Origin of the sequence: Blautia glucerasea (genome assembly GCF_020537505.1) — a bacterium.
Taxonomy (GTDB): Bacteria; Bacillota; Clostridia; order Lachnospirales; family Lachnospiraceae; genus Blautia_A.
Window position 1 is genome coordinate 1 of sequence record NZ_JAJBMO010000029.1, and the last position, 49,173, is coordinate 49,173.

40 protein-coding genes, 1 pseudogene and 1 riboswitch are annotated in these 49,173 nt (G+C 43.5%); of the genes and pseudogenes, 7 read left to right on the plus strand and 34 right to left on the minus strand.

Translation table 11 applies throughout. From position 1 onward, the window contains the following. Positions 1-288: 288 nt before the first annotated feature. From LIQ05_RS16730 to LIQ05_RS16740, 3 genes and pseudogenes are all read right to left on the minus strand, one after another. Entirely contained in the window at positions 289-660 is a 372-nt protein-coding gene (locus LIQ05_RS16730) for a PAS domain-containing protein (protein ID WP_226822502.1), read from the minus strand. A gap of 184 nt (positions 661-844) precedes the next feature. Continuing rightward, positions 845-1,393 (minus strand): annotated as a pseudogene (locus LIQ05_RS20420) (aminotransferase class I/II-fold pyridoxal phosphate-dependent enzyme); the annotation flags it as partial. A gap of 42 nt (positions 1,394-1,435) precedes the next feature. Next, positions 1,436-2,101, minus strand: coding sequence for a Crp/Fnr family transcriptional regulator (locus LIQ05_RS16740; RefSeq protein ID WP_226822504.1), 666 nt, complete (start codon positions 2,099-2,101; stop codon positions 1,436-1,438). A gap of 273 nt (positions 2,102-2,374) precedes the next feature. Here LIQ05_RS16740 and hcp point away from each other — a divergent pair, with 273 nt between their 5' ends. Continuing rightward, positions 2,375-3,970, plus strand: coding sequence for a hydroxylamine reductase (gene hcp, locus LIQ05_RS16745; RefSeq protein ID WP_226822506.1), 1,596 nt, complete (start codon positions 2,375-2,377; stop codon positions 3,968-3,970). A gap of 13 nt (positions 3,971-3,983) precedes the next feature. After that, positions 3,984-4,796 (plus strand): ATP-binding protein, encoded by an 813-nt coding sequence (locus LIQ05_RS16750; RefSeq protein WP_226822507.1) that lies wholly within the window; start codon positions 3,984-3,986, stop codon positions 4,794-4,796. Positions 4,797-4,929: 133 nt separating this feature from the next. On the opposite strand, the gene LIQ05_RS16755 is transcribed toward LIQ05_RS16750, so the two are convergent. The 7 genes from LIQ05_RS16755 to LIQ05_RS16785 all read right to left on the minus strand — a co-directional run bounded on the left by LIQ05_RS16755 (position 4,930) and on the right by LIQ05_RS16785 (position 15,712). Then, positions 4,930-5,727, minus strand: coding sequence for an HAD family hydrolase (locus LIQ05_RS16755; protein WP_226822509.1), 798 nt, complete (start codon positions 5,725-5,727; stop codon positions 4,930-4,932). Positions 5,728-5,937: 210 nt separating this feature from the next. Then, positions 5,938-6,693, minus strand: a complete 756-nt coding sequence (locus LIQ05_RS16760) for a DeoR/GlpR family DNA-binding transcription regulator (protein ID WP_226822511.1) — start codon at positions 6,691-6,693, stop codon at positions 5,938-5,940. Further along, positions 6,687-8,336, minus strand: a complete 1,650-nt coding sequence (gene ptsP / locus LIQ05_RS16765) for a phosphoenolpyruvate--protein phosphotransferase (RefSeq protein WP_226822513.1) — start codon at positions 8,334-8,336, stop codon at positions 6,687-6,689. Before ptsP ends, LIQ05_RS16760 begins: the two co-directional genes overlap by 7 nt. A 114-nt stretch (positions 8,337-8,450) precedes the next feature. Beyond that, positions 8,451-8,708 (minus strand): HPr family phosphocarrier protein, encoded by a 258-nt coding sequence (locus LIQ05_RS16770; RefSeq protein ID WP_226822515.1) that lies wholly within the window; start codon positions 8,706-8,708, stop codon positions 8,451-8,453. Between the two features lie 111 nt (positions 8,709-8,819). After that, the gene (locus LIQ05_RS16775) at positions 8,820-10,733 is read right to left on the minus strand and encodes a PTS fructose transporter subunit IIABC (RefSeq protein ID WP_226822517.1); all 1,914 of its coding nucleotides are present in this window, start codon (positions 10,731-10,733) and stop codon (positions 8,820-8,822) included. Beyond that, positions 10,730-11,662 (minus strand): 1-phosphofructokinase, encoded by a 933-nt coding sequence (gene pfkB / locus LIQ05_RS16780; RefSeq protein WP_226822519.1) that lies wholly within the window; start codon positions 11,660-11,662, stop codon positions 10,730-10,732. The genes LIQ05_RS16775 and pfkB overlap by 4 nt, the downstream gene beginning before the upstream one ends. A 297-nt stretch (positions 11,663-11,959) precedes the next feature. Then, the gene (locus tag LIQ05_RS16785) at positions 11,960-15,712 is read right to left on the minus strand and encodes an ATP-binding cassette domain-containing protein (protein ID WP_226822520.1); all 3,753 of its coding nucleotides are present in this window, start codon (positions 15,710-15,712) and stop codon (positions 11,960-11,962) included. 357 nt (positions 15,713-16,069) lie between these two features. Here LIQ05_RS16785 and LIQ05_RS16790 point away from each other — a divergent pair, with 357 nt between their 5' ends. Together LIQ05_RS16790 and LIQ05_RS16795 are read left to right on the plus strand one after the other, a co-directional pair. Then, positions 16,070-16,636 carry a flavodoxin family protein gene (locus LIQ05_RS16790; protein WP_226822522.1) on the plus strand — a complete coding sequence of 189 codons (567 nt, stop codon included), beginning with the start codon at positions 16,070-16,072 and terminating at the stop codon, positions 16,634-16,636. A gap of 135 nt (positions 16,637-16,771) precedes the next feature. Continuing rightward, positions 16,772-18,169 (plus strand): alanine/glycine:cation symporter family protein, encoded by a 1,398-nt coding sequence (locus tag LIQ05_RS16795; RefSeq protein ID WP_226822524.1) that lies wholly within the window; start codon positions 16,772-16,774, stop codon positions 18,167-18,169. Positions 18,170-18,375: 206 nt separating this feature from the next. Here the strand turns inward: LIQ05_RS16795 and LIQ05_RS16800 are convergent, their stop codons facing one another. The 3 genes from LIQ05_RS16800 to LIQ05_RS16810 all read right to left on the minus strand — a co-directional run bounded on the left by LIQ05_RS16800 (position 18,376) and on the right by LIQ05_RS16810 (position 24,858). Then, entirely contained in the window at positions 18,376-18,990 is a 615-nt protein-coding gene (locus LIQ05_RS16800) for a hypothetical protein (RefSeq protein ID WP_226822526.1), read from the minus strand. Between the two features lie 96 nt (positions 18,991-19,086). Further along, positions 19,087-20,337, minus strand: coding sequence for a sirohydrochlorin cobaltochelatase (locus tag LIQ05_RS16805; RefSeq protein ID WP_226822528.1), 1,251 nt, complete (start codon positions 20,335-20,337; stop codon positions 19,087-19,089). Between the two features lie 224 nt (positions 20,338-20,561). Next, a riboswitch (cobalamin riboswitch) is annotated at positions 20,562-20,738 on the minus strand. Between the two features lie 298 nt (positions 20,739-21,036). Continuing rightward, positions 21,037-24,858 (minus strand): Ig-like domain-containing protein, encoded by a 3,822-nt coding sequence (locus tag LIQ05_RS16810; RefSeq protein WP_226822530.1) that lies wholly within the window; start codon positions 24,856-24,858, stop codon positions 21,037-21,039. 392 nt (positions 24,859-25,250) lie between these two features. Here LIQ05_RS16810 and LIQ05_RS16815 point away from each other — a divergent pair, with 392 nt between their 5' ends. The 3 genes from LIQ05_RS16815 (at position 25,251) to LIQ05_RS16825 (ending at position 30,204) form a co-directional block, all read left to right on the plus strand. Further along, positions 25,251-25,634, plus strand: coding sequence for a metal-sensing transcriptional repressor (locus LIQ05_RS16815; RefSeq protein WP_226822533.1), 384 nt, complete (start codon positions 25,251-25,253; stop codon positions 25,632-25,634). A gap of 20 nt (positions 25,635-25,654) precedes the next feature. Beyond that, a complete protein-coding gene (locus LIQ05_RS16820; RefSeq protein ID WP_226822535.1) occupies positions 25,655-28,252 on the plus strand; it encodes a heavy metal translocating P-type ATPase in 2,598 nt (865 codons plus the stop codon). Between the two features lie 368 nt (positions 28,253-28,620). Beyond that, complete coding sequence (locus tag LIQ05_RS16825; protein WP_226822537.1) at positions 28,621-30,204, plus strand: glucose-6-phosphate isomerase; 1,584 nt, start codon at positions 28,621-28,623, stop codon at positions 30,202-30,204. A 205-nt stretch (positions 30,205-30,409) separates the two neighbouring features. On the opposite strand, the gene LIQ05_RS16830 is transcribed toward LIQ05_RS16825, so the two are convergent. From LIQ05_RS16830 to LIQ05_RS16930, 21 genes are all read right to left on the minus strand, one after another. Continuing rightward, positions 30,410-30,784, minus strand: a complete 375-nt coding sequence (locus LIQ05_RS16830; protein WP_226822539.1) for a hypothetical protein — start codon at positions 30,782-30,784, stop codon at positions 30,410-30,412. A 186-nt stretch (positions 30,785-30,970) separates the two neighbouring features. Continuing rightward, entirely contained in the window at positions 30,971-32,446 is a 1,476-nt protein-coding gene (locus LIQ05_RS16835; RefSeq protein ID WP_226822540.1) for a diguanylate cyclase, read from the minus strand. Between the two features lie 153 nt (positions 32,447-32,599). Next, positions 32,600-33,163 carry a chromate transporter gene (locus tag LIQ05_RS16840; RefSeq protein ID WP_226822542.1) on the minus strand — a complete coding sequence of 188 codons (564 nt, stop codon included), beginning with the start codon at positions 33,161-33,163 and terminating at the stop codon, positions 32,600-32,602. Continuing rightward, on the minus strand, positions 33,160-33,747 hold the full coding sequence (locus LIQ05_RS16845; RefSeq protein ID WP_226822547.1) for a chromate transporter: 588 nt from the start codon (positions 33,745-33,747) through the stop codon (positions 33,160-33,162). The genes LIQ05_RS16840 and LIQ05_RS16845 overlap by 4 nt, the downstream gene beginning before the upstream one ends. Next, the gene (locus LIQ05_RS16850; protein ID WP_226822549.1) at positions 33,744-34,265 is read right to left on the minus strand and encodes a hypothetical protein; all 522 of its coding nucleotides are present in this window, start codon (positions 34,263-34,265) and stop codon (positions 33,744-33,746) included. Before LIQ05_RS16850 ends, LIQ05_RS16845 begins: the two co-directional genes overlap by 4 nt. Positions 34,266-34,285: 20 nt before the next feature. After that, the gene (locus tag LIQ05_RS16855; protein WP_226822553.1) at positions 34,286-35,053 is read right to left on the minus strand and encodes a zinc ribbon domain-containing protein; all 768 of its coding nucleotides are present in this window, start codon (positions 35,051-35,053) and stop codon (positions 34,286-34,288) included. 158 nt (positions 35,054-35,211) lie between these two features. Then, positions 35,212-36,330: a metallophosphoesterase gene (locus tag LIQ05_RS16860; protein ID WP_318289555.1), complete on the minus strand. Its 1,119-nt coding sequence runs from the start codon at positions 36,328-36,330 to the stop codon at positions 35,212-35,214. Positions 36,331-36,434: 104 nt separating this feature from the next. Then, on the minus strand, positions 36,435-37,067 hold the full coding sequence (locus tag LIQ05_RS16865) for a flavodoxin family protein (protein WP_226822555.1): 633 nt from the start codon (positions 37,065-37,067) through the stop codon (positions 36,435-36,437). 39 nt (positions 37,068-37,106) lie between these two features. Continuing rightward, on the minus strand, positions 37,107-37,976 hold the full coding sequence (locus LIQ05_RS16870) for a prolyl oligopeptidase family serine peptidase (RefSeq protein WP_226822556.1): 870 nt from the start codon (positions 37,974-37,976) through the stop codon (positions 37,107-37,109). A gap of 68 nt (positions 37,977-38,044) precedes the next feature. Then, positions 38,045-39,043: an aldo/keto reductase gene (locus tag LIQ05_RS16875; protein ID WP_226822557.1), complete on the minus strand. Its 999-nt coding sequence runs from the start codon at positions 39,041-39,043 to the stop codon at positions 38,045-38,047. A gap of 52 nt (positions 39,044-39,095) precedes the next feature. Continuing rightward, positions 39,096-39,761 (minus strand): flavodoxin, encoded by a 666-nt coding sequence (locus LIQ05_RS16880; RefSeq protein WP_226822561.1) that lies wholly within the window; start codon positions 39,759-39,761, stop codon positions 39,096-39,098. Between the two features lie 198 nt (positions 39,762-39,959). After that, positions 39,960-40,139, minus strand: a complete 180-nt coding sequence (locus LIQ05_RS16885) for a hypothetical protein (RefSeq protein ID WP_173705297.1) — start codon at positions 40,137-40,139, stop codon at positions 39,960-39,962. 31 nt (positions 40,140-40,170) lie between these two features. Continuing rightward, positions 40,171-40,356: a heparan-alpha-glucosaminide N-acetyltransferase domain-containing protein gene (locus LIQ05_RS16890; protein WP_226822563.1), complete on the minus strand. Its 186-nt coding sequence runs from the start codon at positions 40,354-40,356 to the stop codon at positions 40,171-40,173. A gap of 64 nt (positions 40,357-40,420) precedes the next feature. Further along, the gene (locus LIQ05_RS16895) at positions 40,421-40,684 is read right to left on the minus strand and encodes a flavodoxin (protein ID WP_330634035.1); all 264 of its coding nucleotides are present in this window, start codon (positions 40,682-40,684) and stop codon (positions 40,421-40,423) included. Between the two features lie 242 nt (positions 40,685-40,926). Next, positions 40,927-41,766 (minus strand): hypothetical protein, encoded by an 840-nt coding sequence (locus LIQ05_RS16900; protein WP_226822565.1) that lies wholly within the window; start codon positions 41,764-41,766, stop codon positions 40,927-40,929. Between the two features lies 1 nt (position 41,767). After that, positions 41,768-42,625 (minus strand): hypothetical protein, encoded by an 858-nt coding sequence (locus tag LIQ05_RS16905; protein WP_226822567.1) that lies wholly within the window; start codon positions 42,623-42,625, stop codon positions 41,768-41,770. Positions 42,626-42,768: 143 nt separating this feature from the next. Beyond that, a complete protein-coding gene (locus tag LIQ05_RS16910; protein WP_226822572.1) occupies positions 42,769-43,152 on the minus strand; it encodes a DUF6262 family protein in 384 nt (127 codons plus the stop codon). After that, the gene (locus LIQ05_RS16915; protein ID WP_226822574.1) at positions 43,127-44,629 is read right to left on the minus strand and encodes a tyrosine-type recombinase/integrase; all 1,503 of its coding nucleotides are present in this window, start codon (positions 44,627-44,629) and stop codon (positions 43,127-43,129) included. Before LIQ05_RS16915 ends, LIQ05_RS16910 begins: the two co-directional genes overlap by 26 nt. After that, positions 44,619-46,379, minus strand: a complete 1,761-nt coding sequence (locus LIQ05_RS16920; protein ID WP_226822576.1) for a tyrosine-type recombinase/integrase — start codon at positions 46,377-46,379, stop codon at positions 44,619-44,621. The genes LIQ05_RS16915 and LIQ05_RS16920 overlap by 11 nt, the downstream gene beginning before the upstream one ends. An 11-nt stretch (positions 46,380-46,390) precedes the next feature. Further along, positions 46,391-47,518 (minus strand): tyrosine-type recombinase/integrase, encoded by a 1,128-nt coding sequence (locus tag LIQ05_RS16925; protein WP_226822578.1) that lies wholly within the window; start codon positions 47,516-47,518, stop codon positions 46,391-46,393. A gap of 168 nt (positions 47,519-47,686) precedes the next feature. Then, the coding region (locus LIQ05_RS16930; RefSeq protein ID WP_226822580.1) for an ATP-dependent DNA helicase at positions 47,687-49,173 on the minus strand (1,487 nt) is incomplete at its 5' end.

Genomic DNA, 49,173 nt, shown 5'->3' on the forward strand with positions numbered 1-49,173 from the left:
ACATGTGTTGGTTTCCCGATACCTTTTGGCAACGGTAGATTAGAAAAGCCAGTAAATATGCGGGATAGCAGCTACGTCACCCCCCATTGTTGTCGTTACTGTTTCTTTCTTCCCTCTGCCAGTAACCAGCGATTTTGCAATGTATATTCACGTAGCCGCGCATTTCAGGAGCGGTTTTAGTGGAGGCGAGATCCGATGGTTACGAAGACTTAGGCGAGAGGGCTCTCCCGAGCGCCTTAGTCGTAGCAAGACAAATTTATCAAAGTAAAATTCCTACAGTTATAAAATTTAGAAATTATAATACGGCTCTTCATCCCGGGTGCGGAACTCATGCTTCTCATAATATCCGATCAGCATTCCATCCTCGTCACGAAGTGCAACCATATACACATCCTTCGCCTGCTTTTCATTATAAAAGGTGTGGATCTGGTTGTGATCCTTATCTTCCTGAAACCATGCGATCACTTTCTCGATCATTTCCTTAGACTTTGGATTGTGGCAGTTCATTAGACACCTTCCTACCAGAGCCTCACCGCCCCATTTATGATAATTCTCCACAGCCCTGGGATTCATATAAAGGATCTCATGTTCCAGATTACAGATGACTACAGCCGCAGTATCCTGATCAATGATGCTTTTAAAATATGGTGTCAGATTCATTTTGAAATTCTCCTTTCTCTAATCCCCTGTATTTATGGCCCTTTGCCACTGCCATCCCCTTAATTATTTCTTAGTATCTCAGTGGAATACATATTTGTCAAGTCTTTCAAAAGCTTCCTTCACCCGTGACAGCGGTAACGCCAGATTCATGCGGATCCCATACTCCCCATGGAACGGTCTTCCGTCCTGCCAGGTTAAAGGTCTTAGATGGTGCGTACATGGCAATAGTCCGGTTTCTGGCATCCTCAGAAATCATCTGTGTGGGAATATGCTTATACCCCTCCAGAATCAGGTCCGACCAGATCTCATCTGAAATCACATACACATCATGCTTTTTGAAAAGCTCCATGGCTTTTTCCAGCTCCCACTTCTCCCAGACGCGTCCTGTAGGGTTATGTGGAGAGCACATAATGCAGGCATGGATATGATTCTCCACGATTTTCTTTTCCATATCCTCAAAATCCATGCGCCAGACTTTCCCCCATCCTTTTTCAGCTGACTGTGTACAATGTGGTAACCATTATTGGTAAGGGCACCTGTGAACCCAATATAAGTAGGGGAATGTAAAAGCACGCTGTCCCCTTTGGAGCAAAGCACATTTAGAGCACTGACCACGCCACCAAGCACGCCGTTCTCATACCCGATGCACGCTTTGGTAAGCCCGGTTACACCATTTCTGGTCTCCTGCCATTTGATATCTTCAAATGGGGGGATCCACCGCAATGGCATCCATTCCCCTGCGGTTTAAGATACTGGTAAAATCGTATTTCATGTTCTATCCCTCCTGCTCCAGATAATGGATCTGGTTTCTGTTTACTTCAATAATTCCCTCTTTTCGCATTTTCCCAAGCTCATTGGACAGCGCACTTCTGTCCACCCCAAGATAATCTGCAAGTTCCTGCCGGTTAAAGGGAATGATAAACCGACTGCTGCCCTGCTGCACCATCTCCTGGGAAAAATAGGAAAGCAGCCTTCCCCGGATAGATTTTGGTGCCGTATGAAGACTTCTTCTGGAAAGCTCCAGGTTCTTCTTCGCCATCACCATCAGCATATTACGGATCAGCTTCTCATGGCAGGAACAGGTATCCGGGCAGGTGTGAAAAATCTTCCCCGCCTCCAGGAAAAGGATCTGGCACTCTTCTGCAGCCGTTACCCCTATGAGCAATTTTTCCCCGGGGATGCAGGCATAGGTCTCACCAAAGACCTGTCCTGGTACAATCCTGTTCAAAATGCTCTTATTTCCCATCATATCAATATTCTCAATATGAACGCTGCCAGTAAGTACAAGTCCCATTGCCTTCACCTGGTCACCTACCTGCCAGATAGTGCTGCCCTTCTCATAACTTTGAGGCACAGCATTTAAACAGGAAAGCATATGCTTTGTTTCTTCTGCACTGGTTCCCTGAAAGAGAAATGTTCTGGAAAGAAATTCATAGTTCATTTTTTCTCCTCTTTGTTGTTATAACAACATACTTGTTGGTTGAATTGTATTATAGTATGGGTGCAAAGTCAAGGACGGAAACGCACTTCACTCAATTTCCGTAAGCATTACGTTACTGTTCACTCCGCTCACAGCAACACACTTCGCAACATATTTTCTGCGACCAGTAACCACTCCTGACTTTCATATGTGAAACCCCAAATTCATTATTACTTTTCACGATTTATTTATATCCTATCAACTAATATATCAAAATACAGGAGGTTACCATTTATGGAACAAAATATGTTTTGCTTTCAGTGTGAACAGACTGCCGGCTGTACCGGCTGTACAGGCACCAAAGGGGTCTGTGGAAAAACCGCTGACACTGCCAGACTTCAGGATGAGCTTACCGGCGCACTGATCGGGCTTGCTCACGCAGCGGACGAAAACGCACCTCTTTCGGAAAACACATGGAAGCTGATGATAGAAGGTCTTTTTGCTACCCTTACCAATGTAAGCTTTGACGATAATGCTCTTGCAGAGATCACAGAGCGCATCCATCAGGAAAAAGCCCGTCTTCGCCCAGGCTGCGGCGGATGCGCTTCCCCTTGTGGACATAACGACGACTATGATATGAAGCTTCTCTGGAATGCCCAGGAAGATATCCGTTCCCTGAAATCCCTGATTCTTTTTGGAATCCGCGGAATGGCCGCTTATGCCTACCATGCAATGACTCTTGGCTATACTGATACCGAAGTAAATGAATTTTTTGCAAAAGCCCTTTTCGCACTGGGTGAGAATTGGGATATGGATCTGCTTCTTCCTATTGTAATGGAAGTGGGAAAATACAATCTCTCCTGCATGGAGCTTCTGGACCGTGCCAACACCACCACTTACGGCACACCAGTTCCTGTGACAGTACCTCTGACTGTGGAAAAAGGTCCCTTTATCGTCATTACCGGCCATGACCTTCACGACCTGAAGCTGCTTCTGGAACAGACTGAAGGAAAAGGCATCAACATTTACACCCACGGAGAAATGCTCCCCTGCCATGCTTACCCGGAGCTGAAAAAATACAGCCACTTAAAAGGAAACTTTGGCACTGCATGGCAGAACCAGCAAAAAGAATTTGCGGATCTTCCAGCACCTATTCTTTTTACTACCAACTGCCTGATGCCGCCAAAGCCAAGCTATATGGACCGGGTATTCACCACTGGAACCGTCACTTTCCCTGGAACGGTTCACGTTGATGGAGAAAAGGATTTCACTCCTGTGATCCAGCGTGCTCTGGAACTTGGAGGCTACAAAGAAGATCAGCATTTTACAGGAATTAACGGTGGAACTTCTGTGACAACTGGATTCTCCCATGGAACCATCCTTGGTGTGGCTGACCAGGTGATCGACGCAGTAAAATCCGGTGCGATCCGCCACTTCTTCCTGGTGGCAGGCTGCGACGGTGCAAGAAGCGGACGTAACTATTACACTGATTTCGTAAAGCAGACTCCTTCCGATTCTGTGATCCTTACACTTGCCTGTGGAAAATACAGATTTAATGATTTGGACCTTGGGACCATCGGCGGACTTCCAAGACTGATGGATATGGGACAATGCAACGACGCTTACGGTGCCATCAAAGTTGCCGTAGCTCTGGCAGAAGCATTTGGCTGTGGTGTAAATGAGCTTCCTCTTTCCATGGTTCTGTCCTGGTATGAGCAGAAAGCCGTTTCCATTCTGCTCACACTGCTTCACCTTGGAATCAAGAACATTCGCCTTGGCCCCACACTGCCAGCATTTTTGTCTCAGAATGTGCTGAATTATCTGGTGGAGAACTTTGGAATTGCCGCAATCACCACGCCGGAGGAAGATTTGAAAACATTACTGGGATAAGGAGGAAAATCTCATGATTCGAAAAATCATTCACATAGATGAAGAAAAATGTAATGGCTGCGGGCTCTGTGCCCGGGCCTGCCACGAAAGTGCAATCGGAATTATAGATGGAAAGGCAAAGCTGCTCCGTGAAGATTACTGTGATGGTCTGGGAGACTGCCTCCCGGCCTGTCCTACAAACGCCATCTCTTTTGTAGAAAGAGAAGCCGCAGCCTATGACGAAGCTGCCGTTCTGGAAAACAAGAAAAAGCTGGAAGCACAGTCCGCAGACACCAATACAGCTGCGCCTGTTCACAATGGCTGCCCTGGCAGTATGGCCAGACGCATTCAGAGGAATGATAATTTACCGTCTTTTTCTTCTTTTTTAGCGAAACGTCATAACAATAATGACAAAAATGCAGGATTAGCAGATCAGACCGCCAATACGGATACCAATACTGGCGCAGCTTCATCCATACCAGAATCCCAACTTCAGCAGTGGCCGGTGCAGATAAAGCTCGTCCCTATCAACGCACCATATTTTGACGGAGCAGACCTGCTCATTGCAGCAGACTGTACAGCCTACGCCTATGCAAACTTCCACCAGGATTTTATCAAAGGTAAGATCACCCTTATCGGATGCCCGAAGCTTGACTCTGTGGATTACAGTGAAAAGCTTACCGAGATCATCCGCCAGAACAATATTAAAAGCGTCACCATCGTGCGCATGGAAGTCCCCTGCTGCGGCGGAATCCAGAATGCAGCCATAAATGCCATGAAAGCCAGCGGCAAATTTCTCCCCTGGCAAGTCTACACCATCTCCACAGATGGACGGATCCTCGCCTGACACCCCTTTAAAATACTCCACAAAAAAATAAATTTTGCCCAACAAAAAATCCAGGTTGTATCACGCAGCCCGGATTTTTTGTTCATACTGTATAGAATTTTCTTTTCACTTTTAAATAAGAGGCCGTTTCTTTTTACAGTTCCAGTATCATTTTTAACACATTCAGTACACTATCCGGACCTGGTTTCTCCAGTACATATCTGGCAGCCTGCTTAGCCTCTTCCCTGGCGGTGGTAACCGCGTAGCTCTTTCCTGCCTCCAGCAGCATGCTCACATCATTGCAGTTATCACCAAAAGCCACCACTTCTTCCCGCCTGGTAATTCCCAGCCGCTCCATCAGTTTCTCCAGGGCATTTCCCTTTCCGGAATGCACATCTACGAAATCCACCCAGTAATCCCCGGAAGCCATGATCTGGATCTTGTCCCCGAAGCGCTTCTTTGCTTCTTCGGCACCCACAGCGGCATCTATTTTCTCATTATACATGGCAACCTTTGTCATTGTCTCCGGCGCATTCAGCACATCATCCACCTCATTTACATGAAGCTTATATCCTTCCCGAAGCTTTTTCACAAACGCCTGGTCTGCACGCTCCACATATGCCTGGGCACTGCCAGCAGTCATAAAGGAAGCACCCTCCTGGGCTCTCACGTACTCTACGACCTCCTTCAGCACATCTGCCGGAATCGCCATCTTCTCAATGATTTCCCCCTGATAGGAAATGATTCCACCATTTCCGGCAATAAAATAAATATCATCCTTCACAGGAGCAAACACTCTTTCAATACTGTCATATTCTCTGCCGCTGACTGCTGCAAACACAATTCCTTTAGCCTTCAGCTTCCGGATGATCTCATAAATCTCCGGATTAATATCCATGGTTCCTTCCTTCAGAAGTGTTCCATCCAGATCTGACGCGATCAGTTTTATCATAACTCTTACCTCACATACAAAAGGTCCACACAACTTCCGCCCTCTGATCAGCAGAAATCCTGTGGACTATTATACTATGAAATTTAAACTTTATCTAGTACATTGTTTGCGAAATAACTATACCACTCACTTGTCTGCACACTCGAATCCACATCCTACGCGATTGGTATAATTATTTACGAAACGATGTACTAGTAGGAAAAAATCCCCCTACTTCTGCTCTTTCTGTACTTCAATAATATTCGCGCAATCCTCATATCCAACCGGAATCTTATCCGTTATGACAGTGAATCGGTAAAAATCCGCAAAGGTTACAGAACTGATATTATCAAACTTTGAACTATCGCAAAGTACATAGCACTCCCTGCACTGTTCCATGGCAGCAGCCTTCACCGCCGCTTCATTGGCATCCGGAGTGGTACAGCCACTCTTCCTGGTAAGCCCATTGGTCCCGAAAAAGCCCTTGGTAAAATGATATCCCCGCAGGGTATTCATAGCCTGATTACCGATCACTGCTTCTGTAGCGCTCTTTAACTCACCGCCCACCAGAAAGACCTTAAAGCCTCTTCCAGCCAACGTCTGGGCATGAACCACGGCGTTGGTAACAAACACGGCCCTTGTAAGCTTCAGAAATTTCAGCATATCTCCAGTGGTAGTACCTGCATCAATATATACAAAGTCTTCATCCTGAATAAGACCAGCTGCATATCTAGCGATCCGATCCTTCTCTTCCAGCTTCAGTCCCATTTTCTCGGCCACGGAATACTCATATGCAGTTACCCGTTCCTTCAATTCCACGGCACCGCCAAAAACTTTCTCCAGCTTGCCTTCCCGATCCAGTGCTGTAATATCTCTTCGCACAGTTGACTCTGATGTATCCAAAAGATCCTTCACTTCTGTGACAGTAATACTGCCCTTTTCTCTCAGAAGCTTCAAAATGATCTCATGTCTCTGTTGTGTTAGCATTCTTTTCCCGCCTTATAATCTGTTACATTCGTTTCCAGAATGATCTTACGCAGTGGCAGAATACTTCCTGGTGAAACAGAAAGCTCGTCCACGCCCATTGCAAGAAACTCTTTTGTAAGTGACTGGTCAGCACCAAGTTCTCCACAGATTCCTGTCCAGATTCCCGCTTTATGTGCATTCTCTACAACCATGGAGATCATGCGCAATACTGCCGGATGATGGGGATCAAAGAACAGATCAAGCTGTGGATTCTGACGGTCAATTGCCATGGTGTACTGGCTGAGATCGTTGGTTCCAATACTAAAGAAATCTACTTCCTTGGCAAGATCATCACTGATGATTGCCGCTGCAGGAGTCTCGATCATAATTCCCTGCTCCGGCTCTCCGAACTCCACGCCCTGACTGGTAAGCTCTGCCTTCACTTCTTCTACAATTTCCTTGATCCTTCGCACTTCCTGTACACTAGTAATCATGGGATACATAATGGCAATCCTGCCAAATGCACTGGCGCGGAATAACGCGCGAAGCTGTGTCTTAAAGATCTCCGGTCTGGTCAGACAGATACGGATGGCCCTGCAGCCCAGTGCCGGGTTCTCCTCATGCTCCATGTGGAAGTAATCACACTGCTTGTCTGCACCGATATCAAGAGTACGAATGATCACTCGTTTGCCAGCCATCGTCTGTGCTACCTGTCTGTAAATCTGGAACTGCTCTTCCTCTGTTGGGAAATCCTCCTTCTCCAGGTAAATAAACTCACTTCTGAAAAGCCCGATTCCACCGGCATCATTCTGAATAACAGTTGCCAGATCCTTGATGTTGCCAATATTAGCGTACAGCATTACCTTCTGTCCGTCAAGTGTAACGTTTTCTTTTCCTTTAAGAGTCAAAAGGAGCTGTTTTCTGGAAAGGTCTTCCTCCTGGCGTTTCTTCATTTCCGCCAGAGTGGCTTCATCTGGATCTACATAGAATATACCATTTGCTCCATCTACAATCCCAAGCCTGCCATCCATCTCACCCTCAAGAGACATGGAAGTATTTACCAGTGCCGGAATTGCCATGGTTCTGGCAAGAATAGCAGTATGGGAATTTAAAGAGCCCTTTACTGTCACAAAGGAAAGGACCTTATCCTTGTCCAGCTGTACTGTCTCAGATGGCGCCAGATCTTCGGCTACAATGATCTTCGGTTCATCTGCATCTACAGAACTTGTATCTTCTCCATTTAAAATAGTAAGAAGCCGCTCAGAAATATCACGTACGTCTGCGGCACGCTCTCTCATGTAATCGTCATCCATAGCAGAAAACATCTGCGCATAATTGTCGCCTGTGGTCGCTACTGCATACTCTGCATTTACACCCTGGCTGCGGATAATATTCTCCACAGATTCGTTATAGCCGTCATCCTCCATCATCATCTGATGAACCTCAAAGATGGCTGCATTTGCTTCTCCCACTTCCCGAAGGGCCTTATCGTATAAGCCCTGAAGCTGCTTGATTCCCTCTGCCTTTGCTTTCTCATAGCGTGCCATCTCCTGATCTGGATCTTCTATCTTCACACGCTTAACCTGCTGCTCTTTTTTCTGATATACACTGATCTTACCGATGGCGATCCCGCCGAAAACACTTTTTCCGTTATATATCTGCATTTTTTCTCTCCCATTTATATAAAAAAAGAATCCTGTCTTGCAGGATTCTACGCCTGCGGCGGGTCGCTTCGAGCGACATCTACCTTTCCGCCGCAGGTATGTCCCCTTCCTGTCTTACAGAGTCTCCTGCATGAATTTGCTTACTGCTTCGTATGCAGCATCTTCATCTGCACCTTCAAATGTAAGAGTAACCTCGTCGCCTTTCTTTACTGCAAGTCCCATAACTCCGAAAATTGCCTTGCAATTCATAGCCTTGCCGCCCTTTGCAATCTTGATGTCAGAGGAGAAAGCCTTTACTGCCTTTACAAGCTCTCCTGCCGGACGTGCGTGGATTCCTTCTGGATCTGTTACTACATACTTAAATTCTTTCATGATAAATTCCTCCGTTTTTCTTTTTCTCTTTTGTCTCTGCCGATTTTCTTATTATTTAATTTCTTATTTGTTAATTTCTTTATATCTGATTTTATTTATACTGTCAATCACTCAGGCTTTTTGCTTCTTCAAAACTCCCAGAAGAACTGCGGAAACCACTGTTCCAACAACCAGAGCGATCATATACTGCACTGCATTTCCCATAACCGGAACTACAAAGATTCCGCCGTGAGGTGCCATCAGAGTACATCCAAATGCCATAGACATGGCGCCTGCAAGTCCGGAACCAATGATACATGCCGGAAGCACGTGGATCGGGTCAGATGCTGCGAAAGGAATGGCTCCCTCTGTAATAAATGCAAGTCCCATAATAAAGTTGGTCGGACCAGATTCTCTTTCTTCCTTTGTAAATCTGTCTTTGAAAAGAAGTGTGGCAAGTGCAATCGCACATGGTGGAACCATACCGCCAACCATAACAGCTGCCATAATGTCATAATTACCAGCTGCGATTGCAGCTGTTCCAAAAACATAAGCGGCTTTATTGAATGGGCCTCCCATGTCGATTGCCATCATTCCTCCAAGGATCAGGCCAAGAACAATCTTACTGGAGCTTCCCATGGAGGTAAGTCCGTTATTCAAGGCTGTATTGATACCACCCATGATTGGTTCTACAACAAACATCATCAGAAGTCCCATAACCAGAATACCCACAACCGGATAAATAAGAACCGGTGCGACCTTCTCAAGAGCCTCAGGAAGCTTCTCACAAACCTTGCGAAGTCCCAAAATAATATAACCAGCTGCAAAACCTGCTACCAGGGCACCCAGGAAACCAGATGTTCCACTATGTGCCATCATGCCTCCTACAAAGCCAAGTGCAAGTGCCGGTCTGTCACCGATGGCCATAGCGATAAATCCAGCCAGAACCGGGAGCATAAAGCCAAATGCCACATCACCGATCTGCTTAAACATGGCAGCGGCCGGCGTGATGCTTCCGAAATTCGCACGCTCAGTCACATCCAGGGCATTCATATCTACCATAAGTCCATCAATCAGGAACGCAATGGCAATGAGAATACCTCCGCCAACTACGAATGGAAGCATATGGGAAACACCGTTCATCAGCTGGGTATAAATCTTATGCCCTGCACCGCCGCTGGATTTATTCTGACTGTGGGCTGCTGCAGAAGCATTTCCACTGTGGTATACTGGTACATCACCGGACATGGCAAGCTGGATCAGCTCATCTGCCTTATTGATTCCATCTGAAACCTGGCGCTGGATCACTTTCTTACCATCAAAACGGTCCATGGGAACCTGTGCATCAGCTGCAACGATGATGCAGTCCGCATCCTGGATTTCCTGATCGGTAAGCACATTCTTGGCACCACCAGAACCTCTTGTCTCAATTTTCACAAAGCAGTTCTTTGCTTTGGCAGCTTTCTCAATTCCCTCTGCTGCCATATAAGTATGGGCAATTCCAGTAGGACAGGAGGTAACAGCCAGGATCCTGAACTGATCCGCCTCAGCCTCACCCATATCAGCCAGACGTTCATCTACACTCTTCTTCTCTTCATCTGCCTGGTCGATGATCGCCAGAAATTCTTCTGGTGTCTTCGCAGCACGAAGGCTCCTGGTAAACTCCTCATCCATCAGCATCATGGAAAGCTTGCTCAGCACATCCAGATGTACGTTATCCTCTGTATTCGGCGCTGCGATCAGAAACAGCAAGGTAACTGGCTCCCCATCCAGGGAATCAAAATCAACACCGCCAGGAATTACCATAGCTGCAAGTCCTGGTTTCTTTACTGCATCACATTTCCCATGTGGAATGGCAATTCCTTCCCCAATTCCAGTGGTGCTCTCTTCCTCTCTGGCATAAACCTGCTTGCGGTATGCTTCTTCATCACTGATCCTGCCGCTCTTCGTCATAAGGGCAACCGCTGCATCCAGAGTCTGGGATTTATCTGCGGGAGCAGCATTTAATGAAATACTTCTTACATCCAGTAAATCTGTGATCCTCATTTCTTCCTTTCCTCCTGATCCTTTCCTGTGATCTGCTGATAGACAGATTCAATCTCTTCTCTCGTAGCAAGATTCTCAGAAAATGCACTGGCACTTCCTGCTGCGATTCCCATGTGGAATGCATATTCGTAATCCTGCATCTCCATATATCCGGCCATAAATCCGGCTACCATGGAATCTCCTGCCCCGACACCATTGATCAGCTTGCCCTTCGGGGCCGGCTCCTGGTAAACTTCTCCATTCTCTGCAATCAGGACTGCGCCCTCTCCTGCCATGGAAATCAGTACATTCACAGCTCCCATTTCCTGAAGCTTCCTGCCGTATGGAATTACGGACTGGCGGTCCTTCAGCTCCACGCCGAAGATCTCACCAAGCTCATGGTTATTCGGCTTGATCAGAAATGGATGATAGGGAAGAACCTTCATCAGAAGATCTCTGGTAGCATCCACTGCGATTCTTACTCCTCTGCCATCCAGCATCGACATGATCTTCTGGTAGGCATCATCTTGCATGGAAGATGGAATGCTTCCGGAAAGGAAAAGCACATCTCCCTCTCCTAATTCTCCCAGCTGCTTCATCAGCATGTCAACCTTGTCTGTCCCGATCTTCGGTCCCTGTCCATTGATCTCTGTTCCGTCTATACTCTTCAGCTTCAAATTGATTCTGGAAAAACCTTCCCCTACCTGGATGAAACCATTCTTCACACCCATATTCTCAAGACGTCTGATAATCTCATCTCCGGTAAATCCGGCTATAAATCCAAGGGCGGTACTCTCAATTCCAAGGTTCATAAGAACTGTAGATACGTTAATCCCCTTGCCTCCCGGCAGAAGCATCTCCGAACTGGTACGATTGGTAAGACCAAGCTGGAAGTCCTCTACCGACACAATGTAATCCAGTGAAGGATTAAAAGTTACAGTGTAAATCATGTCTGCCTCCTGCTTACTTTTGCTTGTTTTTGATTTGTTTGGCTTATTATATCGTCATACTTAATCAAAGTCAATCAATCTTTTTCACAAGATTGACAGATTGAATTTATAACAATTGCACAAATATGAATTATTTTGACCGAGTTTGACTTTCGTGTATTTTTTAGCACCGCCGTTTTCTATAGTAATGTCCACAAACTGCAAAAAAATGCAGATACCAGACTGCTACGTGTTTCGAACATCATTCACGCAATCTGATATCTGCAATTTCTGCCAGTCCCATAAATCCAGCCTGTACTAGTCCGTCCGAAGCGCTGTCACCGGATCGCTCTTAGCCGCTTTTCTAGACGGAATCAGACCGCCAAGCAAGGTCAGCACCACGCTCAGCCCGATCAGAACCACCGCAGCCACCGGCGGAAGCGCCGCTTTTACATTCACACCGTCAGCCAGTGACCGGATAATATGGTTCGCCGGAATCAGAAGCAATAAAGTAATTCCAATTCCCATAGCTCCCGCGCAAAATCCGATGATAAACGTCTCCGCATTGAACACCTGTGACACATTATGCCTGGAAGCACCAATCGCTCTTAAGATACCAATCTCTTTTTTCCGCTCCAGAACACTGATATAAGTAATAACACCGATCATAATGGAAGAAACCACAAGAGAAATGGCCACAAAAGCCACCAGCACATAACTGATAATATTTACAATATCCGTGACAGACGACATCAGGGTACCCACCAGGTCGGTGTAGGTGATCACCTTCTCATCCTCCCCTGCCGCCTCCATATCTGCATTATACTGATCCAGAATATTCACGATCTCTGATTTACACTCAAAATCCTTTGGATAAATATTGATCCCGCCAGGAACATTCAGATCTGCATAACCAAGCTTCTTCAGATTTCCGTCATAAGAAGCATTTTCATAAGACATCAGGGACATCATAAGCTCTGAAAGGTCATCTTCGTTCATATTCATCTGAATGGCCTTTGCAAAAGCCTCCGGATCAATGGACAATGCATCTTCCATACTGCTCATATCCCCCATGCTTCCAAGGCTTCCCATGGCCTGGCTCATGGCAGATGCAATGCTGGAGGACACACTTGCCATTACAGACTCCATGGCTCCCTGCATGCTGGAGCTGATATTTCCCATCATCTGCTCCATGGCAGTCTGAATGCCCTTGGTCAGCTGTTTTTCCACCTGTCCCATCACATCTGTGAACTTGGCTTCAATCCCCTTTGTCAGCGCATCTGTAAAGGAAGTCATCATGGTCTTCATATAGGTTTCCATGGCCTGTGAAAACTGCTTCTGCACTTCACTTGTATCTACCATAGTCATAAAACCATTCATAAGACGGCTCTGTGCATCCTCTGTCTGCATATATTCCAGGAAATAATCTGCCAGATTGGCTGGATCCGGAAGGTTGTTCTTTTTGGCATATTCCGGATAAGCCTCTACTACATCCTGTAAAAACAGATCCTGTATCTGCTTTGCGGTAATCGTCACTGTCAAACTATTTTTAATAAGAGTCTCCGCTTCCTGTCTGATCTGCTGCTGGATCTCGCTCTGGCTTAAAAAGGCAAGAATGCTTGCTACATCTGTTTGTGTAATGTTATTCTCTTTGGCATACTCCTGATACTGGTTTACCAGCTTCGCCGCCACAGCAATCACTTTTTCCGAAGATACATCCACTTTCACATTATCTTTTACTAGCTCCTGCAAATCCTTGCACAAACGGTCATTCATTTCTTTGGAAGTCAGATACTGCTGCAGCGCAGCCTGCATTTTATTTGGATCTGACTCTGGTTTATCCTTAATGCTCTCCTGATATCCTGCCAGGACATCCTTTAACAACGCACTGATTTTCTCCTCTGTGAAATCAAATTTCACAGATTGCAGGGCCTGGCTCATATCCGGAACCTGATCTGCGGGAAGGCTTTTCAGGATCTCATCCGGATCGATCACATCAGAAAGATCCAGATTCAGATCATCCATCTTGATCAGCCCGGAAAGATCTGGCATGGTACTTGCATCCAGATTGATATTTCCTGCCATTCCTGAAAGATCCGGCATATCCACGTTCATTCCCGAAGACAGCCCGGAAAGACTGGAAAGATCCATATTAAAACCGCTTAAATCCACCTGGAAGGCTTCCTGCAGGGCATCTGCATTAATGGAAAACAAGGATTCCATGTCAAGCCTGCTGTCTTCATTATCCTCTTTTCCAAACTCTTCCCCTGTGAAAACATTGGTCTTCTCATCTGCCAGCTGCTGTTTCACAATTTCACTGGAAGCAGCCTTCTCGATCACATGTCTGGTCAACTCCGGGGTATAGCAGATTCCAGCAGTCAGCATGGAGGCCGTCGCGCCCTCTGCTGGCTGGACAATTCCCACAATGGTAAGGTCTTCTCCGTTTTTTACCAGTTTTTTCATATAAGAGCTGTTGTCAGATTTGTCCTTCCATACCTTATATTCTTTATCGTATTCGTAATAATCCGTACTGCTTACCAGTTTAAACTTCGTCCCCAGAATCTCATCATACTCATAAGGGCCAACATCCTCCAGCGTCTCCACAGCTTCTTCTGCCATAAACGCCTGCACCATTTCATCCAGTTCCTTACTGTCCCGAAGGCCCAGGGTATACTGGAGAAAATCACTGATATCACCATTCGAAGTAAGCACCAGCACACATTCCTTATAATTTTCCGGCCATCTGCCGGCCTTTACCTCGTACTGGTTTTTATAGAGATTTTCATTCTCCGGCATTTCATAAAAAACATCCGTACTCATGGTGGAGGACATAATGCTGTTGGAAGAGCCGGAGCCAAGTCCCATGGCAGAAAAAGATTTGTCTGGATTTACCTGGCGGATATTTTTCCCGTCTTCCCGGAAAATCTGCGGAGAAACCGAATAGGTGTATTCCACCGAATTGGCATACTGGGAAACACCGCTTTCTTCGCTATCCAGATAGGTTTTCAGGGACTCCAGATCATTGGAATTCATTTTGGAAAACATATTGGTCACCATCTGGGCTACCCCTACTTCTCCATCCTTCTTTTCGCTTTGCGCAGCGGCCGCTCCCACCATCATGGAGGTAAGATCCATTCCGGTACTCTGGATCTGCAGCGGATATTCCGAAAGTGTCTCCTCTTCCATATCTGTAATGTATTTATCCACTCCATTTGAGATAGAGAGGATCAGCGCAATTCCAATAATACCGATAGAACCTGCAAAAGAGGTCAGAAGAGTTCTGGCCTTCTTGGTCTTTAGGTTCTGAAAGCTCAGGGAAAGAGCGGTAAAAAAGGACATGGAGGATTTTCCCATATTCTTATGGACCGGAGGTGCCATTTTTTCACTGTGGATTTCAAAAGGATCTGTGTCGGAAAGGATCCGTCCATCTTTTACAGTCACAATTCTGGTCGCATAAAGCTGGGCAAGCTCCGGGTTATGGGTGACCATTACTACCAGCCGTTCCTTTGCAACCTCTTTCAGAAGATCCATAACCTGGACACTTGTATCTGAATCAAGGGCTCCTGTCGGTTCATCCGCCAGTAAGATTTCCGGATCATTTACCAGGGCTCTGGCAATTGCCACACGCTGCATCTGACCGCCGGACATCTGGCTGGGCTTTTTGTGAATCTGGGCGCCAAGGCCCACCTTTTCCAAAGCCTCCTCTGCCCGGCGTCTTCGCTCACTTTTGGGAACGCCTGAGATGGTAAGGGCGAGTTCCACGTTGGCAAGCACCGTCTGATGGGGAATCAGGTTATAGCTCTGGAAAACAAAACCAATGGTATGGTTTCGGTAGGAATCCCAGTCCCTATCCTTATATTTTTTTGTGGAAATCCCGTTGATGATCAGGTCACCGCTGTCATACCGGTCAAGACCGCCAATAATATTAAGAAGGGTGGTCTTTCCGGAACCACTTGGGCCAAGGATTGCCACAAATTCGTTGTCCCGAAGGGCAAGACTCACCCCATCCAGCGCCCGCTGCACCAGGTTTCCGGTTCTGTATTCTTTGTATATGTCTTTGATCTGAAGCACTGATTACTTCCTTTCTGGTCACGTCTGATACTGTCATTTTGCAAAGTCTGTGAGGGGTTCCCGCACTAAACGGATATGTCGCCTACCTGCAACATCACCATATATGAAAGTCAGCTGTTCCGTGCCTATGGCACTCCCACAGCTGGCAGAATCCCCATTATCACAGAATGTCCCTATTATATCCTTAAATTGTGAACATATTGTGTCTTTAATACCTTTAAAATGAAACCCTTCTCTTGAAATCCAACCATTTCTATCGTATAATAAGGAAATACATTACCGCTTTAGAGAGATGATGTATACGGACCATATTTTCTGCGCAGTCCGGTACAACAAAAGTAAGAAAGGATGAAAGAGATGAAGGTTTTACTTTTAAACGGCAGCCCGCGTAAAGAAGGCTGTACCTTCACAGCACTGAGTGAAGTTGCAAAAGCACTGAATAACAATGGAATTGATACTGAGATTTTCCAGGCAGGAAATCCGGATACAGATAACGTAAAGGCCGCGGCGGCGAAATTAAAAGAGGCAGACGCTCTTGTAGTAGGTTCCCCGGTATATTGGGCATCCCCATCCGGCCAGATCATTGAATTTATGGATAAGCTCTGCTCCATGGCTGGAAAAGACATGCTCCACAAGCCAGCTGCTGCAGTTGCATCTGCAAGAAGAGCCGGAACTACCGCTACTTTGGACGTACTTCTGAAATATTTCAGCTATCATGAGATGCCAATCGTATCTGCCAACTACTGGAATATGGTCCATGGCAATACCCCAGCAGAGGTTGCACAGGACGGTGAGGGACTGCAGATCATGCGCACCCTTGGAAATAACATGGCATGGCTTCTGAAATCTCTGGAGGCGGGAAAAGCCGCAGGCGTAGACATTCCTCAGGCGGAGGATAAGATCAAGACAAACTTTATCCGCTAATAACAGCCTGGCAGCGATTCCTTTCCCATTACATGGATTTTTCACTGCTGCCAGGCTCCTTTAAAGAATACATGCAGTGTGCGGATTGCTTCTGCACTGCATGTATCAACTACAAAACTTCCAGAGAGGTATTTTATGCTGCAAATAATCGAAACCATTAACACAGCTGTAAATAATTTTATCTGGGGTGTTCCTGCAATGGTCTGTATTTTCGGAGTTGGTCTTTATCTTAGTATCCGCACCAATTTCCTTCAGATCCGCAAATTCCCCTATGCCATCAAGACAACCCTTGGACGTATTTTCCGCAAGCGCGATGCTTCTGACGGTGCTATCACTCCTTTCCAGGCAGTGTGTACGGCACTGGCTGCCACAGTGGGTACCGGTAATATCGCCGGTGTTGCAGGCGCCATCGCCATCGGCGGTCCCGGAGCCATTTTCTGGATGTGGGTTTCTGCTCTTTTTGGCATGTGCACCAAATTTGCCGAGGTCACCCTGGCGGTCCACTACCGTGAGATTAACGCAAACGGCGAGCTGGTAGGCGGTCCTATGTACTATATTAAGAACGGTCTTGGAAAGAAATGGAACTGGCTGGCTTATCTGTTCGCTGCATTTGGTGTCCTCACCGTATTTGGAACCGGTAATGCCACACAGGTTAATACCATTACCACTGCTGTCAATTCTGCACTGCTGAATTATAACATGATCAGTGAAAGCTCCGTTTCCACTTCCAACCTGATCATTGGCATTATCATTGCCATTCTCATTGCCATGATCCTTCTTGGCGGAGTCAAACGTATCGGACAGGTTACAGAGAAGCTGGTTCCATTTATGGCACTGCTTTACATCCTTCTTGGACTTGGGGTGATCCTTCTGAACATCCAGCACGTACCATCTGTGTTTGCTTCTATTTTCCGCGGTGCATTCCAGCCAGCAGCGGTAACCGGAGGAATCATCGGAAGCATGTTCACCAGTATGAAAAAGGGTGTTTCCCGTGGTATTTTCTCCAATGAGGCCGGCCTTGGTACCGGATCCATTGCCCACGCATGTGCAGATACCAAGAAGCCTGTAAAACAGGGTATGTTCGGTATTTTCGAAGTATTTACAGACACCATCGTGATCTGTACCCTGACTGCACTTGTTATCCTTTGCAGCGGTGTTACGGTCAATTACGGCGAAGCTGCAGGTGCAGAACTGACCATCCTTGGATTTACTTCTACATACGGAAACTGGGTATCCATCTTTACTGCTGTTGCTATGTGCTGCTTTGCTTTTTCCACAGCTCTTGGATGGGGACTTTACGGAGCCCGCTGCATCGAGTTCCTGTTTTCCGAAAAAGTGATCAAGCCTTTTATGGTTGTATATTCCCTGGTTGCTATTGTTGGTGCAACTGCAAACCTGGGGCTGATGTGGAATATTGCAGACACCTTTAATGGCCTGATGGCGATCCCCAACCTGATCGCCCTGTTCTTGCTCTCCGGTACAGTTGTAAAACTGACGAAAGAGTATTTCGCAGGAGAAGGGAGAGGGAAATAAATGGTAAAGGGCAGGCTCTTCGGAGCCTGTTTTTTATGTGATAGGAAATCACATTGGAATCTCCTGCTATACAAAAAGGACATCCCATGAATACATTTTCACTCATGGGATGTCCCTTTTTTCATTCATTCTCTAATAAAATTTTCCGAATAATTCATTTTCATCATAAAATGAAACTTCCGGCAGATCTTTTATTTTTCTGAAGATCAATCCTTGGACTCTTCCTCAGCAGCTGCATCTGCGGTTGTATCAGCAGCCTCAGCATCTTCGCTTTCCTCTTCCTCGCCGATCTCAACTGCATTCTTCTCTTCCTCAGTCTGCTCCTGTACATCCGTAACGCTTACCTTATGGTCATACCATTTTCCCTTTTTGCCAATGATAGCCAGGTCAAATTCCTCATCCAGTTTTTCCACTGGGACATTAAATCCATAAACTTCCTCTGTCATACCATCACTGTAAGTTACCTTATCAATGGTAGGCTGGATCAGCTTAGCGCCGTCCTTCTGTGCATCCTCTGCGGTTCCAAGGAAAAGATTTTCAATATTCTTGGAAACAAGAGTGATATGAACGGTCATTTTGCCATCCTTTACAGTGAGGGCAGCTCTTCCGTTGCAAGCCTCATTTACATGGAACATACCACTGTCTGTGTCAAACTCTACGCCGTATACGCCGTCCTCAAGCTCACTATCCGTAGCTGCTGCATCATCTGCTGGCTCCTCTGCTGTGGCTTCTGTACTCTCTGCAAATGCCGGGAATACAGTTGCTGCTGTCATAGTGGAAATACTTACTGCTGTTAATAAAATGACTAATGAACGTTTCATAATAACTCTCCTTGCTTTTCTTTTTTTATTTTATTACTCAAACAGCTGCCCCACAGTGGAGCAGCTGCCTGTATGCTATAAAATTTAAACTTCTGATTACTCAGCGATAGAATCAATAGCTGCCTGAGTATGAGCTACATAAAGCTGCTCTACAGCATCAATTCTTCCAAGACCTTCAATCTGGCAATCGATCTCATCAAAATCTCCAGAAGCCTCAAACATGCTCTTCCAGGAATCGTCATCATCACCAGCCATATCGTTGTTTGCGTGGTCACCAGCAACAACCATAAGTGGACGAAGGATTACTTTCTTGAATCCAGCATCTTTAACTTTGTCAATTACTACGTCACAAGCGGTATCCTCTGGCTCACCCTCTACAGTACCGATGAATGCGTTTGTGAATCCAAGGTTCTCCATCTGTGTCTGCATCTGGTCATATGTAATGTTTGCTGTATGGGAAGTACCATGTCCCATGAATACGAATGCTGTTCCATCTTCTGCAGCAGCTTCCATGGTGTCATATCCAGCCTCTTTTACAGCCTCATCTGTAATTGCCTGTGCAACAGCAGCTTTGTCGTCGTTGATAACAGTAGCGTCATCTCCAACCTCACCAAGCATTGGCTCAGCGATTGCTACAGACTCAAATTTATCTTTGTACGCATCAATAGCTTCTACCATCTCATCATACTCAGCACCATGCATAAGGTGTGTAGGCTGAACAACCAGATTCTTAACACCGTTCTCTACAGCACGATCAAGAGCCTGCTGCATGTTGTCAATGTGCTCATCGTCCCTTGCCTGTACATGATTGATGATGATCTGAGCGGTAAATGCTCTTCTTACAGACCAATCCGGGAATGCTTCTGCAAGAGCATCCTCAATTCCTTTGATATCCTCAGCACGGCTGTCATTAAAGGATGTACCAAAGCTTACAACCAGAAGCTCGTTGTCACCGATCTCATCCTGGTTACGTGGATCATCCTTGGAAGCATCACCTGTGTCACGTCCGAAATACTCTGGGCTTGCTTCTTCTCCCTCTACCAGCTCTTTCTGAGCATCTGTAAGGGCATCCCATGCTTCTTTTGCTTCTTTGCACTGTGCGTCTGTATCATCTGTTCTCTCCTGAACATAGATTGCGTCAATAAGTGCTGCTACTTTATCAGCGGCTTCCTGATCTGCATCTGCTGTGTCATCTGCTGCTTCTGCATCATCTGCTGCTTCTGCATCGTCTGCTGTCTCCTCTGTAGCTTCCTCTGTCTCTGCAAATGCAACAGATCCAGTTGCTACTGTCATGCTTGCTGCCATAGAAGCTGCAAGAAGGATTGCTAATAAAGATTTTCTTTTCATTTCTTTTTCCTCTTTTTTCTTGTATTTCCGGATAGAATCACGTATAAAGAATCCCGCGGCAATCGCCAAGGTCTCATGCAAGCATAGTCTCTGGCTCGTACCGCGTAAAAAACAGCCGCATTTTCTGCGACTGTAACCATCCCCATATACACACGTTTCTTCCAAAAAACATTTAGAAAATATTCATGTATCGTTATGAGAATACAGGTTCTGTGTACCGCAGACCTAAGATTCCACGCCAAGGCAGTTCTCCTGACTTCGGTCAACACCGCTTCCCCTTCCCGGTTTCCCAGTGGGCTCTGAAGCAGCTCCCTTACACAGTGACGGCATCGTTCCGGATTCTCACCGGATTCTCTTTTATGCACCATGTTCATGATGCAACCCTTGCGTTATAACCATTATACATATTCGACTCGGATGATTAGAAATTACCATATTTTCATGTATTTTTTATGAACAAAATATGTATTTTTTGTAAATCAACCTGGATTTATACATTTTCTTTTAAATATTCTCAGCCATATTTTTCGCTCCGTCACAGTCCACTCTTCTATACAGATTTCCAGCAGATTTTCTAACATGTAAGCAGGACGAATTCGTGGCTGCTGTCCAGGACTTTCATAGTAAAAAATGGTCCACAGACTATGCCATGGACCATTTTAAAGCAATTCAGATATTATCGTGTTTAATCATTTTTACTTATTTTACTTTGATCTTGATCGTTGCCTTCTTATTGGTTCCGTCAAGAGATCGGACTGTGATTGTTACAGTACCTTTCTTTTTCCCCTTCACAACACCCTTGGAAGATACAGTTGCTACCTTGGTATTGCTGGATCTCCATACCACGCTCTTGTTTGCCTTACTGGATGCTGTAACGTTTGCTTTCAGCTTCAGGGTCTTTCCTTTTTTGACTGTTTTCTTTCCGGAAATGGTGATTTTCTTCACATAGCCCTTCATGCAGGTAAGCTTAATGGAACCGTATACCTTGCTGCCGTCTTTTGCTGTTGCTGTAATTACAACAGCCTTTCCACCAGCATTTTTCTTCATAGTTACAACGCCTTTTGCATTGACAGTTGCTACCTTGGTATTGCTGGATTTCCAGGTTACTGCGCTGTTGTCTGCATTAGAAGGAGCTGTTTTCACCTGAAGCTGTACTTTCTTGCCTGCTGCTACCTTTACGGAATTTTTCGCACTTACAGTTACCTTGGCAACAAGGATTGGAAGTGCCGGTGTGGTTTTCTGGGCTGCCAGGATCTCACCGCATACGGAGCATTTCTTTCCTTCTGTAAGTCCGGTATGTCCCTGTGTTGCTGCCACAGCCGGGATCACAACCTCTTTATGTCCGCTTGCCTTTACAAGCTTGCGGGCTTTCAGGATGATACCGCATACAGAGCATTTCTTACCTTCACTCCAGCCATCCTTGGTACAGGTAGCTTTCACAGCCGGAAGAACTACTTCTTTATGTCCAAGTGCCGGACCTTCCACCTGAGCTTTCAGGATCTCGCCGCATACAGAGCATTTAAGGCCCTCTGTAAGACTGGTTCTTGTACAGGTTGCAGTTCTTGCCGGAAGGGTTTCAAAAGTATGAACTGTGATCTGGCACTCTGCTGTAAACTCTCCAACCTGTGCTGTGATCACTGCTTTTCCTTCTCCTACTGCTTTTACTGTACCATCTGTTACAGTCGCAACCTTTTCATCACTGGAAGTCCATGTGATCTTTTTACCTGTGCTGTAATCAGCAGCTGCAGTAGCTGTGATCGCTTTCTCAGAACCTACATTCAGCATTTCCTCAGTTGTATCAAGGGTAATACCTTTCGTCACTTTATCAGTAGTAAATGTAAGAGCTTTTGAAAGCCATCTTGTACCTGTACCACTATTTGCAACAAATTTTACCTTTGTATTTAATGCCGGAATTGGCATTGTAAAACGATAAGAAGTACTTCCGTCAGCCTCTTCTACTGCAATACCCTGGATCAGTTTTGGATCTTCTGTGTCACTCTTCACTGCCTTTTTCGCTTCGGAAGCAGTTCCCAGATACAGCCTCTTGTAAACTGGCTGAGTTCCTGTAAAGCTTGCCTTCAGTACGCCATCTTCTGTGAAAATCACAACGTCCTTTGCCTCAAAACCGGCATTGCTCTCTCCTGGTTCTGCTGCTGCAGCATATTTTCCATCTTTCAGAACCAGTTTGCTGACTGCCTCCTCAATCTTAGCCGCTGCTTCATCTCTCTTTGCAAAATCTGTCTCATCAGGATTTGCTGCTGCAATAGCATCTTTCACAGCCTGTACAGACGCCTCATCATAAAGGGAATAATCTGCCGGAGCTTTCTTAAGTGCTGCAATCAGCGCATCCTTCTTAAAGTAAACAGAATAGGAAGCACCGTCATTTTCTTTTGTAACCTTTGTGGTATAAACAAAATATCCGGCTGGCTCTTTTGTTTTTCCATCAATTACATAGCAGCCATCTCTGACTACTTTCAGTGTATATTCTTTTGTTGCATCTATGCCTGTAAATGAAAAAGTAGTAGTATTCTGACTTGTTTCCTTCAAAACATTTCCTTCAGAATCAGTTAAAGTAACTTCTACACCAGTCATCCTGGAAGGAGTTGCCCCGTTTTCATCAAGAAGATAGGTTTTTACTCCAATGGAGAAGCCTTTCTTTACCGTTACTGTACACTGCGCACTGAAATTTCCAGCTTTTGCAGTAATCACAGCTGTTCCTTCGCCCACAGTAGTTACAGTACCATTCTGATCTACTTTTGCAACATTTTCCTTGTCACTGGACCATACAGCCTTATCTGTGGAACCCTTTGGCTCTACAGTTGCTGTGAGGGTAAAGCTCTCTCCTGCATAAGCAGATTTCTCAGAAGCATCCAGTGTAATACCAGTTGCAGGTACCGGAACTGGATCAACCACAACCGTTTTTCCTGTTTTGCTTACTGTGAAAACTCGTTCATACCATTTTTCATTTTTTGCAGAATGGAATGCTAAAGTTGTTGCTTTATCAAGGTAATCTACGGCTGTACTTCCGCCCATGGCATTTGCTTTTACCACAACATCTGCTTTACGGCTGGTGATCGCAATTGTACTTTCTGCTGCAGCTGCCTCTGCTGCGGTTCCTACATACAGTTGGTCGAAGCTGTCACTTCCCATTGTCAGCTGTAAAATTTCCTGATAATTATTGGAAATTGGACCACCAATGGTATGTAATGCTGCAGCAGCTACATTAAACATTTTCACATTATTGGTTACAGTCAGATCAATTGTATGATCAAAATCACCTGTTACCAGAGTCTTTGCGTCATAATCGATCACAGCCTGTCTCGGATAGAAAGCTCTCTCCAGTGTATTTAAGCCCTGCTCGTATTTGGTAAGATAGCTGTTTGAAATTGCTACCAGTGCAAGCTTTGTCTCACCTTCACTTACCGGAATGGTAAACTGCCATTTGCCATCTACCAAAGCTCCTGCACACCAGTTGGCTCTGTTGTCGCCGTTTGCAACTGCTTCCTCATATGTACCCTTATACAGATAGTGATAACCAGATCCACTTAAAGTTACAATAAGGCTGGTTCCGTTTTCATCTTTATGAAGAACGGCCTTTTGTGCTTTAAACATTGCAGCATTATTGGTAATTGCCAGCTCTGTCTCTGTAGGCTCTACTGCTTTTTTGACCAGGGCAGCAACTGCTGCTTCGATTTTAGAAGCCATTGCATCAACCTCAGCCTGTCTGGACTTTCCATAGTCGCGCTGAACTGCTGCAACTGCATCTGTGACTGCTTTTGCAGTTTCCTCAGTATAGATGGAAAGGTCTGACGGAACCTTCGCAAGCGCAGCATCTACAGCTGTGTAATCTGCTTTCTCCTCAGGTTTCGGAGTAAACTTGCTGGTATCCTGTGTAATCTTCAGAGTGTAATTAACATCATGAGCCTCAGTCATAGCCACGGTTGTTGCCGCAATCACCATATCCTGGTTCAGTACTACCGGGATTTTAAACAAAGAACCATCCTCTGTTGAAAGTACTGGATATACTTCCCCATTCAATTTAATCTGTGTGTATTTTTTACTGGAAAACAGAATATTTCCATAAACAACACCATTTTCGATCACAATAGATGGGCAGGTAATGGTAACTTTTCCAGTTCCGCCTGAAAAAGAAAAGTCATCTGGCACATAGGTTCCGTCTGCAAATTCCGTCTTTTCTCCAAGACCGGTTTCTACTGCTTCTGTTCCAACAGCTTCACCAGCCGCTTCTTCTGTTACCTCACTTGCAAATCCGTCTTCTGAACTGAAAAAATCATCTACTGCAGCATCACTGGAAGCTTCAGGGGCTGCTTCACTTTCCACAGCTGCAAAATCATCAGCAGACTCCTGGGTATCAGTGCTTTCCCAATCGCTTTCAAAACCAGCAATCTCATCGGCGGATGCCCAGTCTTCTGCGCTTACGGAAAAAGCAGTAACCGGGGAGCCAACTGCCATCGTAGCAGCAAGAAACAGAGCTAAAATTTTTGTTCTTCTTTGTTTCATTTTCTTCCTCCTTCATAAAAAAAGCCCTCTTATACAAGAGGGTACAGGTAAACGTTAATGCATCTGGCAATTGCCATCTGTATTAAGGATCTAATGTATGCTGCAACGCCCCTGAGATACAGCCTACATTATAAGACACATTCAAAAAGACCCGACTTTACGGTGGCAAGGACGCCGCTGCGGAGATAAACCGCATTCCATTTAAATGTGCTTTTTTATCATTTCTTATGATACTATAAAAAATCCAAAGAATCAATTACTTTTCCCAAATATCCCCCAATTTATAAACATTAAAAAATTATAAAATTGGGGTTGACAAATACCTTCATGGGGTATATATTGTTTTCATCAAGCGATACCCCTAAGGGGTATATTAAGAAAGGAGACTGCCTATGACAGCTGAACATAAATCTGAAAACTGCTGCACTAAGCCAGCAGCTGATACGGAGAATATTTCCAGCCAGGAACCCACCAAGAAGGTCTGTTCCTGCTGCTATACCAAACACACCGACCGTTCCGAGGCAGAACGCAAGAAGCTTGTGAACCGCCTGAAGCGTATTGAAGGCCAGATAAGGGGCATTATAGGAATGCTGGAGAATGACGCTTACTGCAACGACATTCTGATCCAGTCCGCCGCTGTAAATGCCGCTGTAAATGCCTTTAATAAGGAATTGCTCGCCAACCATATCCGGACCTGCGTTGCAAGAGATATCCGCGAGGGAAAGGACGAAACAATTGATGAGCTGGTTACAACATTGCAGAAATTAATGAAATAAGATACCAGGAGGAATTTATTATGGAACAATACAACGTCACCGGCATGAGCTGCGCGGCCTGCAGCGCCCGTGTGGAAAAAGCGGTAAACAAGGTTCCAGGTGTTACATCCTGCTCTGTGAGCCTGCTTACCAATTCCATGGGCGTAGAAGGAACTGCCCCGGCCTCTTCCATTATCTCAGCTGTAGAAGAAGCCGGATACGGCTGCAGCTTAAAAGGCGCTTCCGGCCAGAAGGAATCCGTTTCCGAAGCTGAAAAAGCCCTGGAAGATCACGAAACCCCAATCCTGAAGAAGCGTCTCATCGCATCCGTAGGCTTTCTTCTGGTACTGATGTACTTCTCCATGGGACACATGATGTGGGGATGGCCGCTGCCAGCCTGGTTTGATGGCAACCACATCGCCATGGGACTTGTGCAGCTGCTTCTTGCAGGAATCGTCATGGTCATCAACCAGAAGTTTTTCATCAGCGGCTTCAAAAGCCTGTGGCACCGCTCCCCGAACATGGACACCCTGATAGCCCTTGGCTCCATGGCATCTTTTGTATGGAGCGTCTACGCCCTGTTCGCCATGACAAGGGCCCAGGTTGACGGCAATTCCCAGCTTGTCATGCACTACATGATGGAATTCTATTTCGAATCCGCAGCCATGATCCTGACCTTGATCACTGTAGGAAAAATGCTGGAAGCCCGCTCCAAGGGCAAAACCACTGACGCCTTAAAAGGTCTTATGAAGCTTGCTCCAAAGACCGCCGTTGTCATCCGGAACGGCCAGGAAACCACCGTTCCCATTGACCAGGTTGTAAAAGACGACATCTTCGTTGTCCGCCCTGGTGAAAACATCCCGGTGGACGGCGTGATCATCGAAGGCTCCAGTGCAGTCAACGAATCCGTCCTTACCGGCGAGAGTATCCCCGTTGACAAAGCTGCCGGAGATCTTGTCTCCGCAGCCACAGTCAACCAGTCTGGTTTTATCAGATGTGAAGCTACCCGCGTTGGCGAAGACACCACCCTCTCCCAGATCATCAAAATGGTCAGTGATGCCGCAGCCACCAAAGCTCCTATTGCCAAGATTGCAGACCGTGTTTCCGGCGTTTTCGTACCAGCCGTTATTACCATTGCGGTCCTGACCACCATTATCTGGCTGCTCACAGGCCACGAATTCGGCTATGCCCTTGCAAGAGGAATTTCCGTTCTGGTCATCAGCTGCCCATGTGCCCTTGGTCTTGCCACCCCGGTTGCCATTATGGTAGGAAACGGAATGGGTGCCAAGAACGGTATCCTTTTCAAAACCGCAGTCTCCCTTGAGGAAGCTGGAAAGGTCCAGATCGTTGCCCTTGACAAAACCGGAACCATCACAAGCGGTCAGCCGGAGGTTACCGATATTCTTCCCGCCGATGGCATATCCGAGAACGATCTTCTCACCCTTGCCTACGCCCTTGAGAAAAAAAGCGAGCATCCTCTTGCAAAAGCCGTTCTTGAAAAAGCTACAAGCATTGGCCTTACCGCCCAGGAAGTCACAGAATTCCATGCCCTTCCGGGAAACGGACTTTCTGCAAAGCTTGGCGCTTCCACATTGATCGGCGGCAGCATGAAATATATCAGCACACTGGTGTCTGTATCCCCTTCCCTTATGCACCAGGCCGAGAAGCTTGCCGAAGCAGGAAAAACTCCCCTTCTCTTTGCAAAGGATGGAAAGCTTCTTGGAATCATTGCGGTCGCTGACGTAATTAAGCCAGACAGTGCCCAGGCCGTCAAAGAGCTTCAGAATATGGGCATCCATGTAGTTATGCTTACTGGTGACAACGAGCGCACTGCCAGAGCTATCGGCGCACAGGCCGGAGTTGACCAGGTTATTGCAGGTGTCCTTCCGGATGGAAAAGAAAGTGTCATCCGCTCCCTGAAAGAAAAAGGCAAGGTGGCCATGGTGGGCGATGGAATCAACGATGCTCCGGCCCTTACCAGAGCAGATATCGGTATCGCCATCGGTGCCGGAACTGATGTAGCCATTGATGCCGCAGATGTAGTTCTTATGAAGAGCCAGCTCTCCGACGTGCCAGCTGCCATCCGTATGAGCCGCGCAACCCTTCGGAACATCCACGAAAATCTTTTCTGGGCATTCTTCTACAACGTAATCGGCATCCCGCTGGCTGCCGGTGTCTGGATCCCGATTTTCGGCTGGACCCTGAATCCAATGTTTGGCGCTGCTGCCATGAGCCTTTCCAGCTTCTGCGTGGTTACCAATGCGCTGAGACTGAACCTGTTTAGGATCCATGATGCAAGCAAAGATAAAAAAATTAAGAATCCAGTTTCAAGAGCTGAACAGACGATTAATAACAGCTGCACCCTTTCTAACGAGCGTGGCGATATTAATAACAATATTAACAAAAAGGAGAATAATACCATGGTAAAAGTAACAGTTCATGTAACAGGAATGATGTGCGGACATTGTGAAGCACATGTAAACAAAGCAATTCAGGAAGCATTTGGAGTACAGGATGTTGTATCCTCCCACGATGCCGGAACCACCATCTTCTCAGCACCAGAAAAAGTAGACGAGGACAAAGTCCGCCAGGTGATCAAAGACGCTGGTTATGAAGTGACCGGAATCACACAGGAATAATCAGGTTCTCACCTTCTAACCGACCAATGCTCAACGTTCAATTCCTATCGCCCATTGCAATGGTCTGATCCGCCAGCCTGCAGAAACAGTTTTTTGCTTCTGCAGGCTGGCTTTTTTATATTTAATCCGATTTCCCACTTTTGCTTTTGTCAGGTTTCATGTTCATTTTTTCATATCGCCCTTGTTCTTTCCTATATTAATGTTAATTTTTCACGAATCTTCATCCTTGCATTGAAATTCTGTAATTTATTCAGTATAATGGCATTAATGTGAGTCTCACGGTGAGACTCCTCTGAGAGCATAAGCAGCCGCTGATCCGACTGTGGGCAGCAGCTATCATCTCAACCATCTAAAGGAGGAATTATATTATGGCAACATGGAAAAATCTTGACACACTTAATTCTTTTGGCGAGCTGAAGGAACTTAAGGATCACGTAGACATTGCAGCAGCTCTGTCTGGCGAAGAGGGTGGCAAGCGTGTAGCTGATTATAGTACACCAATGGCAGCAGGTCTTTCTTACAACTATGCAGCCAAAGAAGTAGACGAAACCGTTTTAGCCGCACTTACGAAGCTGGCTGACGAGGCACAGCTGATTGACAAGTTCCAGGAATTATACAATGGTGCAGTGATCAACACCGGAGAGAACCGTATGGTTCTCCATCACCTTGCACGTAAGCAGCTTGGTAACCCGGTTGTTGTAGACGGTGTAGACAAGCGTGAATTCTACGTTGCCCAGCAGAAGAAAGCAGCAGATTTTGCAAATAAGGTTCATGCTGGTGAGATTACCAACGAAGCTGGTGAGAAATTCACCACAGTTGTACAGATTGGTATCGGCGGAAGCGACCTTGGTCCACGTGCCCTTTATATCGCACTGGAGAACTGGGCGAAGGCCAATAACACCTTCAAGATGGAAGCGAAATTCATCAGCAACGTTGACCCGGATGATGCAGCTGCAGTCCTTGCTTCTGTAGACCTTGCACACTCCTTATTCATCGTTGTATCCAAATCCGGCACCACCCTTGAAACTCTGACCAACGAGGCATTCGTGAAGGATGCCCTCACAAAAGCAGGTCTGAATCCTTCCAAACATATGCTTGCCGTTACAAGCGAGACCTCTCCTCTTGCAAAGAGCGAGGATTATCTCACCGCCATCTTTATGGATGATTACATCGGCGGCCGTTACTCTTCTGTTTCCGGTGTAGGCGGCGCAATCCTTTCCCTGGCATTTGGACCGGAAGTATTCGCACAGCTCCTTGACGGTGCAGCAGCTGAGGATCAGCTTGCAACAAACCGCGACCTTATGAAGAACCCGGATATGCTGGACGCTCTCATCGGTATCTACGAGAGAAACGTACAGGGCTATCCTTCCACAGCAGTTCTTCCATATTCACAGGCTTTAAGCCGCTTCCCTGCACACCTTCAGCAGTGTGATATGGAGTCCAATGGTAAAACCGTCAACCGTTTCGGCGAGCCAGTGAACTATGTGACAGGACCGGTTATCTTCGGAGAGCCAGGAACCAACGGACAGCATTCCTTCTACCAGTTATTACATCAGGGCTCTGACATCATCCCGCTTCAGTTCATCGGCTTTAAGAACAGCCAGCTTGGCGTAGACGTTGACATTGAGAAAAGCACCAGCCAGCAGAAGCTTTGCGCTAACGTTGCAGCTCAGATTATAGCATTTGCCTGCGGTAAAGAGGATGAAAATCTGAACAAGAATTTCAAAGGTAAACGTCCATCCAGCATCATCATCGGCGAGCAGCTCACCCCTGCTTCCCTTGGCGCATTACTTGCCCACTTCGAGAACAAAATCATGTTCCAGGGCTTCGTATGGAACCTGAACAGCTTCGACCAGGAAGGTGTTCAGCTCGGTAAAGTCCTTGCGAAACGTGTCCTTGCACACAATACAGACGGTGCACTGAAAGTATTCAGTGACCTTCTGAATATCTGATCTTAGCAAAAATTACGGCAGTCCTGGAATTTCCGGGCTGCCGTTTTTATTTACACGGACAACGGGCCAAACCTTGATCGTTCCCACAATAACGAACAAAACCCGAAGAACCGTTTTGGTCTCGTCCTTACAACACAAAAACGGACCGCAGCTCCCTGTATCCCTACATTTCTCTGCGGTCCGCTATTCTTCATTCAACTTATATTCAGGCAACCTGCACGCCCCAGTTTTTCTTCATTTCCAGGCTTCTTCCAGGTTTTCCCATTACACAGATCTTCTCATTTCTCCAGTTTCCGGCTCCATTATCTGAGAAACAGATTTCAGCGCCATCAGCCGTCTTCTTCACCTGGATCTCCATTACCAGCTTCTGTACTTTGCCATACATAAGACTGGTTTTTACAAAATCATCCAGATCTTTTTCCAGCTGTGCTTTATCCATATACACACTGATCTTTTCCTGTGGCAGCTCTGCCTCTAACCATTCCTGACCTGGTGTAAAATATTTCTGTCTTGCCTTTACAAATTCCTCTATAAAACTGTTAAGCTCTATTTTCTCATTTTTCTGTAATATCCTTCTCATAAAAGAACCCCCTTGTTTCAAAAACAACCTTCATTTTTCTTTTCTGAGAGATATTATAGCTATCTATGTTAAATTCCGTGTGTTGTTAATGTTAAACGTATTTAAAATTATTTAACATTGCATGGATTGTCAAGCTCCCTGGTAAACTGCTCCGGATCAGCAAGCTTTTTCTGTTATTTCTCTGCGCTACTGAAGCTTCTCATATACAGTATAACCGTCTCTTCCACCCCGCTTAGTCTGATAAAGAGCATTGTCAGCTCGCCGGTACAGTTCCATAAAGGTTCCTCCATCCCTGGGCGCAAAGGCAATTCCCACACTGCTGGTAAGCGGATGTCCCTGAAGCTCTGGAATCTCCAAAGCCCTTATTTTTTCCTGAAGGCTCTTCACCCTTGCTTCCATGATCTCTCTGGTACCAATGTCATAGAGAAGCACCACAAATTCATCTCCCCCAATACGTCCTACCACATCCAGATCACGGAACTGGGACCGCAAAAGTCCGCCAAAGGTCTGAAGCACCTTATCTCCAACTGCATGTCCATAAGTGTCATTGATTTCCTTGAAATGGTCCATATCCAGGATCATAAACCCATGAAACACCTTCTGCTTCTTAATCTTCAGCATACTGTCAATAAATTTCTGGGTGTTTTCTTTATTATACACCCCTGTAAGTGCATCCAGCTGTGCAGACCGCACCAAAGCCGCTTTCTCCTTGTTATTGCGAAGGGCAATGTACAGCACCAGAAATGCAGCCAGAATACAAAAGGTTCCCATAAAAATCAGCTCATACCGGCTGATAAACGCATAATCCTGCTGGGCTGCCTCTATCGGCACTGAATAACAGATCAGCCAGTCATTATAGCCAAGAGGCATATAGGCCAGATAACGGTCCGCTTCCGTCCTCTCTGCCAGGCAAAGCTTGACCAGACCTGTGTTCCCTTCTGTAAATTCTGTCCGAAGGGATTCCAAGGTATGCTCCTCTTTCAGATTCTTCTCATTGTAATATTCGAACAGATTGGTTCCATATGTAATTTCTCTGTCTGAGGCGCTGCCGCTGTCAAATGCAATAACAACCCCCTCACTTGTCACAATGGCACTGCTTCCCTTCCCACCAAAAAGATCTGCGAAAAGCAGATGGCTGAGAGCTCCCACATTCAGGGAACCTCCTAATACACCGATGATCTGGTCATCCTGGTACACCGGCACGCCCAGCACCACACGGATTTCCTTATCTACACTGCTCTGCAGGGGATCACTTATGGTCTGCTGCCCATGAATGGCCTCCTGAAAATACCTCCTATGTTCCACATTCTTGGACACTCCATTGTCATAGTAAGCATTTCCAGCATTGTCGATCAGTGCCATTCGCTCAAGCTCCGTCTGTTCGTGAAGGAAAACCAGCCGTTCCTTATTTTCTTCGGAAAAAAGCTGATCCGACTTTCCCATCTCCGATGCGATTTCATTCAAATACTGATAATGAATATCCAGAATGGTCCTCATGTGTTCACTCTGTCTGGATACGTCTGTCATCATGATTTCCTGGGAATTTACCTCCACTGCCTGCTGCACACATGTAAAAAAGATCAGGATTCCTATCACAACTGCTGTGATGAACACACTGGTTGCAATAATGTAGTTTCTTAGCTGAAATTGTTTTCTCCTCATAGCAATGCTCTCCCAAATCTTTTTTTGTATTATATCAAATATACGAGGGGAAAATCTACAAAATTTCATTTTAAACGCCTTTTTTCGAGAAAAAGACGTGTCTATTTTTTACTCTAAAACATGTCTGAAAAAGCAGGTTTCGAAACAACAGAATTAAAATCCAGCAAATGATACTGCCAGCTTCATAACACCTGCCAGAACCATTACACCAATGGGATTCCATTGCATTTTCTGCAATAAAAACAAACAGATTCCAAAAATTACCACAAGACTCCATTTTGTTCCTTGAAATGAGATTGTGGCTGCACTTCCCCAGAAGGCATTGACCAAAATAGAAATTCCTGCCGAAGCAATCATTGCCACAACTGCAGGGCGAAGGGATCCTAAAACTCCCTGGAGCAGAGCCATGTTTCTGTATTTTATATAAAGCTTTGCGAGTAAGGTAACAATCATGCATGAGGGTAAAATACATCCAAGTGTTGCCACTATCGCGCCTGGAATTCCCGCTATTTTTATTCCAACAAAGGTCGCTGAATTTACGGCAATGGGACCAGGCGTCATCTGGGAAATTGTAATAAGATCCGTAAATTCTGCCATGCTAAGCCATTGGTGCAAGGTTACTACCTGTCCCTGGATCAACGGCATTGCAGCATAGCCCCCGCCGAAACTAAACATTCCGACCTGTAAAAAACTTATAAATAATTGCAGGTAGATCATCTGCATTCCCTCCCCTTCCCAAGAAATGTACGAATCACACCTAATATTCCGCACATAATTACAATGTAAATCACGTTAACTTTTAAAATGCAGGAAGCCAGGAATGCCCCGGCCATAATCAAAATAGACACTGTATCTTTTTCTTTCCCAATCTGTCCGCCCATTTCAAAGGTCACAGATGCAATCACAGCACCAACCCCCGCCTGCATTCCTTCCAACAACTGACTGACGATATAATTGTCACGAAAGGCATTGTATCCCACAGAAATAATGGAAATAATCGCAAATGGCGGAATAATGGTACCAAAAATAGAAACAACAGCGCCCAAAATCCCCGCCAGCTTATATCCCACTACAATGGCTCCATTTACCGCAATTGCCCCAGGAGAGGACTGTGCAATTGCCACCAGATCCAGCATTTCCTTCTCTTCTATCCAGTGATATTCATCTACAAACTTTTTTTTCATAAGGGTAACGATAATATATCCGCCCCCGAAGGTAAAGGTACTTAAATATAAAGTTGAAACAAATATTTTCCATAATAGAATTTTTTGGTTTTCTTTTTTCTTCTCCACTATACTCATCTTAAGCTATCCTCATAAATTACTCTTTTAAATACTGTCACTTGTATTTTTGTTGCTACCTCTTCCTTATTTTTCTGTAATTTGCAGATCATTTCCGTAAACAGTTCTGTTTTGAACAGAATCAATCCTCCATAGTAAAAAATAAAATTCTTTGATTGTAGGACTTGAAACTGATCAATTTTTTCATCCTCTAGCTCTTCTGATTCATAAGTTCCATCTGGATGAATACAAAGATCGTTGTTTTTTTCATTCTGGTATATGGTAATATGGCAGTCCCCATTCGAATCAAAGCCTGCTACATTAAAATCTTTTACATCAGCTGCCAGCCAATGCCCTTTCATATCCTCACAGGTAAGCTGTATCCCATCCATATTTGGGTGCTCTAAGATGGAATCTTCGACATCTTTTATTAATTTCATTATGCCCCACTCAGTTACTCGGATATTAATATTATAATATTTAATAGAGCTTTCAGCAATCAACAAATCAACTTTTTCAAACGATCGTTTATTTGTCAAGGCTTTTCTTTTTGCTTATATTATCTCTTTTTATAAATCAACAGCTCTGGATTTTCACCATCCTTCTCATATGTACATACCAGAATAAAATCCATACCTGCCAAAATACCGAAGCAGCTATCTTCTCCAAATTCAGACTCTAGTTGATTCCCCAGATAGGTTTTCTGATCATCAAGAAATTTCACTTTTTGTCCATTAGGCAGAGTATATTCCAGATTCACGTATTTCCCCACAAGTGCATTTAGCTTGTCTACCCTTGGAAGTCCGTCTATATGCAGATCATTTATTTCGTTTATCAATTTCTTCTTAAACTCTTCAAACTGCCCATTGTCACTAAGTTCATCATATCTTTTCCAGTAATCCAACTTTGGAAGCATTTCTTTCAAATAAGATCGTGCCTGTTCTTCGGTAAAGTTTTCATTTACCATATTCTTTACACACACATTAATCAGTTCATCTATATTATTATATGTGTATGTTCCATCTGCATAGCACCACTTGCAATACTCCTCATTTAATGTACCATCTTTATCACGTCCCAATATGGAATCATCATTAATTGGCATTCCACAGCACTGGCAGATCAGTTTTCTCGGTTCTCCCAAAAGAGTATTAATGGAGACATCAAATTCTTTTGATAAGAGCTTTAATGTATCAGTATTTGGAACTGTATCTCCATTTTCCCAACGTGATACCGCCTGCCTTGTTACCATAATTTTATCTGCCAGTTCGTCTTGCGACATTCCTCTTTCAGTACGAAGTTTCAAAATAATATTTTTTGTTTTCATAGTGATTACCTCCATGACCCTATCATATAACCAAATCCATATTCTGAAAAGCAACTTGCTGTTGCCATACCTTAATACCTGCTCTCAGTCACATTTCCATTAGAATCTGTGATGCGCTCTATTATTTCTACTTTCTTGAATTCCACTCCTTGCTTTTATTACGATATAAGATTGACCACAACATATTCTGAATGTTTTTCCGTTCTGATCGGATAACCCCAACCAGCAATTCCTGATGTTACAATCGCATTCAGATTTCCCTGTTTTTGTTCCCCGTAATTTAATTCATCAAAATGGAACAACGATGCAAACAATCCGACAGGCCAGATCTGTCCGGCATGTGTATGACCGGATAAGATCATATCGCATCCTGTATTCTCTGCTTTCTTATACTCAGAAGGCTGATGATCCAGTACGATCCATTCCTGTTCTGGATTCAGTTCTTTTACAAGACTGGAAATATCCTTTCTTTTCGCATTTCTATCTCCTCTATCTGCTCTTCCAATCAGTGCGATTTCCTGATTAATGACGGTTGTTTCATCTTCCAGAATCTGAATTCCCGCCTGTGTAATCGTATCTTCCATTTCTTCTGCGCTATAATTCGGCTTTGCAGCATAATTATTCTTGTCATGGTTTCCATAAACATAATAAACGCCATATGTACTGTCAGCCTGTCCCAAAATGCGAAAGGCTGACTGCATCTGCTCTGATGTTGTGTTTTCATCTACAATATCTCCATCAAGAACAACAATATCTGCCTGCTCTGCACTAATCCTGTTTACTACATTCTGCAGATTGTTATCATTCATGGAAACTCCGTAATGAAGATCAGACAAAAGCACAATCCTGTATCCTTCTTCACGAATATTCTTTTGAGTCTGCACATTGTACTCTGTTCTGACTACATGAAAGATATTATATCTTCCATACCCGATCAGAACTGCTGTCAGCAGTATTGCTATTACACCACTTCTGTATATTTTATTCCATAAACCAGTAAGCTGATTTTGCTTTTTCAATTTTTTTATAAGAAAAACAACTATATCCAGCAACAGCAAAAATACAGTAAAATGAAGCAGGATTATAAACCATATGCCATAAATCCTGACTGCGGGAATAATCAACAGCAGGGAAATAATTCCTGCAAAAATTCGCTGTCTTTTAAAGGAATATGCAGATAAGAAACATTTTACTGCTGCTTGCACTTTTCGATACAGATAAACTGTAACTGCTATCACACATAATATCGGCAGTATCACCCAGGTTATCATTTGCATTTTTTACATTTTCCTAATCATAATACTATAATAATTCAATGAGCTTTCAAACATCAACTTTTCATATTTTATTTATCCATAATCATCCAACAGTCAAAAAATGACTATCTTATAAAATTCGTAAATACCATTGGTTCCTGTTTTGGCATAGAGATTCCCATCTTCAATGCAACATTTTTACAGTGCAGAAAAAACGCCATATTATTTCCAAGCACTCGCATTACCTGCATACCCTCTAAATCCTGTTTTATCTGCTCCGGAGTTACCCCATGTACCATATTCCAGTATCTTGAAGTAATAATCGGCATCTGCATCAGACCGAAATATTTATTCATCTGATCCCAGGTTGCAGTAGTACCGGCTCTTCTTGCCGACATAACCGCCGCCGCTGGCTTCAGCAGAAAGCGATTTCCTCCTCCATTGAGATCAGTATAGAAAACTCTGTCCATAAACGAAGTAATGCCGCCGCTGGCCCCTCCCCAGTGTACAGGTGTCCCAAATACAAATCCTTCATAATCTCCGGCAATTTCCAGGAATTCATTTACACTGTCATGGAATACACATTTATTGTTTTTCATGCAAGACTTGCAGGCAATACAGCCTGACAATGGTTTCTTTCCGATCCAGAAGATATCGGTATCGATTCCCTGTTCATTTAATGCTTCTGATACTTCACACAGTGCCGTATAAGTACATCCGTCCTTATGCGGGCTTCCATTTACAAGTAATACTTTCATTTTCTTTTTCCTCTTTTCTGTATCATTCATACATTTTCTTTATTTTCCAAAAAGCCATCCCATAACAGCATCGTCTTCTACAAATAATCCGCCGCCCTGTCCGTGCTGATTGGTAACACCCTGGTCACTGAAATAGGAATCATCCTTGACATCCAGTACAAGCAAGTCATCAATCTCCTCATCGGACAGACCTTCCTTCTGATATAATTCACGCAAATTATTATAAGCATCTTCTGACGGCTCAGAACCATAATATTCATCATGTGCCCCAACTACAAAATATACAGGTGTCTTTGCCTGTACCACTGGTTCGTATGCACCATCCCATTGGGAACTGCATTGTAAATAAGCAGTATATAAATCAGGTCTCATTCCCACTACAAGTGACATGGTCTCACCGCCACCAGAATACCCTTCTGCATATACTTTTGACTTGTCAATATTATAAGCAGAAAGAAAATATTCTGTTAAAGCAATGGTCTGTCTCGCAGAAGTTTCTCCCCAGTCATTCAGCTGAGGTGCAACAATAATCATTTCCGGATTATATTCCTGAGCTGCGAAACCAAACTCTTCTGCTTTTATATTTACCCCTACGCCTTGAAAGTACAATCCTTCATAACCTGGAAGTGTAAAGAATAAAGCATATGGCTTACTTCCATCATAACTATCCGGGATATAGACATTATAATGAATATCTCCCTCTTCACTTGAATGCAGGACATTATCCAGCAGAAAACCTTTGTATGTATCTGTACCTGCTGTAACTTTATCTGAATCGGGTGCTTCGTTGTCTGGCTCCTGTTGATCATCCTGGATTACACTGCTGTCTGCCTGCACAAACCATGCATTTGCAGTGATTCCAAGTATTGCAGATAACAGAACTACTGCCATTTGTTTTTTATTTTTCATAGTGTGATCATCTCCTGTCAGTTATATGTAAACACCCGAACATCTTTTTCAGACGTTCGGGTGGAATATTATTTTTTGACTATTGAACCACCAAATACCTGAGACATCGGAATATGTTCAAGCATATCATCAATTTCTGTGACTTCTTCTACTGACAGATGAATGGATTCTGCCTGAATATTTTCTGTCAGACGTTTCAGATTTCTTGTTCCTGGAATTGGTACAAGAAACGGATTTTTTGCCAGCATCCACGCCAGAGAAATCTGAGCCGGAGTAGCATTTTTTTCTGCTGCTATAATTTTCAACCATTCTATAAGCTTCTGATTTTCTACAATTCCTGCGGAAGAAAACTGCGGCATAATGCTTCTGTAATCTGTACTCTTTTCAAAAGTAGAATACTCATCATATCTGCAGGTCAGAAAACCATTTGCCAATGGAGAAAAAGCCACGAAACCAATCTGTAATTCTTTCAGTACCGGAAACAATGATTCGTAATTTCTGTACATCATAGAATAACGATTCTGTACCGCTGTAAGCGGGCAGACTTTGTGCGCTCTTCGAATGATTTCCTCTGTAGCTTCTGAAATTCCCCAGTGTGTGATCTTTCCCTGATCGATCAGTTCTTTCATTACACCTGCTGTTTCTTCGATAGGAATTGTTGGATCCACACGATGGATATAATAGAGATCCAGATGATTCATCTGAAGTCTCTGTAAAGAATCTTCTACGGATTTTTTTAGCACTTCCGGTCGGCTGTCTGGAACCAGATTTTTGTTTACAACTGTTGAATTTTCGTCAAAATGCAAACCACCTTTAGTAGCAATTTTAATCTGATTTCGATACGGTTTCAGGATTTCTCCCAAAAGTGTTTCATTATGATGCGGATTTTCGGCAGTACCATACACTTCTGCGGTATCAAACATTGTATATCCTAAATCGACAGCTTTTGCAAGAAGATTCTTCGCTTCAGTTTTATCTGATGGTCTTCCATAAGCATGACTCATCCCCATACAGCCAAGCCCGATGGAAGATACCTCTAAATCCCTTCCTAAAATTCTTTTACTCATGTCTGTTCCCCTTAAAATTATTTATTTGCGAAACTTCTTACTGTTCTGACCTCTATTCCTCTGATAGATCAAGACTTTTTGCCCAGTCTGTTACATCCTGTACACTGTCAGCTACCTTGTCTCTGGAAATACTTAAGCCCTCATCACTGATGTTGGCATCTGGCTGAAGTTCTTTTATTTCTTCAATTGTGTTGGAGAATCCGCTTCCTCCGTGTGAATTAAAAGGAATAATTGTTTTTCCTGAAAAATCATATTCTTCAAGGAAAGTGAAAAGTGGCTGCGGCATATCTCCCCACCAGTTCGGATACCCCAGAAGAATTGTGTCATACTGTTCCGGATTTTCAATATGAGTTGCTAATTCAGGACGTGCATTTTCATCCTGTTCTTCTGCTGCCTGATCTACAAGTGGCTCATGATCCAACGGATATGCTTCTTTGGTTTCAATCCGGAACAGATCTCCGCCAATGGCATCCTGTATGGTCAACGCCATATATTCCATATTTCCCAGAACCTCTTCATCTTTTACTACTACGCTTGCACCGGAATCTGCGTCAATACCATTGGTGTCGATATCCTCCGGGACAGTAAAATATGCGATTAAAATATTGCTGTTTTCGTTTTCTTCTTTTACAGATGTATCTGCTGCATTAACAAAATACCCTGACATAGTAAAAATCATTAATCCAGTTAAAAATATCACCGCTGTTTTTTTCTTCATCGGCATTCACTCCTTATGCTTTTGATTCATATCCTCTGGTTCAGTTGTACAATCCCAGAATTATAAAGTTTCAACATGACTATATTATAAAAAAATCAAAGTTTCCTGAGAAGTTCCGATTTTTTATAAAGTGTTTACCTTAGGGTTATAACTTCTGATTTTGCAAAAGTAATGTGCTGATCATCTATATGCCACATATCATCTTACTTTAAAACCTGTGGTCACAAGTTGTTCAACCAATGCCCACAGTTCATTAGAAGTCTCCATGGTCATCGGCTGATATCCAGGTACACTTTTGAAAGCAATACAGTTTCCTGCTTTTGAAACCCATAAAATATTATCGTCTTTTCCTATCTGTGTTTTCACTTGTTTTTTCATCTGACCTTACCTCTATTCACCGTTTTTTTATTTAACCAGTGCAAATATTATTCCAGCAAATTGCCTGCTGCCAGATATGAATGCTTTTTTCTTCATACCAGTGACTGTTTATATTCCAGATTTCATTTACATCATATAAAAAATGAAATGCCACCATATTTACAATCGCCAATCCACGAATTCCATCGATCAGCAGATATCTCTTTTGCTCTTTCATATATTTTATTTATCTGCGGTTAAGTGGTTCTGAAAGTGTTTGCTGTCAAATGTGTTGTCTCGTTTTAGTTTTCTACAGAAGAAATTCCAAGATCACTGATCCAGTCTTTCACTTCGTCTTCAGAAATTCCTCTGTCTAATCTCTTGCCTTCCAACCAGTTTCCGGTTCCGGCCATCTCTTCGAGGAGATTTCCACTGTCGCCGATGCCGGAAGAAGCTGCTGTACAGAATGGGATTACCGCTTTTCCTGTAAAGTCATTTGCTTCTACAAATCCGTCTACCGGCCATGCTGCGATTCCCCACCAGATTGGATAGTAAAATGTAGCCAGTTCCCCTCATGCCTTGATTTTACTGGGCTTAACGGCATACAAAACTGTGTTTTGTGTTGCACTTTCTGCTTGATCTGACAGGTACTGTAATTTGGGTTTCCTGGACTGTCTGGGTAAGTACCTAATTTCCAATCTCTTGTTGCAACTACATTATAAAAAAATCGAAGCCTCCTGAGAAGTTCCGATTTTTTATTGAGTATGAACCTTATAGTTATAACTGATATTTTAATTTTTAAAAATAATTAATTTGTTATACTAGAACTTTCTATAGGAATCCACTTTACTCCCCTCCGCTGAAAATCCCATATTTTACGTATATTTTCCTTCGGAACATTATAATCACGTTTCAGAAAAATTATTGGATTATACATCGGAAGAAACGGTTTTTGTTCCATTGCAGCATACGATAATGCATTAATTACATATCTCAATAATATTTCTGTTTTTCTCATTGAATCTATATCATCAGAAAATCCTTCCAAATCTACCTTATCTATAGGTACTTCAAAAGAAACATAATAGTTCTGGCATTTGTCACAATAGTCATTTGCAATATTGTGGTTACTGTAATAAATAGACAAACTTTTTAAAAATTCTGGTGATCCAAGCCAACCGCTTATGGCATCCTCTTCAAATTCATTAACAAAAAGATAGCCATTAATATTGTAATCATTCAAAGTCTTTTCGCCACCAAGTCTCATATCTAAATTTGTTCCCAATTTATGTTTAACTTCAACAATTACATCATTTTTATACATTGTAATTTGTTTTTGATCAAATGAAAATGTAAATCCCCATTTTTTTAAATAATCAGATAATGCTGTTTTCTGTGTTAACGCATAAGATAAAGTTAGTAACCCTTCATCCCATATAGTTTTTTCATTTTCTCTAGGGGTAATATGATTTACAATTAAAGAGTCAATTTGATTTAGAGTTTTACCTTGTATCAGTTCATCTATATTCAATTGTTCAATACCATTTTCATCATAATTACAATCTACTATATTGTCTGCATTTTCTTTTATAAATTTTTTTACCACTTCAATATCAGTTCCGACTATTTCTGAAACTGATTTATACATTTCATTTTTTCCCAAAGTATTTAAGTACATTTTTTCTCCATTCCTCAGCAGGTATATATTCTATGATATTCTCACCAGACACTACTGTATCTGGAGCCATATATGCATAAATTTCTGAACTTGATCTTGAAAACATACTTTCTATAGATCTCGAAATAAGAAGTTTTCTTAATCTTTTCCAATTATCTTGTCTATCATTCTCGTATTCCATTTCACTGTCATAAAAAGTAAAATATGTAAAATCTTTTATTTTAGCCTTATATTTTACAACATATGGTTCACACATACTTTTCCATTTTATATAAAGTTCATTCGTTTTATCATTTAAAGAAGACAGTGAAAAAATAAATTCTGGTACTTCATGGATAGTTGAATAATTATAGATATCTTCACAAAACAGAAATGCATTAATCTGAAAATCATAATATATTTTATGCCCTATATTATGTAGCTTTTCGTTTCTCTTGGAAATTACATCTAAATTTTTATATTTTTCATAATCTATGTCATAAGCCACATCGCCTATATACATTACTTTGCTTTTGATATCAAATTTTACATTATTTTCTTTTAAAAATCTATTTAAATCAGTGTCATTATTGAGTACCCATTGAAGATTATGTAATCCATATTTTTTTATATCTTCACATTGATTACTGGTGCTTGTTACATGAAATGCTACAAGCTCTAAATTTTCTATATCAATATTATTTATTATAGAGCTATATTTTTCAAAAAATTCTTCAAAATCATTATGACAGTTTATAATATATTCTTCTATAAACTCTCCACTTTGCATTTGCAATAATTCATGCAACCAATAATAGGATGCATCTGGATTTGTAATGTCATAATACATGGTGTTCCCCTTCTTCAACAAATTTATCAAAAATTCCATAATTAGTATAGCATATACCCATCCTATTTGCATTTTATATATTTTGTTTTCAACGATGAAGAGATATGTCCGCACACATCTCTTACATCTTATCATTTTCAATGTTACAAGTTTTTGATAAAATTCAAATCCTGTTTCTTCAATGCCTTCTGCAGCTTTTCATTCTTTTTCTTCAGCTCACTGTTTTCTCTGGTCAGGGCTGCCACTTTCTGGTTCAGCAGTTCGATCTGCTTTTCCATTGCCATGTTCAGGATTTCTCTTCTTGGATCTATCATTCCGGCTTGTTCTTCGATTGCCTGATTCATAAGATCCCGGATGGTTGGATTCTTGTAAAAGAAGCCTCTGGACAATCCCGTTTTCTTCATGAGTTTTGGAACTGTGATACGTTCTTTATTTGCCACCATGTCATGGATAGTCTGCTGTGCAAGACAAATTTTTTCTTTACTCTTTCTCTGATTTTCTTCAATCATCTTGTCGTATTTGTTCATATTCTTCTCCCCATCCATCCAGAATTGAATATATAATATCGCTCATCATCTGGCGAACTTCTCTGGTTTCATCTGCCATCCTTTGATTGCTCATTTTCCGGTAATGCTTCACACTGTTCAGCCTTTTATGCCCAAGGAGCCTTGCTATCGTCCAGTCATCCACATGCATTTCTGTCAGCTTGACGCCATAGTAATGCCGGAACATATGAGTTCCGAATCCAAATAAATTTCCATTATCATCTTTTAGCTGTTTTTCCTGTATCATGGACATAACTTTGGATTTTATAGCCATGTACTGTATCGGTCTGTCAGGATTTTTTTCATTTACAAATATGTATTTGGTATCCTGAAATTTTTCCTGCGTGTATTCAATAGAACGCTGCAGCAGTCTGGCAACATCCTGACTGACAGGCTTTTTGTACCGCTTGGTTTTTACCTGATATATTTCAACCATATATTGTCCTTTTTCTTCTGTCAGGCAGTTTGTTCTCAAAGTCAGTGTATCGGAAATTCTAGTTCCCAACATTTGTTGTATCAGCAGGCACCTTGCAATCTGTACGTCCATCCGTGTGATTTCTGCATTCAGGCGTTTCATTTCTGCATCAGAATATACCCGGAATTCTGCTTTTGTTTCTGGCGGTGTGTCTGTGTTGATAAATAAATGTCCCAGATTTTCATAACTGTAGATTTTTCCAATCGTTTCCAGTTGCCGTCTTAGCGAAATCACATAATTGCTGTTTCCACTATGCAGTTCTTCTGCGGTTGAAAGGCTGATCAGAAAATTTTCCAGTATGTCACGGTCTAATTCACAGCAGCTTTTAACTTTCGGATATTCCAGTCTTAAATATTCGGAGAATCTCCGCATTATCGTAAGTTCACCCTGCACTGTTCCTATTGCCTCATATTTCAGATTCATAAAAACTGCTTTTTTGCATTCTTCCCTGATATTTGATTGGGATATTTTTCTGAAATCAAGTGTTTCTGCATTGTAAATAGGATTATGTCGTATCTCAATGTCCAGATTCTTTAATTCCCAGATGTCTTTTTCTGTCTCATCCCTTAAATCGTCAGGTTCTAAAAACTTCAGCACATTTCTCAGATATAATATCAGTGCCGGCTCTCCATAGCTGACCGTTCCGTACACACTCTTTTTCTTTTTGGTGATGGGAATTCCTTGCTCCATCATCCAGCCTTTTAAAAGTGTTACCCATTTTTCGACCGTGCGGTCACTCAGGCTGCTGACATTACGGTTTATTTTGTCATTGAGGAAGTTTACCAGATGATTGTATGAGCGGCGGTCATATACTAAAGTTGTATATTTTCCATTTTTCCCTCGATATATGATGTATCTGCGGAATTCATCTTTTAAAGTCTGAGTTGGCAATTTTGCCAGATCAAATTTTCCTTCTCTTTGTTTCTTATCCGGTGCTGCTTTACAGTTGGGAAAATCACTGAAATATATAATATCATTTTGCATCTTGTTCCCCTTTTCTGAGCCATGAAGCCAGGCTGCTTTCCTGTGTACTGAAAAATTCTTCGTTTGCCTGTGCGATCTTTTTCGGCATAAAGTCTATGTACTGTCTTGTCATCTCTTCGTATGTGTGCCCAAGATAATCTCGGATACTTTGAAGTGAAACTTTATTGTCATAAAACATGGTTGCCACGGTATGCCTGTAATCGTGAGAACGAAATATATATTCTCCATTTGCAATCCCATTTTCCCTGCATGCCCTTAACATCTGCTGACGGAATGTTCCATATAAACAGGCACCGCCTTTCGCATTCTGAAAGATAAATTCTTCTGGCTGTATCTCATTTTTCTTCAGGTAAATTTTCATAAGCTGATATAATGCTTTTGGAATCGGTACTCTTTTATAATTTTTCATCTTAACCTGATATACCTGAATCCAGCAGTCCTCACCCTGCTGATAATATGCATTTCCTTTTAAAGTACACACTTCACTTGCCCGAAGTCCCAGACACCACAGATGCAGGAACATACAGCGAAGCCGTTCTGGAAAAAGATATAATTTTCTTAGAACTTCCATGTATACGATTTCTTCTACGCTCCGGTCATGATGTACCATCAGTACCTTTTGCTGAAAATATTCTATGCGAAATGGCATTTTAGGGATATACTCCCGGACTTCCATAAATTTATAAAAATGTCCGATACTGTAAATCCGCTCGTTAAATCCCTTTGCCTGTACATGGTGTTCCAGCAGGTCTTTTGCATAATCACTTAAATCTTCCGCCGTTGCATGAACAGCCAGTGTCCGTTTCTGCTCCAGCATTTTCAAAAAATTTTTGATACACATAAACCTTCGGCTGATTGTACTGACAGCCTGCCCGGTAACACCTAATTCATATTTCATATAAGCCTGAAGAATTTCACGGTTTTGTTTTTCTTTTATTTCCATAAAGGAAATGCTGTTCAGTGATTTACTTTTATCTATTCGGTTTTCACCTAAATGAAATCGATCCAAATACCAGACTGTTGCATTCCACTGAATATGCTCTTGCTGCATAAATGCAATTCTCCGGCATGCCCCTATGATACTCAGCTGATTGTCCAGAGATTCATTACCAGATTTTCTAAAATCCATACAGATATTTTCATATTGCTCTATTTCCAGAATTCCAATATCTGTGATATTTTGGTGTATACATGAATCATAAAGGATTTTTAATGCCTGTAATCGTTTATTTCGATATCTGGCACTTACAGCCGTATTAGTAAGAAGCTGTTCCAGCGTATCAAAAATCTGCTTCTTCAGGGTTTCTGAAGAATTCTTACTGAAATCCCATACTAAAACTTTGAGATTTTTAACATATTTAAAACTTTCAGCTATCTGTTGATCTGGATAATATTTCAGGTAAAAGACTTTATTCTGGTATTTCCATTCATAAAATCTTTTTCCAGTCAGTGTCTGCATCTGTTGGTATATATGCTGTTGCTTTATGGCATCATACACTCGTAGATGCCATGACACACTATTGGGATTTCGATTTTCTTTTAAATATCGTTCGTAGGAAATCCGCAGCAGATAATCCATATCTTGTAAATTCCAGATTTCTCTGTTTGATAGAAACTTTTTCAGTGTATTGACCTGGGTTTTATCTTTTATCTGAAATGAATCAATCTCTGCATATAGTTTCTGCTTCTTTTCAATGTCCTCTTGATATTCAGTCCTGCGTTCTGCCTGCTGTATTAAATATACAGGCATTTTCACACCTCCTATTCCAGCAGACGGTCTGCTCCGTAAATGGCAGCATGCTGTTCATAAAACTCGTTGCTTGCCTCTATCAGCTCGTCATCCAGCCAGTCCAGATACTTTATCGTAGTGTCCAGATGCTTGTGTCCCAGTGCCTGACTGATCATCTCCAACTGCCATCCGGCTTTCTTTCGCATATTTGCAAAATAGTGGCGGAGCATGTGGGGCGTGATCTTGACTCCGGTTTTCTTTTCCATCCGCTCCAGCATATCGTATACGCTGTCTACCTTTAAGGGTTTTCCAATGCCATCTCCCACAATGTTTACAAACAGGTAATCCTGATGCTGCAGGATTTTCCGGTACCTTGCCAGATAATCCATCAGGAATTCAAAGGTGTCATTGCTTATCTTGGCACTCCGGTATTCTGCATTCTTGGCTCTCGCTTCGTTCTCGTTATCTTCCCGGAAGCACACCCGGATCATGTGGTTCTTGTAATCAATGTCCTTGACATATTTTACTCCCAGCAGTTCTCCGATTCGGTATCCAGTCTCTGCTAATAAAAGCAGCAGAAGCTGATCCCGGCGGTTTGTACACGCCTGCAGGATTGTCACAATCTGATTTTCCTTTGCCGTCCTGCCACGGTGTTCTTCCTCTTTCAGGTAGCCTTTGAAGGAATGGTTTCGGAGTACCTTTTTAACACCGACCTGATTGACTGCTATGATCTGGTTATAAGATAATGTCTTAAGGCTGCCGTACTGTTCGTATTCTGCCTCTATAAATAAATAGAACCTGAACACATCTTTTAAGTATGCGTTGCAGGTTCCCTGATTTGGACATTTCTTCGTTTTTCCATCGGATTGCTTTGTATGGTTTCCGGCTCTGAGCCAGTATAAGAAATCCACAAAATGCTCTGTCTGTTTTTCGTACCCTAATTGATAGACTTCAGTAAGCTCCATTTCCTTTTCTTCCATGTAGCCCATATAATAGCAGATGGCAAAGGCGGATCGCTTTACGGTATTTGGTGACCGTCTGCATTTGATCTTGTGCATCAGATATTTGCTCGGCAGTTCCTCGATTGCCATCGTATCCAGATCTCGGATGTAAAAATATTTTTCTGTTCCATCTTTTATCGTTTCTACTTTGTAACTCATGTGAACTGCCTCCTTTCCTCTAACGCTATACACAGTATACCCAACTCATGCCAATATAGCTATCACCAATACCAATAATTCGCTCCAAAACGCCCCTGAAATACCACTAAACTTTTTTGCCTATTTTCTGTCCGGATCTGGGCAGAACCAACAACGCCACGGATGTTCTCAGCTATAGTACCGCTCCACTTTCCGGCTTCGGATAAAATCTTCTACTTCTTCGATCCGTTCTGCCATCTGGCACTTTGGCAGGGCTTCCAGAACATCACTCCGATACCTGCCTTTCTTTGCTGCACGGTGATCTAAGATAGACACAACGCAGGTGTCCTGCTCTGTGCGGATCGCCCGGCCGAATCCCTGGCGCAGCTTCTTCTGCATATCCGGGACTACGATGGTCTGGATGTAGGATTCCAGGGATCGGTACTGCTCCTTTTGTGCTTCATGGATGGGGTCCGGAACAGAAAATGGCAGTTTTACGATGATGAGAGACGATACCATGTCCCCCGGAAAGTCCACACCTTCCCAGCAGGAGCCGGCTGCGAACAGCACGGCATTCTCCATCTTCTTAAATCGTGCGATCTCTTCTTGGGAGTTTCTCCATACCTGCACCATCGGGAACGGGATCTGATCCCGCAGGAGCTGCTGCACATTTCCCATCAGGGTATAAGATGTGAACAGTACCAGCGTATGCCCGTAAGTGGAACACACCAGATTACGGATCTGCCCGGCAAGCTGCTCGGCCTCTTCCCTGCTTCCCTTTTTCATGGGCTTTAAATTCTCCGGGATATAAAGCAGACAGTTCTCTTTGTAACAGAATGGTGATTCTGCCACACACTCCCGAATGCCTGTTTCTTTTTCCAGCCCGGTCATCTGTCTGGTTCTTGCAAACCCGTTCCCGGCTTTTAAGGTGCCGCTGGTTAAGATCGCCGGAAATCCCCGGCTCCATAAAGTCGCATCCAGATACTTCGGGATCTCCCGGTTGACTGCCATAAAGGTTAAATGTCCCCGGCTGTCCTGCTGTAAAAACAAAATATATCGCTTGTCGTTCTTTAAAAACCAGCCGAACAGCTCTTCCATCTCTTCCATCCGCCGAAAGATCCAGTAAGGAATATTCCCGGCGAGCCTTTTGATCATAAGCTGAAGTCTTTCCTGCATCTGGGCTAAGGCTGTGCCAGCTCCCGGCGGAAAATAAAAACTTTCTTTTCCAGCCATGTCCTCGATGCCATCTTTCCGGTGCTTTCGAATCTCCATCTGAAGAGCGGAAACCCCTTCCAGCAGCCGTTTTCCATCCGTACCTTTATGCTCTCTGACTAAAAAGTAAGCAATCTCCTGCACATCTTCCCTTCCAATGCTTCTTCCATACATCTGGCTGGCGGCTTCCGGGAGTTTATGGGCCTCATCCACGACCAGAGCCCTGTAATCTGCCAGAAGCGGACGGTACCCATTTGCCCGGTGCATGGCATCTGCCAGAAGATAATTGTGATTGCAAATCTGTAAAAAAATATCCTCTTTCCTGGAAATATCCAGATGCTTCTGATAACGGCATCCTGCTTTCCCCGGACATTCCCTGGGGCAGAATTTCGGTACGCACACCAGCCTACGGTCAAAACCGCTCAGGTTATGTACGGAATCTAAATCAAAGTTATGCCGGAGGG

Coding starts and splice junctions, on each gene's coding strand:
- LIQ05_RS16820 (WP_226822535.1), top strand. CDS start 25,655: ATGGAACAATACAACGTCACCGGCATGAGCTGCGCGGCCTGCAGCGCC.
- LIQ05_RS16870 (WP_226822556.1), bottom strand. CDS start 37,976: ATGAAAAATAAAAAACAAATGGCAGTAGTTCTGTTATCTGCAATACTT.
- LIQ05_RS16790 (WP_226822522.1), top strand. CDS start 16,070: ATGAAGGTTTTACTTTTAAACGGCAGCCCGCGTAAAGAAGGCTGTACC.
- pfkB (WP_226822519.1), bottom strand. CDS start 11,662: ATGATTTACACTGTAACTTTTAATCCTTCACTGGATTACATTGTGTCG.
- LIQ05_RS16730 (WP_226822502.1), bottom strand. CDS start 660: ATGAATCTGACACCATATTTTAAAAGCATCATTGATCAGGATACTGCG.
- LIQ05_RS16855 (WP_226822553.1), bottom strand. CDS start 35,053: ATGAAAACAAAAAATATTATTTTGAAACTTCGTACTGAAAGAGGAATG.
- LIQ05_RS16915 (WP_226822574.1), bottom strand. CDS start 44,629: ATGCAAAATGATATTATATATTTCAGTGATTTTCCCAACTGTAAAGCA.
- LIQ05_RS16865 (WP_226822555.1), bottom strand. CDS start 37,067: ATGAAAGTATTACTTGTAAATGGAAGCCCGCATAAGGACGGATGTACT.
- LIQ05_RS16760 (WP_226822511.1), bottom strand. CDS start 6,693: ATGCTAACACAACAGAGACATGAGATCATTTTGAAGCTTCTGAGAGAA.
- LIQ05_RS16815 (WP_226822533.1), top strand. CDS start 25,251: ATGACAGCTGAACATAAATCTGAAAACTGCTGCACTAAGCCAGCAGCT.
- hcp (WP_226822506.1), top strand. CDS start 2,375: ATGGAACAAAATATGTTTTGCTTTCAGTGTGAACAGACTGCCGGCTGT.
- LIQ05_RS16840 (WP_226822542.1), bottom strand. CDS start 33,163: ATGATCTACCTGCAATTATTTATAAGTTTTTTACAGGTCGGAATGTTT.
- LIQ05_RS16830 (WP_226822539.1), bottom strand. CDS start 30,784: ATGAGAAGGATATTACAGAAAAATGAGAAAATAGAGCTTAACAGTTTT.
- LIQ05_RS16805 (WP_226822528.1), bottom strand. CDS start 20,337: ATGAAAAGAAAATCTTTATTAGCAATCCTTCTTGCAGCTTCTATGGCA.
- LIQ05_RS16845 (WP_226822547.1), bottom strand. CDS start 33,747: ATGAGTATAGTGGAGAAGAAAAAAGAAAACCAAAAAATTCTATTATGG.
- LIQ05_RS16890 (WP_226822563.1), bottom strand. CDS start 40,356: ATGAAAGAGCAAAAGAGATATCTGCTGATCGATGGAATTCGTGGATTG.
- LIQ05_RS16900 (WP_226822565.1), bottom strand. CDS start 41,766: ATGTATAAATCAGTTTCAGAAATAGTCGGAACTGATATTGAAGTGGTA.
- LIQ05_RS16750 (WP_226822507.1), top strand. CDS start 3,984: ATGATTCGAAAAATCATTCACATAGATGAAGAAAAATGTAATGGCTGC.
- LIQ05_RS16920 (WP_226822576.1), bottom strand. CDS start 46,379: ATGCCTGTATATTTAATACAGCAGGCAGAACGCAGGACTGAATATCAA.
- LIQ05_RS16880 (WP_226822561.1), bottom strand. CDS start 39,761: ATGAAGAAAAAAACAGCGGTGATATTTTTAACTGGATTAATGATTTTT.
- LIQ05_RS16835 (WP_226822540.1), bottom strand. CDS start 32,446: ATGAGGAGAAAACAATTTCAGCTAAGAAACTACATTATTGCAACCAGT.
- LIQ05_RS16810 (WP_226822530.1), bottom strand. CDS start 24,858: ATGAAACAAAGAAGAACAAAAATTTTAGCTCTGTTTCTTGCTGCTACG.
- LIQ05_RS16775 (WP_226822517.1), bottom strand. CDS start 10,733: ATGAGGATCACAGATTTACTGGATGTAAGAAGTATTTCATTAAATGCT.
- LIQ05_RS16910 (WP_226822572.1), bottom strand. CDS start 43,152: ATGAACAAATACGACAAGATGATTGAAGAAAATCAGAGAAAGAGTAAA.
- ptsP (WP_226822513.1), bottom strand. CDS start 8,336: ATGCAGATATATAACGGAAAAAGTGTTTTCGGCGGGATCGCCATCGGT.
- LIQ05_RS16885 (WP_173705297.1), bottom strand. CDS start 40,139: ATGAAAAAACAAGTGAAAACACAGATAGGAAAAGACGATAATATTTTA.
- LIQ05_RS16740 (WP_226822504.1), bottom strand. CDS start 2,101: ATGAACTATGAATTTCTTTCCAGAACATTTCTCTTTCAGGGAACCAGT.
- LIQ05_RS16800 (WP_226822526.1), bottom strand. CDS start 18,990: ATGAAACGTTCATTAGTCATTTTATTAACAGCAGTAAGTATTTCCACT.
- LIQ05_RS16755 (WP_226822509.1), bottom strand. CDS start 5,727: ATGATAAAACTGATCGCGTCAGATCTGGATGGAACACTTCTGAAGGAA.
- LIQ05_RS16925 (WP_226822578.1), bottom strand. CDS start 47,518: ATGAGTTACAAAGTAGAAACGATAAAAGATGGAACAGAAAAATATTTT.
- LIQ05_RS16860 (WP_318289555.1), bottom strand. CDS start 36,330: ATGCAAATGATAACCTGGGTGATACTGCCGATATTATGTGTGATAGCA.
- LIQ05_RS16875 (WP_226822557.1), bottom strand. CDS start 39,043: ATGAGTAAAAGAATTTTAGGAAGGGATTTAGAGGTATCTTCCATCGGG.
- LIQ05_RS16770 (WP_226822515.1), bottom strand. CDS start 8,708: ATGAAAGAATTTAAGTATGTAGTAACAGATCCAGAAGGAATCCACGCA.
- LIQ05_RS16905 (WP_226822567.1), bottom strand. CDS start 42,625: ATGTATTATGACATTACAAATCCAGATGCATCCTATTATTGGTTGCAT.
- LIQ05_RS16825 (WP_226822537.1), top strand. CDS start 28,621: ATGGCAACATGGAAAAATCTTGACACACTTAATTCTTTTGGCGAGCTG.
- LIQ05_RS16795 (WP_226822524.1), top strand. CDS start 16,772: ATGCTGCAAATAATCGAAACCATTAACACAGCTGTAAATAATTTTATC.